This is a genomic window from Streptomyces tricolor (genome assembly GCF_002155905.1).
GTDB classification, from domain to species: domain Bacteria; phylum Actinomycetota; class Actinomycetes; order Streptomycetales; family Streptomycetaceae; genus Streptomyces; species Streptomyces tricolor.
The window spans coordinates 1-57,102 of sequence record NZ_MUMF01000065.1; the positions used below are offsets into that span (position 1 = coordinate 1).

At 71.8% G+C, this 57,102-nt stretch carries 47 protein-coding genes and 2 pseudogenes (1 of these 49 only partly in view); 23 read left to right on the plus strand and 26 right to left on the minus strand.

Features of this window, described 5'->3' with window-relative positions; all coding sequences use genetic code 11:
- Positions 1 to 632, plus strand: a pseudogene (locus tag CCN44_RS05350) (DUF5691 domain-containing protein); the annotation flags it as partial.
- Here the strand turns inward: CCN44_RS05350 and CCN44_RS05355 are convergent.
- Positions 608 to 1,030, minus strand: coding sequence for a cobalamin B12-binding domain-containing protein (locus CCN44_RS05355; RefSeq protein ID WP_059252177.1), 423 nt, complete (start codon positions 1,028 to 1,030; stop codon positions 608 to 610). The pseudogene CCN44_RS05350 and the gene CCN44_RS05355 overlap by 25 nt on opposite strands.
- A gap of 224 nt (positions 1,031 to 1,254) precedes the next feature.
- On the opposite strand from CCN44_RS05355, the gene CCN44_RS05360 reads away from it, so the two are divergent.
- Complete coding sequence (locus CCN44_RS05360) at positions 1,255 to 2,106, plus strand: esterase/lipase family protein (RefSeq protein WP_059252176.1); 852 nt, start codon at positions 1,255 to 1,257, stop codon at positions 2,104 to 2,106.
- Positions 2,107 to 2,382: 276 nt separating this feature from the next.
- Positions 2,383 to 3,930, plus strand: coding sequence for a M23 family metallopeptidase (locus CCN44_RS05365; RefSeq protein ID WP_086696984.1), 1,548 nt, complete (start codon positions 2,383 to 2,385; stop codon positions 3,928 to 3,930).
- A 62-nt stretch (positions 3,931 to 3,992) separates the two neighbouring features.
- Here CCN44_RS05365 and pcrA read toward each other — a convergent pair whose 3' ends face one another.
- Complete coding sequence (gene pcrA / locus CCN44_RS05370) at positions 3,993 to 6,500, minus strand: DNA helicase PcrA (RefSeq protein ID WP_059252174.1); 2,508 nt, start codon at positions 6,498 to 6,500, stop codon at positions 3,993 to 3,995.
- 516 nt (positions 6,501 to 7,016) lie between these two features.
- On the opposite strand from pcrA, the pseudogene CCN44_RS05380 reads away from it, so the two are divergent.
- Positions 7,017 to 7,652: pseudogene (locus CCN44_RS05380) on the plus strand (VWA domain-containing protein); the annotation flags it as partial.
- 130 nt (positions 7,653 to 7,782) lie between these two features.
- Entirely contained in the window at positions 7,783 to 9,498 is a 1,716-nt protein-coding gene (gene metG / locus CCN44_RS05385; RefSeq protein ID WP_059250125.1) for a methionine--tRNA ligase, read from the plus strand.
- Between the two features lie 78 nt (positions 9,499 to 9,576).
- On the opposite strand, the gene CCN44_RS05390 is transcribed toward metG, so the two are convergent.
- Positions 9,577 to 10,920, minus strand: coding sequence for a pectate lyase family protein (locus tag CCN44_RS05390; protein ID WP_086696986.1), 1,344 nt, complete (start codon positions 10,918 to 10,920; stop codon positions 9,577 to 9,579).
- Between the two features lie 147 nt (positions 10,921 to 11,067).
- Here CCN44_RS05390 and CCN44_RS05395 point away from each other — a divergent pair, with 147 nt between their 5' ends.
- Positions 11,068 to 11,778 (plus strand): nucleotidyl transferase AbiEii/AbiGii toxin family protein, encoded by a 711-nt coding sequence (locus CCN44_RS05395; protein ID WP_059250123.1) that lies wholly within the window; start codon positions 11,068 to 11,070, stop codon positions 11,776 to 11,778.
- Between the two features lie 6 nt (positions 11,779 to 11,784).
- Here the strand turns inward: CCN44_RS05395 and CCN44_RS05400 are convergent, their stop codons facing one another.
- Positions 11,785 to 12,663 carry an intradiol ring-cleavage dioxygenase gene (locus tag CCN44_RS05400; protein WP_414820486.1) on the minus strand — a complete coding sequence of 293 codons (879 nt, stop codon included), beginning with the start codon at positions 12,661 to 12,663 and terminating at the stop codon, positions 11,785 to 11,787.
- Between the two features lie 108 nt (positions 12,664 to 12,771).
- Positions 12,772 to 14,535: an aspartate--tRNA ligase gene (gene aspS, locus CCN44_RS05405; RefSeq protein WP_059250121.1), complete on the minus strand. Its 1,764-nt coding sequence runs from the start codon at positions 14,533 to 14,535 to the stop codon at positions 12,772 to 12,774.
- Between the two features lie 154 nt (positions 14,536 to 14,689).
- Between aspS and CCN44_RS05410 the strand changes: the two genes are divergently transcribed.
- Complete coding sequence (locus tag CCN44_RS05410) at positions 14,690 to 16,837, plus strand: SpoIIE family protein phosphatase (RefSeq protein WP_086696987.1); 2,148 nt, start codon at positions 14,690 to 14,692, stop codon at positions 16,835 to 16,837.
- Here the strand turns inward: CCN44_RS05410 and CCN44_RS05415 are convergent.
- Positions 16,789 to 17,853, minus strand: a complete 1,065-nt coding sequence (locus tag CCN44_RS05415; protein WP_059250119.1) for an AI-2E family transporter — start codon at positions 17,851 to 17,853, stop codon at positions 16,789 to 16,791. The two genes, CCN44_RS05410 and CCN44_RS05415, sit on opposite strands and share 49 nt — an antisense overlap.
- A 92-nt stretch (positions 17,854 to 17,945) precedes the next feature.
- On the opposite strand from CCN44_RS05415, the gene CCN44_RS05420 reads away from it, so the two are divergent.
- Positions 17,946 to 18,521, plus strand: coding sequence for a GNAT family N-acetyltransferase (locus tag CCN44_RS05420; protein WP_086696988.1), 576 nt, complete (start codon positions 17,946 to 17,948; stop codon positions 18,519 to 18,521).
- A gap of 79 nt (positions 18,522 to 18,600) precedes the next feature.
- Entirely contained in the window at positions 18,601 to 19,026 is a 426-nt protein-coding gene (locus CCN44_RS05425) for an SRPBCC family protein (protein WP_059250117.1), read from the plus strand.
- A gap of 65 nt (positions 19,027 to 19,091) precedes the next feature.
- On the opposite strand, the gene CCN44_RS05430 is transcribed toward CCN44_RS05425, so the two are convergent.
- The 3 genes from CCN44_RS05430 to CCN44_RS05440 form a co-directional block, all read right to left on the minus strand.
- Positions 19,092 to 20,063: a pirin family protein gene (locus CCN44_RS05430; protein ID WP_059250116.1), complete on the minus strand. Its 972-nt coding sequence runs from the start codon at positions 20,061 to 20,063 to the stop codon at positions 19,092 to 19,094.
- Between the two features lie 115 nt (positions 20,064 to 20,178).
- Complete coding sequence (locus CCN44_RS05435) at positions 20,179 to 20,667, minus strand: SseB family protein (RefSeq protein WP_059250115.1); 489 nt, start codon at positions 20,665 to 20,667, stop codon at positions 20,179 to 20,181.
- A 38-nt stretch (positions 20,668 to 20,705) separates the two neighbouring features.
- Positions 20,706 to 21,134 (minus strand): BP74-related protein, encoded by a 429-nt coding sequence (locus CCN44_RS05440; protein ID WP_059250114.1) that lies wholly within the window; start codon positions 21,132 to 21,134, stop codon positions 20,706 to 20,708.
- A gap of 263 nt (positions 21,135 to 21,397) precedes the next feature.
- Here CCN44_RS05440 and CCN44_RS05445 point away from each other — a divergent pair, with 263 nt between their 5' ends.
- The 6 genes from CCN44_RS05445 (at position 21,398) to CCN44_RS05470 (ending at position 28,773) form a co-directional block, all read left to right on the plus strand.
- Positions 21,398 to 23,224, plus strand: a complete 1,827-nt coding sequence (locus tag CCN44_RS05445; RefSeq protein WP_086696989.1) for an acyl-CoA dehydrogenase — start codon at positions 21,398 to 21,400, stop codon at positions 23,222 to 23,224.
- 146 nt (positions 23,225 to 23,370) lie between these two features.
- A complete protein-coding gene (locus CCN44_RS05450; protein WP_079080999.1) occupies positions 23,371 to 24,720 on the plus strand; it encodes a M18 family aminopeptidase in 1,350 nt (449 codons plus the stop codon).
- 66 nt (positions 24,721 to 24,786) lie between these two features.
- The gene (locus CCN44_RS05455; RefSeq protein ID WP_059250111.1) at positions 24,787 to 25,041 is read left to right on the plus strand and encodes a DUF6458 family protein; all 255 of its coding nucleotides are present in this window, start codon (positions 24,787 to 24,789) and stop codon (positions 25,039 to 25,041) included.
- 81 nt (positions 25,042 to 25,122) lie between these two features.
- Positions 25,123 to 25,461, plus strand: coding sequence for a hypothetical protein (locus CCN44_RS05460; protein ID WP_059250110.1), 339 nt, complete (start codon positions 25,123 to 25,125; stop codon positions 25,459 to 25,461).
- A 167-nt stretch (positions 25,462 to 25,628) separates the two neighbouring features.
- Complete coding sequence (locus CCN44_RS05465) at positions 25,629 to 26,309, plus strand: hypothetical protein (protein ID WP_086696990.1); 681 nt, start codon at positions 25,629 to 25,631, stop codon at positions 26,307 to 26,309.
- A gap of 79 nt (positions 26,310 to 26,388) precedes the next feature.
- Positions 26,389 to 28,773: a hypothetical protein gene (locus tag CCN44_RS05470; RefSeq protein WP_237481212.1), complete on the plus strand. Its 2,385-nt coding sequence runs from the start codon at positions 26,389 to 26,391 to the stop codon at positions 28,771 to 28,773.
- 6 nt (positions 28,774 to 28,779) lie between these two features.
- Here CCN44_RS05470 and CCN44_RS05475 read toward each other — a convergent pair whose 3' ends face one another.
- The 3 genes from CCN44_RS05475 to CCN44_RS05485 form a co-directional block, all read right to left on the minus strand.
- Positions 28,780 to 30,615: an NHL domain-containing thioredoxin family protein gene (locus CCN44_RS05475; RefSeq protein ID WP_086696991.1), complete on the minus strand. Its 1,836-nt coding sequence runs from the start codon at positions 30,613 to 30,615 to the stop codon at positions 28,780 to 28,782.
- A 55-nt stretch (positions 30,616 to 30,670) separates the two neighbouring features.
- Entirely contained in the window at positions 30,671 to 31,513 is an 843-nt protein-coding gene (locus tag CCN44_RS05480) for a calcium-binding protein (protein WP_086696992.1), read from the minus strand.
- A gap of 155 nt (positions 31,514 to 31,668) precedes the next feature.
- Positions 31,669 to 32,055, minus strand: coding sequence for a cupin domain-containing protein (locus tag CCN44_RS05485; RefSeq protein WP_059250105.1), 387 nt, complete (start codon positions 32,053 to 32,055; stop codon positions 31,669 to 31,671).
- A 51-nt stretch (positions 32,056 to 32,106) separates the two neighbouring features.
- On the opposite strand from CCN44_RS05485, the gene CCN44_RS05490 reads away from it, so the two are divergent.
- Both CCN44_RS05490 and CCN44_RS05495 read left to right on the plus strand, forming a co-directional pair.
- Positions 32,107 to 33,114: a GlxA family transcriptional regulator gene (locus tag CCN44_RS05490; protein WP_086696993.1), complete on the plus strand. Its 1,008-nt coding sequence runs from the start codon at positions 32,107 to 32,109 to the stop codon at positions 33,112 to 33,114.
- Between the two features lie 31 nt (positions 33,115 to 33,145).
- Positions 33,146 to 33,640, plus strand: coding sequence for an LURP-one-related/scramblase family protein (locus CCN44_RS05495; RefSeq protein WP_059250103.1), 495 nt, complete (start codon positions 33,146 to 33,148; stop codon positions 33,638 to 33,640).
- A gap of 3 nt (positions 33,641 to 33,643) precedes the next feature.
- Here CCN44_RS05495 and CCN44_RS05500 read toward each other — a convergent pair whose 3' ends face one another.
- Positions 33,644 to 34,459 (minus strand): carbon-nitrogen family hydrolase, encoded by an 816-nt coding sequence (locus CCN44_RS05500; protein ID WP_059250102.1) that lies wholly within the window; start codon positions 34,457 to 34,459, stop codon positions 33,644 to 33,646.
- 180 nt (positions 34,460 to 34,639) lie between these two features.
- Here CCN44_RS05500 and CCN44_RS05505 point away from each other — a divergent pair, with 180 nt between their 5' ends.
- The gene (locus tag CCN44_RS05505) at positions 34,640 to 35,464 is read left to right on the plus strand and encodes a maleylpyruvate isomerase family mycothiol-dependent enzyme (RefSeq protein ID WP_059250101.1); all 825 of its coding nucleotides are present in this window, start codon (positions 34,640 to 34,642) and stop codon (positions 35,462 to 35,464) included.
- A gap of 98 nt (positions 35,465 to 35,562) precedes the next feature.
- Here CCN44_RS05505 and CCN44_RS05510 read toward each other — a convergent pair whose 3' ends face one another.
- The gene (locus CCN44_RS05510) at positions 35,563 to 36,891 is read right to left on the minus strand and encodes an MFS transporter (protein WP_086696994.1); all 1,329 of its coding nucleotides are present in this window, start codon (positions 36,889 to 36,891) and stop codon (positions 35,563 to 35,565) included.
- Positions 36,888 to 37,562, minus strand: coding sequence for a GntR family transcriptional regulator (locus tag CCN44_RS05515; protein WP_059250099.1), 675 nt, complete (start codon positions 37,560 to 37,562; stop codon positions 36,888 to 36,890). The genes CCN44_RS05510 and CCN44_RS05515 overlap by 4 nt, the downstream gene beginning before the upstream one ends.
- Before the next feature lie 188 nt (positions 37,563 to 37,750).
- On the opposite strand from CCN44_RS05515, the gene CCN44_RS05520 reads away from it, so the two are divergent.
- Positions 37,751 to 38,656, plus strand: a complete 906-nt coding sequence (locus CCN44_RS05520; protein WP_059250098.1) for a D-alanyl-D-alanine carboxypeptidase family protein — start codon at positions 37,751 to 37,753, stop codon at positions 38,654 to 38,656.
- A 153-nt stretch (positions 38,657 to 38,809) separates the two neighbouring features.
- Positions 38,810 to 39,850 (plus strand): BRO-N domain-containing protein, encoded by a 1,041-nt coding sequence (locus tag CCN44_RS05525; protein WP_086696995.1) that lies wholly within the window; start codon positions 38,810 to 38,812, stop codon positions 39,848 to 39,850.
- Between the two features lie 86 nt (positions 39,851 to 39,936).
- Here the strand turns inward: CCN44_RS05525 and CCN44_RS05530 are convergent, their stop codons facing one another.
- Genes CCN44_RS05530 through pdhA form a run of 3 tightly spaced genes read right to left on the minus strand, consistent with a single transcriptional unit; the run spans position 39,937 to position 43,562 of the window.
- The gene (locus CCN44_RS05530; protein WP_086696996.1) at positions 39,937 to 41,334 is read right to left on the minus strand and encodes a dihydrolipoamide acetyltransferase family protein; all 1,398 of its coding nucleotides are present in this window, start codon (positions 41,332 to 41,334) and stop codon (positions 39,937 to 39,939) included.
- Positions 41,335 to 41,344: 10 nt separating this feature from the next.
- The gene (locus tag CCN44_RS05535; RefSeq protein ID WP_059250095.1) at positions 41,345 to 42,322 is read right to left on the minus strand and encodes an alpha-ketoacid dehydrogenase subunit beta; all 978 of its coding nucleotides are present in this window, start codon (positions 42,320 to 42,322) and stop codon (positions 41,345 to 41,347) included.
- 1 nt (position 42,323) lies between these two features.
- On the minus strand, positions 42,324 to 43,562 hold the full coding sequence (gene pdhA, locus CCN44_RS05540) for a pyruvate dehydrogenase (acetyl-transferring) E1 component subunit alpha (protein ID WP_086696997.1): 1,239 nt from the start codon (positions 43,560 to 43,562) through the stop codon (positions 42,324 to 42,326).
- Between the two features lie 489 nt (positions 43,563 to 44,051).
- On the opposite strand from pdhA, the gene CCN44_RS05545 reads away from it, so the two are divergent.
- On the plus strand, positions 44,052 to 45,095 hold the full coding sequence (locus CCN44_RS05545) for a phosphotransferase (protein ID WP_189397130.1): 1,044 nt from the start codon (positions 44,052 to 44,054) through the stop codon (positions 45,093 to 45,095).
- 51 nt (positions 45,096 to 45,146) lie between these two features.
- On the opposite strand, the gene CCN44_RS05550 is transcribed toward CCN44_RS05545, so the two are convergent.
- On the minus strand, positions 45,147 to 46,775 hold the full coding sequence (locus CCN44_RS05550) for a protein kinase domain-containing protein (RefSeq protein ID WP_189397129.1): 1,629 nt from the start codon (positions 46,773 to 46,775) through the stop codon (positions 45,147 to 45,149).
- 343 nt (positions 46,776 to 47,118) lie between these two features.
- Here CCN44_RS05550 and CCN44_RS05555 point away from each other — a divergent pair, with 343 nt between their 5' ends.
- Positions 47,119 to 48,765 (plus strand): protein kinase domain-containing protein, encoded by a 1,647-nt coding sequence (locus CCN44_RS05555; protein ID WP_059250093.1) that lies wholly within the window; start codon positions 47,119 to 47,121, stop codon positions 48,763 to 48,765.
- A gap of 101 nt (positions 48,766 to 48,866) precedes the next feature.
- Here the strand turns inward: CCN44_RS05555 and CCN44_RS05560 are convergent, their stop codons facing one another.
- The gene (locus CCN44_RS05560) at positions 48,867 to 49,412 is read right to left on the minus strand and encodes a bacterial proteasome activator family protein (protein ID WP_086696998.1); all 546 of its coding nucleotides are present in this window, start codon (positions 49,410 to 49,412) and stop codon (positions 48,867 to 48,869) included.
- Positions 49,413 to 49,587: 175 nt separating this feature from the next.
- On the opposite strand from CCN44_RS05560, the gene CCN44_RS05565 reads away from it, so the two are divergent.
- A complete protein-coding gene (locus CCN44_RS05565) occupies positions 49,588 to 50,400 on the plus strand; it encodes a hypothetical protein (protein ID WP_086696999.1) in 813 nt (270 codons plus the stop codon).
- Between the two features lie 20 nt (positions 50,401 to 50,420).
- On the opposite strand, the gene CCN44_RS05570 is transcribed toward CCN44_RS05565, so the two are convergent.
- The 6 genes from CCN44_RS05570 to CCN44_RS05595 all read right to left on the minus strand — a co-directional run.
- Positions 50,421 to 51,401: an NAD(P)H-quinone oxidoreductase gene (locus tag CCN44_RS05570; RefSeq protein ID WP_059250090.1), complete on the minus strand. Its 981-nt coding sequence runs from the start codon at positions 51,399 to 51,401 to the stop codon at positions 50,421 to 50,423.
- A 29-nt stretch (positions 51,402 to 51,430) separates the two neighbouring features.
- Entirely contained in the window at positions 51,431 to 52,528 is a 1,098-nt protein-coding gene (locus CCN44_RS05575) for a potassium channel family protein (protein ID WP_167403943.1), read from the minus strand.
- Positions 52,525 to 53,910 (minus strand): molybdopterin molybdotransferase MoeA, encoded by a 1,386-nt coding sequence (locus CCN44_RS05580; RefSeq protein WP_086697001.1) that lies wholly within the window; start codon positions 53,908 to 53,910, stop codon positions 52,525 to 52,527. Before CCN44_RS05580 ends, CCN44_RS05575 begins: the two co-directional genes overlap by 4 nt.
- Positions 53,907 to 54,818, minus strand: coding sequence for an NTP transferase domain-containing protein (locus CCN44_RS05585; RefSeq protein ID WP_059250087.1), 912 nt, complete (start codon positions 54,816 to 54,818; stop codon positions 53,907 to 53,909). The genes CCN44_RS05580 and CCN44_RS05585 overlap by 4 nt, the downstream gene beginning before the upstream one ends.
- Before the next feature lie 69 nt (positions 54,819 to 54,887).
- The gene (locus CCN44_RS05590; RefSeq protein WP_086697002.1) at positions 54,888 to 56,270 is read right to left on the minus strand and encodes a dihydrolipoamide acetyltransferase family protein; all 1,383 of its coding nucleotides are present in this window, start codon (positions 56,268 to 56,270) and stop codon (positions 54,888 to 54,890) included.
- Positions 56,270 to 57,102, minus strand: partial view of an alpha-ketoacid dehydrogenase subunit beta gene (locus tag CCN44_RS05595; protein WP_086697009.1) — the 3' portion only. Its footprint extends 172 nt past the window's final position; only the last 833 of its 1,005 coding nucleotides appear in the window; the start codon falls outside the window, past its right edge; its stop codon occupies positions 56,270 to 56,272. Before CCN44_RS05595 ends, CCN44_RS05590 begins: the two co-directional genes overlap by 1 nt.

Here is a 57,102-nt window from a genome sequence, read left to right on the forward strand (position 1 = left end):
GGCGGCTGGGCGGGCGGACGGCCTAGGAGATCGTGGCGCTGCCGGTGGCGGACGGCTGGCAGGGCGAACTGCACGCGGCCTGGTGCCGGGCGGCGGTACGGCAGCGGGACGCCGCGTGGTCGCGGGCGCTGCTCGGTTCGCCGTCGGCTCCGGAGGCCGGCGGTCCGGGCGCGGTGTCCCTGGCGGAGCGGGCGAAGCTGCTGGCCGCGCTGGATCCGGCCGAACGGGCGGCGTGGGTCGCCGGCTTCATCGCGACACACGGCCTGTCGGAGGCGTTCCAGCTGCTCGGGGTGTGCGCGGTGCCGTGGGCGCCGGCGCTGGGCCAGGCGGTCGTGGACGCTCTCAACATCGCCCGGGACGCGGGAAGTTACCCGTGGAGTTTCAGCGGGGTGATGGGGCTGGCCGAGCGCTGCCTGGACCCGGGGGACGCCGTACGGCTGGAAGCGCTGCTGGCGATACCCGACGAGCGCGAGGACGCCGCCCCGGGGGCCGGCGGGTACTGGGCGGAGGCGTTCCAGCGGCTGGTGACGACGCTGCGGCTGCGGGCGGCGATGACGCGGGAACTCGCCCCGTCCGCACCGCCCGCCGAGGCGCCGGAGACGGCCGCTCAGCCTCCGGAGGCGGCCGGCTGACGGACGTTCTCCCGGACCCAGTCCACGATCGACGCGGTCGTCGCGCCCGGGGTGAAGATCGCGGCGACGCCCTTCTCCTTCAGCGGCGGGATGTCCTCGTCCGGGATGATGCCGCCGCCGAAGACGAGGATGTCCTCGGCCTCGCGCTCCTTGAGCAGGTCGATGACCTTGGCGAAGAGCGTGTTGTGGGCGCCGGACAGGATGGACAGGCCGATCGCGTCGGCGTCCTCCTGGATGGCGGTGTCGACGATCTGCTCCGGAGTCTGGTGGAGCCCGGTGTAGATGACCTCCATACCGGCGTCGCGCAGAGCGCGCGCGATCACCTTGGCTCCACGATCGTGGCCGTCGAGCCCCGGTTTGGCGACCACCACACGGATCGGACCGGCTGCCACACCCATCACTGCCTCCATCAAGCGACCACGGAAGCGATCGGCTTCCGTCCGTACCGACAAGTACCGCACTTTTGGCGCGTTCCGCCACCGTCGCGAAGTGAACGAACGTTATCTCCAGCATCTCGCAACCGGCGGTTTCACGGTGCCCGGCGAGGGGGAAATCACATGATGGGACATGAAGGCACACGGGGGACCCAGCCGTCCTCCGGCGTGCCGACGGGAGGTCGGCCATGAAGGTCACCGGAGTATTGCCGCTCTTTCTCCCGCTCTGCCGCCGCATGTGGCCCGGCAGACTGGCCGGACTGTCCATGACGCTGCTCAGGGCGACCGCCCTGGAGGCCGCGATCCTGGCGGGTCATCTCCTGCTGTATCCGACCGGTCTGATCCAGGAACGCCGCTCCGGCGCGCGGCCGGACGGGGACGGCACCTCCACGCTGCCGGTCCGCCCCGCACCGCCGGTCGTCCTGCTGCACGGTTTCATCGACAATCGCTCGGTGTTCGTCCTGCTCCGCCGCACCCTGGCCCAGCACGGCCGGCAGCGGGTGGAGTCACTCAACTACTCTCCGCTGACGTGCGACATACGCACCGCGGCCGAGCTGCTCGGCCGGCACATCGAGGAGATCTGCGAGCGCACCGGCAGTGCCCGGGTCGACGTCGTCGGGCACAGCCTCGGCGGTCTGATAGCGCGCTACTACGCTCAGTGCCTGGGCGGTGACCTGCGGGTACGCACGCTGGTCACGCTCGGCACGCCGCACTCCGGAACGCGGGTGGCGCCGCTGGCGGACGCGCATCCGATCGTGCGGCAGATGCGGCCGGGGTCGGCGGTCATCGAGGAGCTGGCCCGGCCCGCCCCCGGCTGCCGGACCCGCTTCGTGAGCTTCTGGAGCGATCTGGACTCTCTGATGGATCCGCTGGAGTCGGCCTGCGTGCGGCATCCCGACCTCGACGCGCAGAACGTCCGGGTGACCGGCATCGGTCATCTCGCCCTGCCGGTCCACCCCGCCGTGGCGGCGGGGATACGCGAAGCGCTCGACGCCCCGCACCCCGGCGACCGGTCCGCCGACGGCCTGACGGTGGCCTGAGGCCGGCCGGGACCAGGGGCGGCGGGGCGGCGGGCGCCGGTCCCGCGGGGGGCGCACAGCCTCGGCACAGTCGGCACACAGCGGCCACATTGCCGTTCGACATCGAACATTCTTCGAACGCAAAGCCAAAGTAAGGTGCGGGGTCCGCCGAAACACGGCCGAATGCCCGTTTCCGGCCCACGCGAAACCAGTCGAAGATTGTCGCGCCCAGGTACTGCCGGGTACAGTCGCCGCACTGCTCTGGCAGCCCCTGTTGTCGAGGCGAAAGAGAAGTTGGTGAACGACCGTCACCCGCCGGGGAGCTTGACCACCCCGGCCCCGGCTTCCGACGCCTCCACCGCGCACTACGCGCCGTACGGGGCACAGGAAGCCCCTTACGACGACCTCACCACGTACGGCGGCTATGACGCCACCGGTTTTACCGATGGTTCCGGCACCGCCACGGCCTTTCAGGCCGATCCGCTCTTCGGCAGCCTCCCGGGCGGCGAGCAGACCACCGGCACCTACGACGCCACCCAGTGGCAGACCGGCACCGTCCAGACCCCGGCCTACGACCCGTACGCGGCCCAGCACCACGCCTCTTACGACACCGGTGCCTACGACAGCACCGCCTGGACCGTTCCCGCGCAGTCCACCGGGAACGACACCAGCGGCCAGTGGGACGCGAACTCCTGGCTGCGGCCCGACCAGTCGGGCGGCGCCGACGCCACCCAGCAGTGGGAGTGGGGCACTCAGGCCTTCGACACGGGCGCCTACGACGCGACGCAGTGGAACTCCGCCGGGCAGTCCGTGCCGGCGCAGTCCGAGCAGGGTGGCGAACCGTTCGATCAGCAGGCCACCGCGACCTTCGAGGCGGTCGGCACCTCGCAGCCCGCCTTCGAGCAGACCGCGTTCGAGGAGGCCGGCGACCCGCAGGCGACTGCGGCCTTCGAGCAACTGCCGTACGAGGACACCTCCTTCGGCGACCAGCCCGCCGGCGAGGGCGAGCCCGACGCCACCGGCGAACTGCCCGTCGTGACCGACCTGCTGGACGGCCAGGAAGAGATCAGCCCGGCACCCGCTGCCCGCGCGGGCTCGCGCAGCGGGGCGCGCTCCCGCCGCCGTACGCCTGCCAAACGCTCCGCGCTGCTGACCGTCGCCGTGCCGTCGGCCTGTGTGATGGGGGTCGCCGGGATCGCCGCCGCCTCGGTCGGCACCTTCACCGAGGACTCCCAGGACAGCTCGGCCAGCGCGGCGGACGCGCAGCCGGTCAAGCCGTCGGTCGCCAACAGCAAGCTGGACAGCCAGTTGCAGACGCTCTCCGCGGGTGCCGACGACTTCGCCGACCGGGCGAGCCGCACCCAGGAGCGGATCGACCTCAAGGCGCAGCAGGAGCTGGAGAAGAAGAAGGCGGCGGCGGAGGCCGCGCTCAAGGAGCGGCTGCGCCCCAAGTTCGCGCTGCCGGTCGCGCAGCACGGACTCAGCGCCTACTACGGCCAGGCGGGCATCAACTGGATGTCGGTGCACAGCGGCATCGACTTCCCGGTCTCCTACGGCACCACCGTGATGGCCGCCACCGACGGCACCGTCACCACCAAGTGGAACAGCGCCTACGGCAACATGATGATCGTGACCGCGAAGGACGGCACGGAGACCTGGTACTGCCACCTCTCCAGCTACCGCGTCGCCTCCGGTACGACCGTCAAGGCGGGCCAGCCGATCGCCTACTCCGGCAACTCCGGCAACTCCACCGGCCCGCACCTGCATTTCGAGGTACGGCCGGGAGGCGGGTCGGCGATAGACCCGCTGTCGTGGCTGCGGAGCCACGGACTGGATCCCACCTAGACCGTCCGGCTCCCGGGCCCCGCTCTTCAGCGGGGCCCCTCCCGTCGGCCGCGGGCTTCTCCCTACAGCTTCTCCACCGGCGCGTACCGCAGCAGCAGCCGCTTCGGCTTGGCGTCACCGAAGTCGATCGTCGCCTCCGCGTTCGCACCCGTGCCCTTTACCGCGACGACCGTGCCGAGCCCGAACTGGTCGTGGGTGACCCGGTCCCCGACGGCCAGCGCGACCACCGGCTTCTCCGCCGTACGCCGCGTGGCGAACCCGGACGCGCCCGATGCCGAGGAACGCGAACGGCTCGAGGACAGCGAGGCCGCGATCCCGGACGCCGGCCCGGAGGACACCGGTGCCGCCGCTCCCGTCCGCTTCCACTGCACATGGGTGGCCGGGATCTCCTCCAGGAAGCGGGAGGGCGGGTTGTACGACGGCTGGCCCCAGGCGCTGCGCATCGCGGACCGCGTGAGGTACAGCCGCTCCCGCGCGCGCGTGATGCCGACGTACGCCAGGCGCCGCTCCTCCTCCAGCTCCTTGGTCTGGCCGAGGGCGCGCATGTGCGGGAAGACGCCGTCCTCCATGCCGGTCAGGAACACGACCGGGAACTCCAGGCCCTTGGCGGTGTGCAGGGTCATCAGCGTGATGACGCCGTCGCCGTCCTCCTCGTCGGGGATCTGGTCGGAGTCGGCGACCAAGGCGACCTGCTCCAGGAAGTCGGCGAGCGTGCCCCCCGGCGCGGCGGCCCCCGCCGCGCCCTCCCCGCGCTCCTGCTCGAACTCCAGGGCCACGGCCGCGAGTTCCTGGAGGTTCTCGATCCGGGTCTCGTCCTGCGGGTCGGTGGAGGCCTGCAACTCGGCGAGGTAGCCGGTGCGTTCGAGGACCGCTTCGAGGACGGTCGCCGGGCCCGCGCCGGACTCCACGATGGTGCGCAGGTCCTCCATCAGCGTGTTGAACCGCTTGACGGCGTTGGTGGAGCGCGCGGCCATGCCGTACGCCTCGTCCACGCGCTTCAGGGCCTGCGGGAAGCTGATCTTCTCCCGCTGGGAGAGGGCGTCGATCATCGCCTCCGCGCGCTCGCCGATGCCCCGCTTGGGCACGTTGAGGATGCGGCGCAGCGGCACCGAGTCCTCCGGGTTGGCGAGGACCCGCAGGTAGGCCAGGACGTCCCGGACCTCCTTGCGCTCGTAGAAGCGGACCCCGCCGACGACCTTGTAGGGCAGGCCGACGCGGATGAAGACCTCTTCGAAGACACGGGACTGGGCGTTGGTGCGGTAGAAGACGGCGACGTCTCCCGCGCGCGCGTCGCCCGCGTCGACCAGGCGGTCTATCTCGTCGGCGACGAACTGCGCCTCGTCGTGCTCGGTGTCGGCGACGTATCCGACGATGCTCGCGCCCTGGCCGGCGTTGGTCCACAGGTTCTTCGGGCGGCGGGACTCGTTGCGCTCGATGACGGCGTTGGCGGCGGACAGGATGGTCTGCGTGGAGCGGTAGTTCTGCTCCAGCAGGATCGTCGTCGCGTTCGGGTAGTCCTCCTCGAACTGGAGGATGTTGCGGATCGTCGCACCCCGGAAGGCGTAGATCGACTGGTCCGCGTCACCCACGACGCACAGTTCGGCGGGCGGGACGTCGTACTCGCCGGGCGGGACGTCGACGTCCCCGGCGGGCCGCTCGCCGGTGCCGACCAGCTCGCGGACGAGGGCGTACTGGGCGTGGTTGGTGTCCTGGTACTCGTCCACCAGGACGTGCCGGAAGCGGCGGCGGTAGTGCTCGGCGACGTCCGGGAAGGCGCGCAGCAGGTTGACCGTCGTCATGATCAGGTCGTCGAAGTCCAGCGCGTTCGCCTCGCGCAGCCGCGACTGGTACAGGGCGTAGGCCTGCGCCAGGGTCTTCTCGAAGCCGTCCGCGGCCTGGGCGGCGAAGTCCTCCTCGTCGATCAGCTCGTTCTTCAGGTTGCTGATCTTGGCGCTGAAGGACTTGGGCGGGAAGCGCTTGGGGTCGAGGTCCAGGTCGCGGCAGACCAGAGCCATCAGGCGCTTGCTGTCGGCGGCGTCGTAGATCGAGAACGACGACGTGAAGCCCAGCTTCTTCGACTCGCGGCGCAGGATGCGCACGCACGCGCTGTGGAAGGTCATCACCCACATCGCGTTCGCGCGCGGACCGACGAGCTGCTCGACGCGCTCCTTCATCTCGCCCGCGGCCTTGTTGGTGAAGGTGATCGCGAGGATCTGGCCCGGGTGGACGCCCCGCTCGCCGAGCAGGTACGCGATGCGGTGGGTCAGCACGCGGGTCTTGCCGGAGCCGGCGCCGGCGACGATGAGCAGCGGGGAGCCGGCGTGCACGACCGCGGCGCGCTGGTTCTCGTTCAGCCCTTCCAGGAGTGCCGCCGAGTCGAGCGCGGGGCGCGGGGCGCCGTCGCGGTAGTACGCGTCCCGGTCCGGTGGCACGTCGAACTTCCCGCCGAACAGATCGTCCGGCACGGGTTCCGGAGTGTGATCGTCCTCGGGCGGCGGCGGAGGCTCCTCCTCGTGCCCGCGAGGGGCCTGGAGGTCCGCCAGGAAGCTGTCGTCAAAGAGGCTGCTCATCGCTCTCCGAGTCTAGGGCGCCCCACCGACAACCGGTCGCCGTCCCCGGAACATCACGGCCCCCACCGCCAGTTGATCTTCGCGGGTACGGCGCCTTTGCGCTGCTCACACAGTGGAGGCACCCGGTCACGCGGACGTGAATCTGCTCCAAGGTCACGGAAATGTATCGGACATACCGCACACCAACCTTCACAGAAGACACACGAGTTGGCTAGGTTGCCGTCAGGCCGCACGACCCCCCTCCGGCGAACGTCGCCGGGCCGCGCGGCCTCCGCCGAGTCCGGCGCGCCCCGCACGGTGCCCGGAGCCGGGGACCCACCGATCCTGGGGTGAATCGGCCGACTCCCGCCCGGGACGACGCCGTAGGGCGACCCTTCCTCCGCCCGAACCCTCCCCCAGAGCCCGAAGGGCCTGGGGCCCCCACCGCTGACCCGGTAGGCGGCAGTACGGAAGGAGTCGCCACCCTTGGCGTCGCACCGCAAGCCGCGCCCGGGCGGAGCCCAGGGAGCGGGCATCCGCACCCCCGCCCTCGCCACCGCCTACAAGGCCGCCACAGCCACCCTCAAGAAGACCGACCTCACCGGCGCCCGAGCGAAGCTCTACCTCGTGCTGGACCGCTCCGCGAGCATGCGCCCGTACTACAAGGACGGCTCCGCCCAGGCCCTCGCCGACCAGACCCTCGCCCTCGCCGCCCACCTGGACCCCGAGGCCACGGTCCACGTCGTCTTCTTCTCCACGGAGGTCGACGGCACCACCGACCTCACCCTCACCCCGGACCACGAGACGAAGATCGACGACGTCCACGCCGGCCTCGGCCGCATGGGCCGTACCAGCTACCACGCCGCCGTGGAGGCCGTACTCGCCCACCACCAGCGGCACGCCACCCCCGGCACCCCCGCCCTGGTCGTCTTCCAGACCGACGGCGCCCCGGACGCGAAGACCCCCGCCACCCAGGCGCTCACCGAGGCCGCGAAGAACCACCCCGCCGTGTTCTTCTCCTTCGTCGCCTTCGGCGAGCACGACAACAAGGCCTTCGACTACCTCCGCAAACTGAAGACCGGCAACACGTCCTTCTTCCACGCCGGCCCGACCCCCCGCGAGCTGACGGACACCGAGCTGTACGAGGGCGTCCTCGCGCACTGGCGCCCGTAACACGCGCCCGCAACGCTCCACGATCACCGTGCCGCCCGCTTCTCACCCCGTAATACGGGAAGCGGGCGGCATACACACGTCGGCTACGATTTCAAGGTTCGTACACGTAGCGACCTGGGAGCAGCCCGCGATGGCTCGACACCTCATCACCAGCGCCCTTCCGTACATCAACGGGATCAAGCACCTGGGCAACATGGTGGGGTCCATGCTCCCGGCGGACGTGTACTCCCGGTACCTCCGCCAGCGCGGCCACGACGTCCTGTACATCTGCGCGACCGACGAGCACGGCACCCCCGCCGAGCTGGCCGCCAAGGAGCAGGGCCTCCCGGTCGCCGAGTTCTGCGCCCAGGCGCACGACGCGCAGAAGGCGGTCTACGACGGCTTCGCGCTGGCCTTCGACTACTTCGGCCGCAGCTCCAGCCCGGAGAACCGCGAGATCACCCAGCACTTCGCCCGCAAGCTGAACGAGAACGGCTTCATCGAGGAGCGGGCCATCCGCCAGGTGTACTCGCCCGCCGACGGCCGCTTCCTGCCGGACCGCTACGTCGAGGGCACCTGCCCCCACTGCGGCTACGACAAGGCCCGCGGCGACCAGTGCGAGAACTGCACCCGCGTCCTGGACCCGACCGACCTGATCAACCCGCGCAGCGCGATCTCCGGCTCCACGGACCTGGAGGTCCGTGAGACCAAGCACCTCTTCCTGCTCCAGTCCAAGCTCCAGCACGAGGTCGAGCAGTGGGTCGCCCGGCACGAGGCGGACTGGCCGCAGCTGGCCTCCTCCATCGCCCGCAAGTGGCTGAACGAGGGCCTGCACGACCGGGCGATCACCCGCGACCTGGACTGGGGCGTCCCGGTCCCGGCGGACACCTGGCCGGAGCTGGCGGCCGAGGGCAAGGTCTTCTACGTCTGGTTCGACGCCCCGATCGAGTACATCGGCGCGACGAAGGAGTGGGCCGACCAGGACCCGGAGAACCGGGACTGGAAGGCGTGGTGGTACGACGCCGACGAGACCGTCCGCTACACCGAGTTCATGGCCAAGGACAACGTCCCCTTCCACACCGTCATGTTCCCAGCCACCGAGCTGGGCGTGCGCGAGCCGTGGAAGAAGGTCGACTACGTCAAGGCGTTCAACTGGCTGACGTACTACGGCGGCAAGTTCTCCACCTCGCAGAAGCGGGGCGTCTTCACCGACCAGGCCCTGGACATCCTGCCCGCCGACTACTGGCGCTACTTCCTGATCGCCAACGCCCCCGAGTCGGACGACTCGTCCTTCACCTGGGAGCACTTCACCGCCACGGTGAACAAGGACCTGGCCGACACCCTCGGCAACTTCGTCAACCGCGTGCTGTCCTTCAGCAAGAAGCGGTTCGGCGAGGAGGTCCCGGCCGGCGGCGAGCCCGGCGAGGCGGAGGCACGGCTCGGCGAGGAGATCGCCCGCCTGCTCGCCGAGTACGAGGAGCAGATGGAGGCGCTCCAGTTCCGCAAGGCCGCCGCGGCCCTGCGGGCCCTGTGGTCGGCCGGCAACTCCTACCTGGAGGAGAAGGCCCCCTGGCTGGAGATCAAGACGAACAAGGAGGGCGCGGCCCTCACCCTGCGTACGGCGATGAACCTGATCCACCTGTACGCGGTGGTCTCCGAGCCGTTCATCCCGGCGACCGCGAAGACGATGCGCGAGGCGTTCTCCCTGGCCGACGACACCGCGTCCTGGGTGAGCCGGGACGCGGCGAAGGCCCTGACGTCCGTGCCGGCCGGCACCCCGTTCACCGTCCCGCCGGTCCTGTTCGCCAAGCTGACCGACGAGGACCTCGCGGCGTACAAGGAGCGCTTCGGCGGCGAGGAGGCCTGACCGCGCCGCACTGACGCACTGAGGCACGCCTGAGGGCGCCGAGCATCCCGCTCGGCGCCCTCCGTCGTTCCCGGCCGGTTACTTCAGCACGCCGGCGCCGGTCGTGCTCGCCAGTTCCGCCGGCAGGTTCTTCGCCGACGCCTGGAGGCCCGCGGTGAGGGTCGGCTTCCAGTTCACCGTCGTCCCGATCTTCTTCGACGACGCGGCGTTGTAGGCGGCGACCAGGTCGGTCACCGTGCCGTTGACCAGGTTGCCGCTGCCCGCGACGGAGCCTGTGCCGTCGCCGCTGAGCAGCTTGGCGACCTTGCCGCCGGACGGCACCGTCCAGTGGTTGGCCTCCGCCACGACCTGGGCCTTCGCACGGGAGTTGATGCTGTACTGGGGCGCGTAGCCGTTGACGGTCGTCGTGTCGTACACGTTGTTGTAGAGGTGGATCTGGCCGAGGCGGGCCAGAGGGGCGCGCTGGACGATGCCCTTCCACACGTTGTGGTGGATCGAGACGCGCAGCTTGCCGGTGCTGTCCTTGTCGCTGCTGCCGATCAGCATCGTCTTGTCGTGGTCGGTGAACCGGTTGCGTTCGACGGTCACCAGGTCGGAGCCCTTGGTGATGTCGAGGGCGCCGTCGTGGATCTGGTACTCGCGGCCGAAGTACGTCGGGTTCGCCTTGTCGAAGTGCGGCGCGTCGGTGAACGTGTTGTGGTCCGCCCAGACGTGGGTCGCTCCGCGCAGGCTGACCGAGTCGTAGGCGGAGTTCCAGTTGCCGTCGTCGCCGTCGGTCGGGTCCCACTGCGGGAAGCAGTCCTCGGTGGCGGAGAAGGTCAGGTTGCGGACGATGACGTTGTCCACGTTCTGGATCTGGAGCATGCCGCCGGTGATCCCGGCGTCGGTGCCGGGCACGCCCACGATGCTGGTGTTGGCCGGCACCTTGAACACGATGTTCTTCGCCTGCCTGTCCTGGGCGGCGGCGCGGGCCTTCTCCTGGGTGCCGGAGGGCAGCTTGGAGCGGCCGTAGGTGGCCGGGTCGTAGGCCTTGAGGTAGGCCGACAGCGAGTAGCCGGTGCCGGACGCGTAGTCGGCGCAGGTCAGCTTTCTGCCGCTGTCGTCGGTGTTGGCGTCGATCGTGCCCTTGACCTTGATGATGCGGGGCGTGGTGTCGGAGGCCGAACCCAGCGCCTTCACGAGCTGGGCCCGGGTGGAGACGGTGAAGGTGTGCGCGGAGTCGGCCTTCGCGCCGCCGGTGGTCCCCGTGCCGGAGGCGGCCCAGCCGTCCTTGGCGGCGAGGGTCTGGTGGTACAGGTCGACGCCGTCGGCGTTCGCGTTCATCACGAACACCCCGGCACCGACACCCGCGGCCACGACGGCGGCGGACACGGCGAGGGTGCGCCGCTTGCGGAGGGACCGGCGGTGGGAGGGAGCTGCCACGGAGGAGTCCTTAAGGGTCTGTCGAACATGCCTTACGTCCCCTCAGTGGCCGCCGCCCGGGGGGACGTTGCCGCCCGCCGCGAGAATTTCTCCGGGCGGCCCGGTCGGGCGTCGCGCGGCAGGGGCGGGAAGCCGGAAAATCTTCCCGTGGACATCCCCGAACCCCATCGCCGGCTGCTCGCGGACGTCGTCCCGGCCGGCGGGCCGTACGGTCTGGTGCTGGCCGGCGGCTACGCCCTCCAGGCGCACGGACTGCTCCGCCGCCCGCACGCCAACCTCGACCTCGCCACCGAGAGCGCCGAGCCCATGGAGCAGCTCGCCGGTGCCGTGGGCGCGGCCCTGGAGGCGCGGGGGCGGCGGGTGCGGACCGGCGCGGTCACCGCGCTCACCGCACAGCTGACGGTCACCGACCCGCCGACCGGCGATCCGTGCGCGCTCGCGCTGCACAAGGAGGCGTTCTGGCAGCCGCCGGAACTCACCGCGTACGGCCCGGCCCTCTCCCTGGCGGACGCCGTCGGTACGAAGATCCGGGCCCTGTACGACCGGGGAGCGGCCGTCGACCTCATCGACGCGCAGGCCTGCGCGGCCCGCTTCTCCCTGCCCGACCTGGAGGAACTGGGCCGCCGGCACGCCCACGACCCGTTCGACCTGCCCACCCTCCAGTCCCGGCTGACGGGCACGGACTTCTACTCCGACGGGGACTTCCTCCGGTACGGCCTGGACGAGGCCGGGGTCGTCGCCCTGCGCGCCTGGGCCCAGCACTGGTCCGACGACATCGCCGAACGGCTCCTGGAGGACGGCGCGTCCCCGGACACCGCGGCGGAGGAGGCCGACGAGACCGGTGCGCAGGGCGACTGAGCCGGATCAGCCGCCGTCGTGCGTCGCGTCCGGGGCCACGCCCAGGGTGAGCCGGGCCCGGACACCGCGCGCGATGTGCCTGCGGTCGTACGCCAGGTGCAGCAGGCCGCCCGCGGACCCGTTGCCCGGGTAGATGGTGTCCTCGTCGAGCGTGGTGCGGGGGGCGGTGTTCGTGGAGTACGGCTCGACGGCCTCCGTCAGCAGCACCGCCTGCTCGGCGAAGAACAGCTGCCCGGTGTGGCAGGTGCGGCCGCCGTCGTACCCGGCGTCCGTCCAGGCGCCGTCGACGTGCACCTTGACGTGGATGTGCACACAGCGGCCCTGGTACCAGCCGGGGAAGACGGTCCGGAAGGTGACGTACCCGCGCCGGTCGGTGCGCCAGGTGCCGCGCAGATAGCGGCTGTCGTCGGTGGGCTCCTGGTGGCCGCCCGGGCCGCCGGGGCCGCCGGAGGGGGGCGCACCCGTGGGGGTGCCCGTCGGGGTTCCGCCCGGGGCCGGGCCGCCGCCACCGCCTCCGCCGCTGCCGGACGCCTCGTACCCGGAGTAGACGCCCACCGCGTTGCAGTGCCAGATGTCCACGGCCGCGTCCTTCAGCGGCCGGCACGTCTCCGCGTCGATCACCTTGAGCCGCAGGACGAGGGGGATCCCCTCCTGGTCCTCGGTGACGTCCTGCCGGATCCTGTCGGCGTCGATGTAGTAGGGGCCCTCGACGGTCTCGGAGGTCAGCGTGTAGCAGGTGTCCGCCGTGCCGCCGTCCTCCGCCGACGCGTCGACGGCCAGGGCGCCGCCGAGCCCCAGGGCCACCGCGCCCGCTCCGCCCGCCATGAGCACCGTACGACGGGTGAGGTCATGGCTCGTGCCGTTGTCTTCGGGGGTGTCAGTCATGGGCCGGGACCGTAGGGGCGGAACCTGTCACCGAGCCCGGAGACGGCTGTGCGCGCCGATCGTCAAGAGCGTGTCCGGACAGATCGGCGCGCACGGCCGGGTGGTGCCCTACTTCGGCTGCGGCTTGCGGATGGTCAGGTGCAGCTCGCGCAGGCGGGACTCGTCCAGCTCGGTCGGGGCGCCCATCATCAGGTCCTGGGCGTTGCCGTTGAGCGGGAAGGCGATCGTCTCGCGGATGTTCGGCTCGTCCGCGAGGAGCATGACGATACGGTCCACGCCCGGGGCGATGCCGCCGTGCGGCGGGGCGCCGAAGCGGAACGCGCGGAGCATGCCCGCGAACTTCTCCTCGACGGTCTCCCGGTCGTAGCCCGCGATCTCGAAGGCCTTGAGCATGATCTCCGGGTCGTGGTTCCGGATCGCGCCGGAGGACAGCTCGACGCCGTTGCAGACGATGTCGTACTGCCAGCCCAGGATGTCCAGCGGGTCCTGGGTCTCCAGTGCCTCCAGCCCGCCCTGCGGCATCGAGAAGGGGTTGTGGGAGAAGTCGATCCCGCCGGTCTCCTCGTCCTTCTCGTACATCGGGAAGTCGACGATCCAGCAGAAGCGGAAGACGCCCTCCTCGAAGTGGCCGGCGCGCTTGGCCGCCTCGACGCGGACCGCGCCCATGATCTTCGAGACCTCGTCGTACTCGCCCGCGCCGAAGAAGACGGCGTGGCCGGGGGCCAGGGAGAGGCGCTTGGTCAGCTCCGCGACGTTCGCCTCGGTGAGGAACTTCGCGATCGGGCCGGACAGCGAGCCGTCCTCGCCGACGCGCACCCAGGCCAGGCCCTTGGCGCCCTGCTCGACGGCGTACTCACCGAGCTGGTCGAAGAACTTGCGGGGCTGCGCGGAGACGTCCGGCACCGGCAGCGCGCGCACGTGCTTGCCCGCGAAGGCCTTGAACTCCGAGCCCTCGAAGACGTCGGTGATGTCCACCAGCTCCAGCTTGGCGCGCAGGTCCGGCTTGTCGGAGCCGTACTTCAGCATCGCCTCGCGGAACGGGATGCGCGGGAACGGCGAGGTGACGTGCCGGCCGCCGCCGAACTCCTCGAACAGCTCCGTCATGAGCTTCTCGATCGGCTGGAAGACGTCCTCCTGCTCGACGAAGCTCATCTCGACGTCGAGCTGGTAGAACTCACCCGGCGAGCGGTCCGCGCGGGCGTCCTCGTCGCGGAAGCAGGGCGCGATCTGGAAGTAGCGGTCGAAGCCCGAGATCATCAGCAGCTGCTTGAACTGCTGCGGGGCCTGCGGCAGCGCGTAGAACTTGCCGGGGTGCACCCGGGAGGGGACCACGTAGTCGCGGGCGCCCTCGGGGGAGGTGGCGGACAGGATCGGCGTCGCCATCTCGTTGAAGCCCATCGCCGCCATCTTCTGGCGGATCGCCGAGATCACGGCCGTACGCAGCATGATGTTGCGGTGCATGCGCTCGCGGCGCAGGTCGAGGAAGCGGTACTCCAGGCGCCGCTCCTCGTTGACCCCGTCCTCGGTGTTGATGGTGAAGGGCAGCGGCTGGGCCGCGCCGAGCAGCTCGACCTCGGAGACCTCGACCTCGACCTCACCCGTGGGCAGGTCGGGGTTCACGTTCTCGGTTCCACGTGAAACAACGCGGCCGTCGACGCGGACCGAGGACTCCTTGGAGATCTTGTCCAGGGCCTCGTACGCCGGGGTGCCGGGGCGGGCGACCAGCTGCGTGATGCCGTAGTGGTCGCGCAGATCGATGAAGAGGATGCCGCCCAGGTCGCGCCGATTGTGCAGCCAGCCACTCAGCCGGACGTCGGTGCCGACGTCAGAAGCGCGGAGCTGGCCGCAGGTGTGGGACCTGTACCGATGCATCGTCGTTCATCCAGTCTTTGCGGATCGGGTGTCGCCAGGCGGGTACGGCCTAGGCCACCCCAAGGGTACCGGGCACCCCCCGCTCGGTTCCCCACCATTACCACTCGGTCGCCTACGGTGGCAGGCATCGGTCACATCTCCCTAAAGTAGGGCAATGCGCACAGGCGAGCCTCTGCCGTCCGTCGGCGACGTCCTCGCCGCCCTCGCGACCGGGCTCTGGCACTGGGACACGGCCACCGGACTGGTCACCGTGGACGCGGAGGCGGCGCGGCTGCTCGGCCTGCCCCCGGAGCCGGCCACCCTCACCGAGGCCCAGACCCGGGCCCGGTTCCACCCGGTCGACTGGAACGAGATCACCGGCGTGGTGCGGCTGGCGGTCGCCGAGGGCACCCTCGCCGAGGTACGCATCCGGATCATGGACGGCGACGGCAAGATCGTGCGGGTCGTCCGCAGCCGCTCGAAGCCGTCGTACGACCCCGAGCGGCAGGCGTACGAGCTGATCGGCACCCTCCAGGAGGTGACCGAGCCGGCCCCCGGCACGGCAGCGGCCCGCAGCGCGGTCACCGGGGACTGGCGGCGCTCCCGGGAGGCGTTCCTGCTGGACGCCGGCCGGGCGCTGGCGGAGGCCCGGTCCACGGCCGAGGTGCTGCGGGTGGCCGGCGGTCTGTCGATGCCGGGGTTCTCCCCGGACGGGCTCGTGGTCTTCGGCGTCCAGGGCGACCGGCTGACGATCACCGGCCAGCACGGGCACCAGCCCGCCGACATGAACCCCTTCTCCGACATGCCGCTGGACACCCCCTACCCGGCCGCCGACGTCGTCCGCACCGGGCGGGCCGTCTACCTGTCCTCCCCGGAGCAGTACAAGGAGCGCTACCCGGTGACCTGGCCGCTCGCCCGGGTCTTCGGGCGCCGCTCGTGGGCGTTCCTGCCGCTGACGGCCGGCGGACGCACGATGGGCGCCTGGATGGCCGCCTTCACCTACCCGGTGGCCTTCACCCCGGACGAGCGCGCGGTGCTGACCACGGTCGCCCGGATGCTCGCCCAGGCGCTGTCCCGCGCCGGTGCCGCCGAGTCCGAGCGGGAGCTGACGGAGGGCCTGCAACGCTCCATGCTGCCCTCGCTGGGCCCGGAGATCCCGGGGATGCGGGTGGCCGCCCGGTACATCCCGACCGGCGGCGGCCTCCAGGTCGGCGGCGACTGGTACGACCTGATCCCGCTCCCCTCCGGCCGGTTCGCGCTGGTCATCGGGGACGTGCAGGGCCACGACGTGCGCGCGGCCGGCCTGATGGGCCAGCTGCGGATCGCGCTGCGCGCCTACGCCGCCGAGGGGCACCGCCCGGACGCCGTCCTCTCCCGCGCCTCCCGCTTCCTGCACGGCGTCACCCACGCCGGCGACGACCCGCCGGCCGACCTGCGCTTCGCGACCTGCCTGTACGTGGAGGCCGACCCGCCGACCGGCAGGCTGGAGATCGCCCGCGCCGGGCACCCGCACCCGGTGATCCGGATGGCCGACGGCACGGTGATGATGCGGCCGACGGCGGGCGGGCTGCCGCTGGGCATCGACCCGGACGCCGACTATCCGACGACCCGGTTCACCCTCGAACCCGGCGAGACGCTGATGCTGTGCACCGACGGTCTGATCGAGACCGGCGGGCACGACCTGGAGAGCGGCTGGCGCAGGCTGCGCGCGACCCTGGAGGACCACGCGGGCGACCTGGAGTCGCTGGCCGACGCGCTGGTGCAGGCCGTGCACGGGCCGTCCTCGCACCACACCACCGGCCCGCTCGCCGACCGCCGCGAGGACGACATCGCCCTGCTGCTGCTGTGCCGGCCGGGGGACGGCTGCGGCTGCGGCGACGCCGTCGCGGTACGGCCGCCGGTGCGGCGGACGCTGCTGTCGGTGGCGCAGGACGAGCCCGACCGGATCGCCGAGGCCCGCCAGCACCTGCGCGAGCTGCTGCACGACTGGCGCTCGGCCGACCAGGTGGACTCGGCGGTGCTGCTGGTCTCCGAGATGGTCACCAACGTGCTGGTGCACACGGACGCCGACGCGCTGCTGCTCGCGGAGGTCGTCGGCGAGGGGGCCGGGCGGCGGCTGCGGGTGGAGGTCTTCGACTCCGGCGACGACCTGCCGCACCGGCGCCGCCCCGGCGAACTCGCCTCCTCCGGCCGCGGCCTGATGCTGATCGAACTCCTCGCGGACGCCTGGGGGGTGGACCCGCGGGGCGAGGGCAAGAGCATCTGGTTCGAGCTCTACGAGCCGGGGGGCCCGGCGGCCGGCTTGTCGGAGGGGGCGGCGTAGCGCTCCCTCAGCTCCTGCACGACCCCGAAGGCCGCGGCGGTCAGCGGGACCGCGAGGAGCATGCCGAGGATGCCTGCGACCGAGGCGCCCGCCGTGATCGCCAGCATCACCACGGCCGGATGCATCTGCACGGTCCGGCTCTGGATCACCGGTTGCAGCACGTGCCCCTCCAGCACCTGCACCGCGAGCACCACCCCGAGCGCCCACAGCGCGATCACGAAACCCCGGTCGGCGAGGGCGACCAGCACGGCCACCGCGCCGGAGATGAAGGCGCCCAGGTAGGGGATGTAGGCGCCGACGAAGACGAGCGCGCCGAGCCCGAGCGCGCCGGGCACCCGCAGGACCAGCAGCCCCACGGTGATGCACAGGGCGTCGATGAGCGCGATGAAGGTCGTACCCCGCATGAACCCCTCCACCGCGGCGAAGGCGCGGCGGGCCATGGCCTCCACGGTGTCGGCGGTGCCGCCGGGCGCGAGGGAGCGCAGGCCCGCCATGGCCCGGTGCGAGTCGCGCAGGAAGAAGAAGACGAGCAGCAGCGCGAGCACGGCCATGGCGATGGACTCGGCGACGACGCTGACGCCGCTGATGACGTTGGACGCGGCCGTCCCGCCGAACCTGCGCAGCAGCTCCCCGGAGTTGGCGGCGAGGTCGTCGAGACCGGTCCCGGCGGCCCCGAAGTGCCGCGAGAGGCTCTTGGCGGCGTTCCTGAGCGAGGAGATGATCTGGTCGCCGCTGTCGATGAGCGCGGCGACGATGATGTACACGGCACCGCCGACGACGGCCACGACGGCGACACAGGTGAGCCCGGCCGCCACCGACGTCTGCACCCCCACCCGCACCAGCCGCCGGTACAACGGCCCGAGCAGCGCGGTCCCGAGCAGCGCGAGCAGCACCGGGATCACGGCCGTACGCAACTCCCCGCACAGCAGCACCCCGACCCACCCCACCCCCGCGCCGAGCAGCAGCACGGCGCACCAGGCGGCGAACCGGCGGACGGGATCGGGTAGCACCTGCACGCGTCCAGCGGATCACGCACCGCCACGGCTGTCCTGCCGCGGGGGTCCGGGCGGGTGAGGAAGCGCCCGGACGGCCGGCGTACGGTCGGGGCATGGAGAGCACAACCGTCGCCTTACGCCCCGCGCGCCCCGAGGACCGCAAGGCCATCGCGGCGCTCGACGGGTCGTTCACGACCGACGCCGTGTACGAAGTGACCGTGTCGGAGCAGGGTTTCGGGATCCGTCCGGTGCCCGTCGACCCGCCCGTGCACAAGGTCTTCCCCGACGACGACGATGACGATGTCGACGGCGAGGCCGAGGGCGCGGGTGAGGACGAGGGCGAGCCGGAGCTGACCCGGACGACGGTCGCCGTCGCCCCGGACGGGCTCTGCGGCTTCGTGACGGCGTCCTTCGCGCCGTGGAACGCCCGCCTGACGATCCGTGACATCGAGGTCGCCCCGGCGTGGCGGGGCAAGGGCGTGGGGCGGGCCCTGATGCGGCACGCCGTCGACTTCGCGCGGGAGTGCGGGGCGGTGCACGTGTGGCTGGAGGTCAGCAACGTCAACGCCCCCGCCGTCCGCGCCTACCTGCGGATGGGTTTCGTCTTCTGCGGGCTGGACACCTCGCTCTACGACGGCACGCCGTCCGCCGGCGAACAGGCGCTCTTCATGGTCCGGCCGGTGCGCTGATTTGCGGGGCCACCGGCCCGCGGCGCAGGCTGGAAGGATCCGACGGGCCCGGTCACCGGGCCAGGAGGCGAGGTCCGCGATGAGCAGGCTGGAAGAGCACATCGACATCGACGCCCCCGCGCAGAAGGTCTGGGACCGGCTGCACGACGTCGAGTCGTACGCGACGTTCATCGACGGCGTCCGGCGCGCCTATCCGCAGGGCGCCGACCGCGCGCATCTCGACGTCCGGGCCGGCGATGTGGAGCGGGAGTTCGAGGCCGTCCTCGACGACCGCGTGAGCGACCAGGTCATCTCCTGGCGGACGCAGGGCAGCCCGGAGCTGAAGGGCACCCTGTCGGTACGGCCGCTGGACCGCGACCACAGCCAGGTGCAGGTCCGGCTGGAGTACGAGCCGGCAGCCGTGCAGAACGCCTTCGGCGGCCCCAAGGGGATGGCCCAGGTCCATCGCATCGAGAACACGGTCCGGGGCGACCTGCGGCAGTTCAAGAGTCTGGTGGAGGGCTGACCGCGGCGAGGCCCCGCCCTCGTGGGGCAGGGCCTCGCCGACGGCGCTCGTGGCGGGCGGAGGTCCTACAGCCCGCCCTCGGTCATGCCGTGCACCGCCGGGACCGTGCCGAGCCGGCCCTTCTGGAAGTCCTCGAAGGCCTGCATCAGCTCGTCCTTGGTGTTCATCACGAACGGGCCGTAGTGGGCCATCGGCTCCCGGATCGGCCGCCCGCCGAGGAGGACGACCTCCAGGTCCGGCGTGTGCGAGTCCTGCTTCTCGTCCGCGCGGACGGTCAGCGAACCGCCGGCGCCGAAGACGGCCGTCTGCCCCAGGTGGATCGGGCGGCGCTGCGGACCCACGCTGCCGCGGCCCGCGAGGACGTACGCCAGCCCGTTGAAGTCCTCCCGCCACGGCAGGGTGACCTCCGCGCCCGGGGCGAGGGTCGCGTGGATCATCGTGATCGGCGTGTGCGTGATGCCGGGGCCCTGGTGGCCGTCCAGCTCACCGGCGATGACCCGCAGCAGCGCGCCGCCGTCGGGGGAGGTGAGCAGCTGGACGTTGCCGCCGCGGATGTCCTGGTAGCGCGGGGCCATCATCTTGTCCTTGGCGGGCAGGTTCACCCACAGCTGGAGCCCGTGGAACAGGCCGCCGGACATCACCAGGGACTCCGGCGGGGCCTCGATGTGCAGCAGACCCGAGCCGGCCGTCATCCACTGGGTGTCGCCGTTGGTGATGGTCCCGCCGCCGCCCTGGCTGTCCTGGTGGTCGAAGACGCCGTCGATGATGTAGGTGACGGTCTCGAAGCCGCGGTGGGGGTGCCAGGGGGTGCCCTTGGGCTCGCCCGGCGCGTACTCCACCTCGCCCATCTGGTCCATCATGATGAACGGGTCGAGATGGCGGTAGTTGATCCCGGCGAACGCCCGGCGGACCGGGAAGCCCTCACCCTCGAAACCGCTCGGAGCGGTCGTGACGGCGAGCACGGGACGTGCCACGGCGTCGGCGGGAGCGGTCACACGGGGCAGCGTCAGCGGGTTCTCGACGGTCACTGCAGGCATGGTGGGTACCTCCTTGGTACGCCCACTTTAGTTGAGTGTTGAACTTCTTGCCACCCAGAACAGAGAGAGCCCGGAGGGCATTCCCTCCGGGCTCTCTCACGGTCGGACGCGCGGATCAGCCGCCGCCGTACATCCGGCGCATCGCGAAGTCGACCATCTGCTCGACCGCCTTCGCGTCGAACACCATCCGGTGCTCGCCCTCCATGTCCAGGACGAAGCCGTAGCCGGTCGGCAGCAGGTCGATCACCTCGGCGCCGGTGATGACGAAGTACTTGGACTCCTTGCCCGCGTACCGGCGCAGCTCCTTCAGCGAGGTGAACATCGGGATCACCGGCTGCTGGGTGTTGTGCAGCGCGAGGAAACCGGGGGTGTCGCCGCGCGGGCAGTACACCTTGGAGGTGGCGAAGATCTGCTGGAAGTCCTCGGCGGACATCTGGCCGGTGGTGAAGGCGCGCACCGCGTCCGCGAGCGAGGGCGGGGACGGCTCCGGGTAGAGCGGCGGCTGCTGGCCGTACCCGCCGACACCGCCCGGCATCTGCTGCTGCGGCGGGGCGTACTGCTGCTGAGCCGCACCCCCGTCCATGGGCTGGCCGTATCCGTACATGGGCGCAAGCGTACCGAGCCGCCCCGCCGCCCGAACGGCTATGGGGCCGAAACCTCTCGGGTCAGCCGGGAGCTCCACGGGCACCAGATCAGCCCGGGCAGGAAGGCGCCGCCCGCCTCGTCCAAGTGGTCCTCGACATAGGGGAGGGTGGCGTCGCAGACCTCGATGGCCACGTCGAAGAAGTCCACGGTCTCCGGGTTGTAGTGGAAGGACCACCTCGGGTTGTAGTCCGCCTGACGCTTGATGATCCGTCCGAAGATGTGGGGCCGGTCGTGCGTCCTGCCGCTGAGCAGGTCCCGGGCGTGCCGGATCTTGGCCGGGTCGTCGATCCGGACGATCGCCCGCTCCCGGGTGATGTCGGTGAACTCGAAGTAGGCCGGGTCCGCCGCCTGGGAGGGGTGGGCCAGCCCGACGGTGAGCATCGCCGCCGCCGCCAGTCCGCCCAGCCTGGTCAGGACTCGTCGCATGCATGCCTCCGAACGCGAGAGGAGAACGATCAGTCACGGAAAGTAGCGAACGAGTTACGCGACGCGCCCGGAACGGAGGCATGCATTCACCCGGACGGCCGAGGCGTGCGGGGGCACGGGAGGCGCACTTGAGACGCGTCACAGATGGCCGGATCAGGGTTGCGGTTTATTACCGGCGGGTAGCATCATCGTAGCTACTTGTTGGTACGTGAACTAGGTGCGAGGAGTCAGTGCCTCGCCGATCCCTCTACGGAGCCGTCGCCATGGGGCACTACAAGTCGAATCTCCGCGACATCGAGTTCAACCTCTTCGAAGTACTGGGGCGCGACAAGGTGTACGGCACCGGCCCGTTCGAGGAGATGGACGTCGAGACCGCCAAGAGCGTCCTGGAGGAGCTGACCCGCCTCTCCGAGAACGAGCTGGCCGCGTCCTTCGCGGACGCCGACCGCAACCCGCCGGTCTTCGACCCGGAGACCAACACCGCGCCGGTCCCCGAGTCCTTCAAGAAGAGCTACCAGGCCTTCATGGACTCCGAGTACTGGCGGCTCGGCCTGCCCGAGGAGATCGGCGGCACCACCTCGCCGCGCTCCCTGATCTGGGCCTACGCCGAGCTGATCCTGGGCGCCAACCCGGCCGTGTGGATGTACTCCTCGGGTCCGGCGTTCGCCGGCATCCTCTTCGAGGAGGGCAACGAGGTCCAGAAGCACATCGCCAAGATCGCCACCGAGAAGCAGTGGGGCTCCACCATGGTGCTCACCGAGCCGGACGCCGGCTCGGACGTGGGCGCCGGCCGCACCAAGGCCGTGCAGCAGGAGGACGGCTCCTGGCACATCGAGGGCGTGAAGCGCTTCATCACCTCGGGTGAGCACGACATGTCGGAGAACATCCTCCACTACGTGCTCGCGCGCCCCGAGGGCGCCGGCCCCGGCACCAAGGGCCTGTCCCTCTTCCTCGTCCCGAAGTACCTCTTCGACTTCGAGACCGGCGAGCTGGGCGAGCGCAACGGCGTCTACGCCACCAACGTCGAGCACAAGATGGGCCTGAAGGCGTCCAACACGTGCGAGATGACCTTCGGCGACAAGCACCCCGCCAAGGGCTGGCTGATCGGCGACAAGCACGACGGCATCCGCCAGATGTTCCGCATCATCGAGTTCGCCCGCATGATGGTCGGCACGAAGGCGATCTCCACGCTGTCCACCGGCTACCTGAACGCGCTGGAGTACGCCAAGGAGCGCGTCCAGGGCCCGGACCTGGCCAACTTCATGGACAAGACCGCGCCCAAGGTCACCATCACCCACCACCCCGACGTGCGCCGCTCGCTGATGACGCAGAAGGCGTACGCGGAGGGCATGCGCGCCCTGGTGCTGTACACCGCCTCGGTCCAGGACGCCATCCAGATCAAGGAGGCGAACGGCGAGGACGCCTCCGCCGAGCACGCGCTGAACGACCTGCTGCTGCCCATCGTCAAGGGCTACGGCTCCGAGAAGGGCTACGAGCAGCTCGCCCAGTCGCTGCAGACCTTCGGCGGCTCCGGCTTCCTCCAGGAGTACCCGATCGAGCAGTACATCCGGGACTCCAAGATCGACACCCTCTACGAGGGCACCACGGCGATCCAGGGCCAGGACTTCTTCTTCCGGAAGATCGTCCGCAACCAGGGCGCCGCGCTGAACTCCCTCGCCGAGGACATCAAGAAGTTCCTGGCTCTCGGCACCGGCGGCGAGGAGCTGGCCGGCGCCCGCGAGCACCTGGCCAAGGCGGCCGTGGAGCTGGAGGCGATCGTCGGCCTGATGCTGACCGACCTCGCCGCGACCGAGCAGGACACCAAGAACATCTACAAGGTCGGCCTGAACACCACCCGCCTGCTCATGGCCTCCGGTGACGTCGTCGTCGGCTACCTGCTCCTCAAGGGCGCCGCGATCGCCGCCGAGAAGCTGCCCACCGCCCCGGCGAAGGACAAGGCCTTCTACACCGGCAAGATCGCCGCGGCGAAGTTCTTCGCGGCGAACGTCCTGCCGGGCGTCACGCTCGCCCGCAAGGTCGCCGGCAACGTCGAGCTGGACCTGATGGAGCTGGACGAGGCCGCCTTCTAGACGCCCCCGTCCCGGACCTTCCGGACGACCCGTCCCGGACCGTACCGGCGTCCCGCCACGGACGTACCGGACGTCCCCGACGATTCCCCGCACGGGCCCGCTCTCTTTCCGGGAGCGGGCCCGTGCACGTCGTTAAGGTGAATCCCATGAGCGCACCATCCCGCCCGTCACCCGCCGCCGCCCCTCCAGCGGGCGCTGCGCGCGCACCTCTCACCTTCGACCGCGGCCACACCGACGACCTGATGTCCTTCCTGGCGGCGAGCCCGTCGCCGTACCACGCCGTGGCGAACACCGCCGAGCGGCTGGAGAAGGCGGGCTTCAGGCAGGTCGCGGAGACGGACGCCTGGGACGGGACCCATGGCGGCAAGTACGTGCTGCGCGGCGGCGCGATCGTGGCCTGGTACGTGCCCGAGGGCGCCGAGCCGCACACTCCCTTCCACATCATCGGCGCGCACACCGACTCCCCGAGCCTGAGGGTCAAGCCGCGCCCGGACAGCGGGGCGCACGGCTGGCGGCAGGTCGCCGTCGAGATCTACGGCGGCCCGCTGCTCAACTCCTGGCTGGACCGGGACCTCGGCCTGGCCGGCCGGCTGACCCTGCGCGACGGCTCCTCGGTCCTGGTCAACGTGGACCGGCCGCTGCTGCGGGTGCCGCAGCTCGCCATCCACCTGGACCGCTCGGTCAGCGCCGAGGGACTCAAGCTCGACAAGCAGCGGCACCTTCAGCCGGTGTGGGGACTCGGCGACGATGTGCTGGACGGCGACCTCATCGCCTTCCTGGAGCAGGAGGCCGGGCTGACGGCGGGCTCGGTGACCGGCTGGGACCTGATGACGCACCCGGTGGAGCCGCCGGCCTACCTGGGCCGGGACCGCGAGCTGGTGGCCGGGCCGCGCATGGACAACCTGCTGTCCGTGCACGCCGGTGCCGCCGCCCTGGCCGCCGTCGCGACCTCCGGCGCCCCGCTCACCCGGATCCCGGTGCTGGCCGCCTTCGACCACGAGGAGAACGGCTCCCAGTCGGACACCGGCGCGGACGGCCCGCTGCTCGGGTCCGTCCTGGAGCGCTCGGTGCTGGCGCGCGGCGGCTCGTTCGAGGACCGGGCCCGCGCGTTCGCCGCGTCGGTCTGCCTGTCCTCCGACACCGGCCACGCCGTCCACCCCAACTACGCCGAGCGGCACGACCCCACGCACCACCCGCGCGTCAACGGCGGCCCGATCCTCAAGGTCAACGTCAACAACCGCTACGCCACGGACGGTGCGGGCCGCGCGGTGTTCGCCGCGGCCTGCGAGAAGGCGAACGTCCCCTTCCAGAGCTTCGTCTCCAACAACTCCATGCCGTGCGGCACCACCATCGGCCCGATCACCGCGGCCCGGCACGGCATCCGCACGGTCGACATCGGCGTGGCGATCCTGTCCATGCACAGCGTCCGCGAACTGTGCGGCGCCGACGACCCGTTCCTCCTGGCGAACGCCCTGACGGCCTTTCTGGAGGGCTAGCCGGGGCCTCGCCGGGTACCCGGACGGCACCGGAGATTCCGGAACCGGAAGGGGAGGCGAGGTCTCATGGGTCTCGGCGGATGCATCATCCTCATCGCCGTAGGGGCCATTCTGACGTTCGCGACCGACTGGCAGATGCAGGGTGTCAACCTCACCGTCGTCGGCCTGATCCTGATGGCCGTGGGCCTGATCGGGGTGGCGACGTTCAGCGGCATCGCCCGACGCCGCCGGGTGGTGGTGCCACCGGCGACACCGGTGGTGGAGGACGAACCCCGCCACCACCACCGCGCGGACGGCTACTCGGACGGCTACGGCGTCTGACGGCTGAACCCGCCTGCTCGTCGAGGTGGGTTCAGCCGTTTCACATACAACTGGCTTCTTAACTCAGTAATCTGCTGAGTTATGGACTTCACCATTATCAAGCACGCCGTCGAAGTCGATGACGGCATCAAGCGGCTGTCCATGCGCTTCATCAAAAAACACGCCGCGCCGGAACGCGCACGACTGAGCGCGGAGTTGTGTGCGGAGATCGGCGAGGAGTTCGAGCGCATCGGGCTGACCACTCTGCCGCGGACCCTCCCGACATCCGAAAACGAGTTCGTCTGGGTCATCAAGCGAGACAGCGCCCTCGGCGAAGTCGCGGCCGTCGCCGCGGCGCTGGCGGACCTGGAGAAGCTGAAGATGAACCCCTTGCCTCAGGTCTTCGCCAACTACCCCCTCGCTCAGCGGTATTTGAGCTAGACCGCCTACGACATCCGACGTACCTGATTTGGTAGGCGGGCCAGGTCCAAAAGTGGTGCGGTGAACCCTGGCGCGTGCGTAGCGTTGATCTCCACACAGGCCAGCAGTCACTTGCCTGACTGACTGTCACCTGTGCATCAACAGCACCGCGCGACCCAGGAGTACGCATGAGCAGCACCGAAGGAATACCCACCCCGCAGAATGACCCCATCTTCGTCATCGGCGCCTCGGGGCGATTGCCGCTTCGCACGATCAGCGCGCTGGAAATGAGACACACGGAGATCCAGGGGCATCTGCATAAGTGGCGTGCTCTGCTCGGCGACCGGCTGCACACCGCCACAAAGGGGCAATTACCACACCCCAGTAGACGCGTCAAGGGTGAATATGACGCTCGCATGGTGGCCACCAGCGCGACGGCCGCACGCGCCCTGGGCCACCGACACGCCAGACGGCTGACCGAGTCGCTCACCGAGTTCCCCCGGCTCCATGTCTCCCGCATGACCAAGCGGCACGCCCGGCAGGCCGAACGGGACATCCTCGAATGGCAGTGCACGCTCCTTGACGGACGGCCCTCCGGCCTCGCCCTCATCCACACCAGCCGCGGGGTCCTCTGGTACCGCCTCACCGCGGAGGGCCCGGACGTCGAGCCGCTCGCACCGGACTCTGCCGTCTGGCAGGCCCTTCCCGCGAGCCCGGCCGAGGTCGAGCTGCTCCTGACCCCCGCAAAACTCGCCGCGTACGCCGCTTATCAGCACGGGTGCTACCCGGACCGTCGCTGCAGGCCTGCCTGGCTCCCACCCGAGTTGCCTTGGGCAGATCGGTGCATCACCCTCGATATCACCGCATAACGCCTGCTCGGGCGGCGAGTTCACGGACTCGCCGCCCTTCAGGCGTTTCACTCCGGACCACCTCAGGAGACGCACACCCATGACCACCGGCACACCCGCCGCCCTGTCCCTCGACGTCGAGTGGGGGAAGGACACCATCCGGGTCACCAACGTCCCGGCCCAGTTGCCCCCGGATCCCACGGACACCCAGATCGCCGCGGTCGTGGCGGCGGGCCGGGCCAACCCGAGCACCTGGCTGCCGGACCCGTCCTGGGAGGCCATCGCGCGGGCCACGCCCCGCCCGGAGGCGCTGGCCGTGCAGCTCCGTCCGACTCCGGACGACCCTTCGGGCCTCCTGATGGTCGAGAACGTCGAAGGCGCGACCTTGCGTTCCGTCCCCACCCGGATCCTGCTGAGCGAGATCTTCCCGGGCCCTCAGCCGCGTACGGGCATGGAGGTGTCCGAGGTACCCGACCCGCACGTACTCGGTGTCACGCACGAGAGCCGTCCCGCCGCGCTCGTGGAGTACCGCTACGAGAACCTCGCCCACCTGCGCAATCACGTGTGGCAGACGATCCACGCGACCCTGTCGCTCAACAGCTACGCGACCTCCATCCTCACCCGTTCCGTCACCAGGAACCTGATCACCCACCCCGTGAAGATCACCTTCGAGGACGGCACCGAGCCGCTGCACGTGCTCGTCGTCCGTGACGGCATCACCCGGCTCGCCAGCGCCTGGGCGGTCCAGGCCGGTCACGGCGCCGACCCCGCGGAGGTCGCCGGTCTGGCGACGGACGCGCTGCTCGGCAGGGCCACCGTGCCGACGGCCGCGGGCCCCGGCCTCGCGCAGCGGCTGTCGGCCGGCCGAGCACAGTGGCGGCAGGAGCTGCGCGCGGAGTTCGACCAGGAGATGAAGGGCGCGGCACCGGGGCTCCGGGCCGCGCAGATCGCCCAGTCCTACGTCGTCCCGGCCCAGATCGCCATCGGTGTCGAGAGCCACCACGGCCGGGTGCTGTCCGCCGAGGACGTCTTCGACGACGCCATCCGGTCCGTGCTGGCCTCCGTGCACGTCGAGTTCAAGCAGTGGGACGCGGCCGCCCAGAACGTGGAGGTCATCACCCGCGCCCTGAAGCGGATCATCCAGCAGGGCGACCCGCGCTGGAACACGGCCGAACTCCAGGCGGTGTACGGCCTCGCCGTCGGCCGGATCCCCGTGGCCGACCTTCCGCAGGTCTTCGGCGGTGACCCGGCTCCGCCCGGCACCGCGCTGTGGCGCGCCGTCTATCTGGTCAGCGCGCTGACCCAGCCGGACCTCCTGGAGCTGCTCAAGGACCAGGCGAAGGCCATCAAGGGCGGCAAGCGGATGAGCATGAAGGGGTTCGGCGAGCTGCTGGGTCCGATCATCGACCTGCCCTGGCGCGCGCAGAAGAAGCTCGTGACCAAGCAGGCCCGCAACGCGTGGAACAACGGCGGTGTGCTGTCGAACGACGTCGTCAGCGGCTGGACGCCGGTGCCCACCGACGACTTCACGACCTTGATCGAACCGGCGATGAAGGGCGACTACGACGCCCGCCGCACCCTGGCCGTGGCCGGCGGTGTGGCGCTGATCGCCGACAAGCTCCTGACCAGGAACGTCGGCTCGTCGCTCGGTGTCAAGCGGGAGAAGGGCGGGGTGCCGTTCCGGTCCGACGTCAACAAGGTCATCGAGGGACTGTCCCGTCAGACGAACGAACTCGGGCTGTGGACGCTCGCGCTGGCCGCCAACACCTTCCGCAGCGACGACCTGCCGCAGAACTCCGTACCGAAGCTGAGTCTCACCGGCAAGGAGACGGCCCCGTCCGACGAGCCGCCCTACGTCTACTTCAAGGTGGACCTCGCGGCCGAGGACCGCATCGCCCGGGACCCCGCGGGCGTGCCCGTGCCGCTGTACGAGTGGGACGTCGTGGCGGCCTCGGACCCGGACCGGGCCACACAGGTCGTGGTGCCGCCGTCGGCCGTCACCCCGGCGCCGGTCCACGTCCCGCCGCCGACCGCGGTGGGCGGCGAGCCGGAGCCGGCCGAGGGGGGGCCCGCTGCGGAGGAGCCGGCTGAGGGGGGCGAGGCCACCGGCGCCGCACCCGGCGCCCCGGTCCCGGGTCCGGACCCCGTGACCACCCTGTTCCACTACGGCGCGGTACCCGGCCCCCGCAGCCATGACCCCTCGGTTCCGCCCAGCCAGCGTGCCGCCGGGCACCGCAAGGCCCTCCACCTCGGGGTGCAGGGGGCCCGGGACGCGCTGGACCATCTGCACGCCCTGGAGCCCGAGGTCGGGGGGCACACCCCGATCGTCCCCGTGGAACAGCTCGACGAGTTGCACGACCTCCTGGTCGGCATCCTGACGGACGTGGAGAACCTTCGGCGCAGGACCACGGGGGGCCATGCGGACCCCGCGCCGGAGGACGGTGACCCGGAGGCGGAGGAAGCCCTGGAACTCGCCCAGGACTGACGGATCTCAGCCTCCCCCGCGGGCGGCCTCGTCCATCCCGGCCAGCACCAGCGGCAACCGGGCCGCCCCGCCCGGTACGAGGCGCAGGGGGATGCCCCAGTCCCGCTGGTGGACGTGGCAGGCGGGGTATGCGGTGGCCGGGTCGTCGTCGCAGCTGGCGGCCATCGCGGAGATGTGCAGGACGCCCTCGGTGACGGCCGGGTTCAGCTCCAGCTCGCGGGACAGGTCCGGGTCCGCCCCCTCGCCCTTCAGCAGCAGCTCGGGCGGGGTGGCGGAGACCAGCAGACGGGTCGCGGGGCCGTACCGCGTGTCGGGCTGCTGGCCCGCCGGGGCCCGGAAGACGACGTCCAGCCGGAGTCTGCCGGGGTTCACCTCCGTCGCCGCCCGCCGGGTGCGGTGGGCGGCCGGCTCCACGCGCACCGCCTCCTCCGGCAGCCGCAGCCGGGTCAGCCGGTGCCGGGCCGACTCCACGACCACGATGTCCTCGCCGGCCAGCACCGCGTCGCTGGGCTCGCGCAGGCCGGTGGCGAGCGTGGTGACCTCGCCGGTGGCGGGGTCGTAGCGGCGCAGTGCGTGGTTGTAGGTGTCGGCGACGGCGACCGAGCCGTCCGGCAGGGCCGTGACGCCCAGCGGGTGCTGGAGCAGGGCCCGGTCCGCGGCGCCGTCCCGGTGGCCGAAGTCGAACAGGCCGGTGCCGACGGCCGTGTGCACCCGCCCGTCGCGGTCCACCCAGCGCAGGGCGCTGGTCTCGGAGTCGGCGAGCCACAGCCGGTCGGCGGTGGCCGCGAGGCCGGAGGGCTGGGCGAACCAGGCCTGCGCGGCCGGACCGTCGACCAGGCCCTCGTTAGCGGTGCCCGCCGCCACGGCCACCGTGCGGGTGGCCGGGTCGTACGTCCACAGCTGGTGGACGCCCGCCATCGCGATCCAGACCGTGCCGCCGAAGACCGCCACGTCCCACGGGGACGAGAGATCCACCTCGCGGGCCGGGCCGGAGGTCGCCGAGCCCCGCCACCACTGCTTCCCGGTGCCCGCCAGGGTCGTCACCTCGCCCGTGGCCAGATCCAGGCGGCGCAGGGCGTGGTTGACGGTGTCGGCGACCACCACCGAGCCGTCGTCCAGGAGCGCCAGGCCCTGCGGCTCGTTGAAGGACGCCTCCTCGGGGCCGCCGTCGGCGAACCCGCGCGCGCCGGACCCGAGCCGCCGTACGACGGTCTCGGTGTCCTCGGCCAGCTCCACCAGCTGGTGCCGGGTGGTGTCGCTGACCAGGACGTTCCCCGACGGCAGCAGCAGCGCCTTGCCGGGGAAGCGCAGCGTCGTCGGCTCGGGCTCCGGCGGCACATACGGGCCGTCGCCGCGGCGCAGGGTGCCCTTCGCCTCGTGCTCCGCCTCCAGCTCCGTGACCAGCCGCTCGATGGCGGGCACGTGGCCCTCGCCCGCGTGCTGGGCGACGACGTACCCCTCGGGGTCGATCACCACGAGCGTCGGCCAGGCGCGCACCGCGTACTGCTTCCAGGTGGCCAGCTCGGGGTCGTCCAGGACCGGGTGCGCCACGCCGTAGCGCTCCACGGCGTCCGCGACCGCCCGGTGGTCGGCCTCGTGCACGAACTTCGGCGAGTGCACCCCGATCACCACGAGCGTGTCCCGGTGCTTGTCCTCCAGCTCGCGCAGCTCGTCCAGGACGTGCAGGCAGTTGATGCAGCAGAAGGTCCAGAAGTCCAGGACGACGATGCGCCCGCGCAGGTCGGCGAGGGTGTACTGCCGGCCTCCCGTGTTCAGCCAGCCACCCTTGCCGATCAGCTCGGGAGCGCGTACGCGGGCCCGCCGGCGTGCGGAGTCGGTCATGGATCCAGAGTGCCATCCGGGGCCGACAGCCGGTCCGGGCCTGTGGACAACTCCGTCAGTCCTGGTGGACGACGTTCCGGCCGGGGCCGCCGGAGAGCGTGTCGCGGCCCGGGCCGCCGTACAGCCTGTCGTTGCCGCTGTTGCCCCACAGCCTGTCGTCGCCGCTGTTGCCGTGCAGGACGTCGTGGCCCTTGCCGCCGTACAGGGTGTCGGCGCCGGTGCCGCCGGAGAGCGTGTCGGCGCCGTCGTCGCCGGCCAGGTCCTGACCCCCGGCGCCGCCGCGCAGCACGTCGGCGCCCTTGCCGCCCTTGGCGATGATCAGGTCGCCGTTCGCGTTGATCGTGTCGTCGCCGTCGTCGCCGAAGGCCAGCGCCGCCTTGCCGACCGTGAGGCTGTCGTCGCCCGCGCCGCCCGAGACGTCGCTGCCGTCGAGGCGGCCGGTGCCGGTGAGCCTGTCGTTCCCGGGGCCCAGGTCGATCCGCGCGAAGTAGTACACCTGATCGGTGCGGTTCGCGTAGGAGACGGTGTCGCCCCGGTCGCCGAGGTCCATCGTCAGGGCGGCGTACGGGTCCTGGCTCTCCTCGGCGGTGACCGTGCAGGAGACCTTGGTGCGGTCGGCGCCGCTCGGGTGGGCGCAGCCGCGGCCCGCCGTGATCGCCACGGCGTCGTCGATCACGTAGGTGAGGTGGGTCCGGTCGTCGGTGAGGGACGCGGTGACCGTCACCTTGTTGGTCTGTCCGGGTGCGGCCCGGTAGGCGAGCTGCCAGCCGTACTGGTTGACCTCGGCGGTGGCCGGCGCGGGGGCCGCCGAGGCGGTGCCGGACAGGGCGGACGGCACGGCCAGAGCGGCCGTGCAGACGGCCAGGGCGAAGGCGCGGCGCCGGGGGCGAGCGGACATGGAGGGCCTCCGTGAGGGACGGGCTTCTCAGCTGCTGTGCGCTGACTTCCGCACCGTTCGACTCGGGGGCCCTCCCCGGGGTTGGCCGTCGTCCGCCCGCGCGCCGGAAGTTCACCGGGGCGACACCCGGCGTCCCGGCGGATTCGGCCGCCCCGTCAGGCGAGCGCGTGGCCGGTGGTCGCGTCCACGTGTGCGGGGACGTCCTCGTGCCGGTCGCCGACGCTCAGCGTCCCGGTGGGCTCGAAGACGAGGATCTCGGTGGGCACGGGCGCGTACGGCTTGTGTTCGACCCCGCGCGGGACGGTGAACACCGAGCCCTTGGGCAGCACCACCGTGCGTTCGCCGGCCGGCTCGCGCAGCCCGATGTGCAGCTCGCCGGCGAGGACCAGGAAGAACTCGTCGGTGTGCTCGTGCGCGTGCCAGAGATGCTCGCCCTCCACCTTCGCCACGCGCACGTCGTAGTCGTTGACGGCGGTGACGATGCGGGGGCTCCACTGCTCGGTGAAGGAGGCGAGGGCCGCCTCCAGGGAGATGGGTTCCATGGGTTCATCGTCGGGGGTGCCGCGACGGCCGGCGAGTGCTAGAAATCGCATATGCCGCAACGATCCTCTCACCGTGTCGTGCTGGTGGTCGACGACAACTCCAACCCCTTCGAGATGAGCTGTGCCATCGAGATCTTCGGGCTCGCGCGGCCCGAACTGGGGCGGGAGCTGTACGACTTCCGGCTGTGCGCGGCCGAGCGGGAGACCCGGATGCGGGACGGCTTCTTCACGCTCACCGGGGTCGCCGGGCTGGAGGCCGCCGAGTCCGCCGACACGCTGATCGTGCCGAACCGGCCCGACACCGAGGTCCCGCGCGCGGAACGCGTCCTGGACGTGATCCGGCGGGCACACGCGCGTGGCGCCCGGCTCGTCGGCTTCTGCTCGGGCGCGTTCACCCTCGCGGAGGCCGGGCTGCTGGACGGGCGCCGGGCGGCCTGCCACTGGATGTGGGCCGAGGACTTCCGGGCCCGCTTCCCGCGCGTGCGCCTGGAGGCGGACGTGCTCTTCGTGGACGACGGCGACATCCTCACCGCCTCCGGCAGCGCCTCCGCGCTCGACCTGGGCCTGCACCTCGTCCGCCGGGACCACGGCGTGGAGATCGCCAACCACGTCTCCCGGCGGCTCGTGTTCGCCGCGCACCGCGATGGCGGGCAACGGCAGTTCGTGGAGCGGCCGGTGCCCGCGGTGCCCGACGAGTCGCTCGGCCCGCTGCTGGCCTGGGCCCAGGAACGGCTGGGCGAGCCGCTGACCGTCGCGGACCTCGCCGCCCGCGCGGCCGTCTCCCCCGCCACCCTGCACCGCCGCTTCCGCAGCCAGCTGGGTACGACCCCGCTGGCCTGGCTCACCGGGGAGCGCGTGGCCCTGGCGTGCCGGCTGATCGAGCGGGGCGAGGAGCGGCTGGACGTCGTGGCGGCGCGCAGCGGCCTGGGGACGGCGGCCAATCTGCGGGCCCGGCTGCGGCGGGAGACGGGGCTGAGCCCGTCGGCGTACCGCAGGCGGTTCGGCACCGGGCCCGCGGACCTCACCCGTCCTGCCCCGCCCGGCGCACCGGCTCCGTGACGATCGACCGGCGCCGGGGAAGCGTGACCGTATGAGATTCCTCGTACGCGACCGGATCCTCGGCATCGGTGACGACTGGTGGATCGAGGACGAACACGGCCGGAAGGTGTACCTCGTCGACGGCAAGGCGATGCGGCTGCGCGACACCTTCGAGCTGAAGGACACCCAGGGGCGGGTCCTGATCGACATCCACCAGAAGATGTTCGCCCTGCGCGACACCATGGTGATCGAACGGGACGGCGAGGCCCTGGCCCGGATCAGGCGCAAGCGGCTGTCCCTGCTGCGCAACCACTACCGGGTCGCCCTGGTGGACGGCAGCGAACTGGACGTCAGCGGCAAGATCCTGGACCGTGAGTTCGCCGTCGAGTACGACGGCGAACTCCTCGCGGTGATCTCCCGCCGCTGGCTCAGCGTCCGCGACACCTACGGCGTGGACGTCGTACGGGACGACGCCGATCCGGCGCTGCTGATCGCGGTGGCGGTGTGCGTGATCCACCTCGCCGAGAAGGAGGGCGAGGAGGACTGAGCCTCAAGTGGCACGGGGCCGGCCGCGGTGGCGGGGCGGCTCCAGGCCGAGGACGCGGTCCTTCAGCGCCGGGAACTGTTCGCGGGTCGCGGCCGTCTTCGCCGGGTCGAGGTCGACCGTGAGGACCTCTTCCCCGGCGCCGGCCTCGGCGAGCACCTCGCCCCAGGGATCCACCACGATCGAGTGACCTGCCTGCGGAACTCCGGCGTGGGTCCCGGCCGTTCCACAGGCGAGCACGAACGCCTGGTTCTCCACCGCCCGCGCCTGAGCCAGCAGCGTCCAGTGCGCGCGTCGCCGCTCGGGCCAGCCCGCCGGGATCACCAGCGTCTCGGCGCCGGCGTCGACCAGTCCGCGGAAGAGTTCGGGGAAACGGAGGTCGTAACAGGTGGCCACGCCGAGCGTGGTCCCGGGCAGCCGGACCGTCACCAGGTCCCGGCCCGCACCCATCAGCACGGCCTCGCCCTTGTCGAAGCCGAAGCGGTGGATCTTGCGGTAGGCCGCGGCCAGTTCACCGGAGGGGGAGAAGACGAGAGACGTGTTGTAGAGGGGGCCCTCGGGGTCCCGCTCGGGGATGGAGCCGGCGTGCAGCCACACGCCCGCGTCGCTCGCCGCCTTGGCCATCGCCTCGTACGTCGGCCCTTCGAGCGGCTCGGCCTCCCGGCCGAACTCCTCGTAGGCGAAGGCGCCCGTGGTCCACAGTTCGGGCAGGACGACGAGGTCGGCCCCGCTCTGCTCCCGCACCAGCGCGGCCACCCGCCGCCGCCGGGAGTCGACCGGTTCGCCCTCGTCCACGGCGATCTGGATCAGGGAAGCGCGCACACTACCACCGTCCTGGCATTCGAGTCGTCCACACAGGCCTACGATCGTCACACGAAAGCACTGCCGGGGTGCCTTTCAGCAGCGTAACTTAGCTCCTCAAGACACCCGCCGAAGTGCAGCCGCCCGCTGGCACCGCCGCCACAACCTGCCCGTGTACCGACCGCCGAGGGGTCCCGTTCCGTGAGTCTGCATCCCACCCTCCAGCCCTACGCCGACGCCTGGACACACTCCATCGAAGCGATATCCGAGATGGTGCAGGAGCTCGTCGAGGGCGAGTGGAACCGGCGGACACCCTGCCCCGGCTGGTCGGTGCGGGACATCGTGTCCCATGTCATCGGCCTGGACTGCGAGATGCTCGGCGACCCGCGGCCCATCCACTCCCTGCCGCGCGACCTCTTCCACGTCACCACCGATCACCAGCGCTACATGGAGATGCAGGTCGACGTCCGCCGCCACCACACGGCACCGGAGATGACGGCCGAGCTGGAGTACACGGTCATCCGCCGCAACCGCCAGCTGCGCAACGAGTCCCGGGACCCCGCCACCCTGGTCCGCGGCCCGCTGGGCACGGAAATCACCCTGGAACAGGCCTACCGCACCCGGGCGTTCGACGTGTGGGTGCACGAGCAGGACCTGCGCACCGCCCTGGGCCGCCCCGGCAACCTGGACTCGCCGGGCGCGTACGTCACCCGGGACGTGCTGCTGGAGGCGCTGCCCAAGGTCGTCGCCCATGACGCCGACGCCCCGCGCAGCTCGGCGATCGTGTTCGACGTACACGGCCCCGTCGAGTTCCTGCGCACGGTCCGCGTCGACATCCAGGGCCGCGGCACCGTGGAGACCGCCCCCGCTCTCGGCCCCGCCGCCACCCTCACCCTCGACTGGGAGACCTACGTCCGTCTCGCCTGCGGCCGGGTCACCCCCGAGGCGGTGGCGGACCGGGTGAAGACGGAGGGCGACCAGGACCTGGCGGCGGCGATCCTGCGGAACTTCGCGGTGACCCAGTAGCGACACGCCCGGCGCAAGCCGCCGACGGCGAACGCCCCCACGGGGTGACCGGCCTTCCGGCCGAGTGCGGACGGGTGGGCAGGCGGAAAGCTCCCGGCTCAGGCCGCGGGCACGTGCACCGTCTCCACGCGGCTCGCCACCAACCGCTCCCGCTCCCGCCGCGCCGCCCGCCCCCGCAGCCGCAGGATCTGGCTCACCCCGAGCGCCTGCAGCACGAACACGGCGCTGAACGCCACGGTGTAGTCGTCCCCGGTCGCGTCCAGCAGCACACCGATCGCGAACAGGGTCGTCATGGAGGCGATGAAGCCGCCCATGTTGGTGATGCCGGACGCCGTGCCCTGCCGCTCGGGCGGGTTGGCCGGGCGGGCGAAGTCGAAGCCGATCATCGACGCCGGCCCGCACGCACCCAGCACCGCGCAGAGCACCAGCAGGAGCCACATCGGCGCGTGGTCGCCGGGGTAGGCCAGCGTGACCGCCCACAGCAGCGCGGTGGCGCTCACCGTGCCCAGCGCCAGCGGCAGCCGCGCCGCGTGGTGCCGGGCCACGATCTGGCCGTAGACCAGGCCGATCACCATGTTGGACAGGACGACGAGGGTGAGCAGCTCACCGGCCGTGGCCCGGCTGAGGCCCTGCGCCTCGACGAGGAACGGCAGGCCCCACAGCAGCAGGAACACCATCGCCGGGAACTGGGTGGTGAAGTGCACCCACAGGCCCAGCCGGGTGCCCGGCTCCCGCCAGGACGCGGCGATCTGCCGGCGGACGTAGGCCGCGCCCCGGTGCGCGGAGGGCTCCGGCTCCTGCCCCTCGGGGTGGTCCTTCAGGAACAGCAGGGTCAGGACCAGGACGACGGCGCCGGCCAGCGCGCTGCCCGCGAACGCAGCGGTCCAGCCGACGCCGTGCAGCAGCCGGGACAGGACCAGGGTGGAGACCAGGTTGCCCGCCATGCCGACCAGCCCCGCGAGCTGCGCGACCAGCGGCCCGCGCCGGGCCGGGAACCAGCGGGTGCCGAGCCGCAGCACACTGATGAAGGTCATCGCGTCGCCGCAGCCCAGCAGGGCGCGGGAGGCGAGCGCGGTGCCGTAGGAGGGGGAGAAGGCGAAGCCCAGCTGACCGGCGGTGAACAGGACCGCCCCGATGCTCAGCACCTTCTTCGTGCCGAGACGGTCGACCAGCAGGCCGACGGGTATCTGCATGCCCGCGTAGACGAGCAGCTGGAGTATGGAGAACGTGGAGAGGGCGGAGGCGCCCACGTGGAAGCGGTCGGCCGCGTCGAGGCCGGCCACGCCCAGGGACGTACGGAAGATGACCGCCACGAAGTAGACGGCCACGCCTATGGACCACACGCCGACGGCCCGGCGTCCGCCCGGGGGTGCCCCCTCCGGGGGCGGGTCACCCGGACGGGTGGCGTTGTGCGCGGAAGCGCTCACCGGACCTCACCCCGCGCGAGGTGCGAGAACCAACTCACGTGCCGGTGCACGACCTCGACGGCCGCCTCGGCGTCGCCGGCGCGCAGCGCGTTCAGGATCTCTTCGTGCTCGGCGAGCGTCTTGGCGATCCGGTCGGGGTGGGAGTGCATGACGGCGACGCCCATCCGCAGCTGGCGGTCGCGCAGCTGGTCGTAGAGCCGGGACAGGATCTCGTTGCCCCCGCTGCGCACGATCTCGGCGTGGAAGCAGCGGTCGGTGACCGCGGCGGCGGCCAGGTCGCCCGCGGCGGCCTGTGCCTTCTGCTGCTCCAGCAGCTCCGTCAGGCGTTCCAGCAGGCCCGGCGGCGCGGGTACGGCCTTGCGGGCCGCGTGCTCCTCCACCAGCAGCCGGGTCTCCACCACGTCGGCGATCTCCTGCGCGGAGACCGGCAGGACCAGGGCGCCCTTCTTCGGGTACAGCCGGATCAGGCCCTCGGCCTCCAGCCGCAGCAGCGCCTCCCGGACGGGGGTGCGCGAGACCCCGACGGCCTCGGCCAGCTCCCCCTCGGTGAGCAGGGTGCCGCCCTCGTAGCGGCGGTCGAGCACACCCTGCTTGACGTGGGCGTACACGCGGTCGGCGGCGGGTGGCGGTTTGAGGGACTGCGGGGCGGGCTGCTCGACGGCCGTGTTCATGCCGACAGCATAGATACAACACGTACGCAAGAGACAGGACCGTCCATCATGCGGACGTGACGAAGCCCGCGCGCAGCGACCGCACAACCTTCTGTGCTAGTTACGTGTCACACACATGCGGCCCCCTTCCGTTGCCACCTCACTCGGCCGCATTTCAGGGGCATTCACGACATCCGAGGTACATCACTTTGATTACCGGCATCAAGGGCACCCGCCTCCGCACAGCCGCCGCCGTCGCCGTCACCTCCGGCGCGCTGCTCGCCACCGGTGCCCTCACCGCGGCGCCCGCACAGGCCGTCACCACGCCCTCGATCGTGGCCAAGGGCGGCTACGTGATGAACAACGCGAACGCCAAGACGCTGTACACGAAGGCGGCCGACACCCGGCGCTCCACCGGCTCCACCACCAAGATCATGACCGCCAAGGTCGTGCTCGCGCAGCCGAACCTCAACCTCGACGCCAAGGTCACGATCCAGAAGGCGTACAGCGACTACATCGTCGACAACAACTACGCGTCGAACGCCGGGCTGATCGTCGGCGACAAGGTCACCGTGCGGCAGCTGCTGTACGGGCTGATGCTGCCGTCCGGCTGCGACGCGGCGTACGCGCTCGCCGACAAGTTCGGTTCGGGCTCGACGCGGGCGGCGCGCGTGAAGTCGTTCATCGGCAAGATGAACACCACGGCGAAGAACCTGGGTCTGAAGAACACGCACTTCGACTCGTTCGACGGCATCGGCCACGGCGCCAACTACTCGACGCCGCGCGACCTGACCAAGCTGGCCGGCAGCGCGTTGAAGAACTCCACGTTCCGCACGATCGTCAAGACCAAGTCGTACACGGCGAAGACGATCACCAAGACGGGCAGCACCCGCACGATGAAGACGTGGAAGAACACCAACGGGCTGCTCGGCAGCTACAGCGGCACCATCGGGGTGAAGACCGGCTCCGGCCCGGAGGCCAAGTACTGCCTGGTCTTCGCCGCGACCCGGAACGGCAAGACGGTCATCGGCACCGTCCTCGCCTCCTCCTCCATCGCCCAGCGTGAGACCGACGCGAAGAAGCTCCTCAACTACGGCTTCGCCAAGCTCGGCTGACGATCACTCCGCAGCACCGGGGCCCGCCGCACACAGCGGCGGGCCCTTTTCGTGTGCGGATCCCGGAAAGTTCGCCCTCACCAGTGAACATCTCCCATTCCACTGGCATATTCCATTTCATCCGCTCTACGTTCCGCGACGGAGGTGGTTCACATGAACGAACCCAGGAAGCAATCCGCATCCGCGGGACGGCACGAGGCGATCGACGTCAGCGACTTCGTCTACGCGGCGACCGGAGCCCGCGTCCGCCGGCTGACCATGCCGGACGGGAACCATTGGTTTCCGGCGGTGGACGTCTGCAAGGAACTCGGGCACAGCAACCCGCAGAAGGCGTTGTCCGATCACGTGCCCACAGAGCACCGAGAGTCTCTCGAGACCCTAACTGGAGGTTACGGTCTCAGCATTCCCGCAGGTAGGGGGTGGCGTCGAGACCTGAACGTCATCTCGCTCCAGGGCCTCATCCTCCTCGTCAACGCCTGCACCAAGCCCTCCTGCGCCCCCTTCAAGCAGTGGGTCGCCGAAGTCATCGAGACCGTGCAGCGAGAGGGTTCTTACACTCTCGAAGAGGCCGAGGTGCAGCCGGCCGGACCGGGCGCGCCCATCGCGTACGCCATGCCCGATCAGGTCGCGGAGGCCATCGTCCGGCTGGAGGCGCGCAACCTCCAGCTGGACGAGGAATTCGCGAACGGTCAGCGCGAATCGATCGATCTGCGGAAGGAGATGCTGGCCGTCCAGAAGCAGACGCTCACCGTCCAGGAGGAGACGCTGGCCGTCCAGCGGGAGACGCTGGCCGTCCAGCGGGAAGCGCTGGCCGTCCAGAAGGCCACCCTCGCCGTGCAGCAGGCCATGGTCCGGGCGATGGAGCGCATCGCGGACCGGCTCGACGCGCTCGTACTCGAACGGCGGACGCCCGGCGCATACCTCTCGGTGCCGCCCACCACCGAGACCGTGCTGGCCGACTGGCGGCAGCGGCTCTCCGTGACGGCGGACGTGTGGACCGTGGCCGTGGTGATCGCCCCGATCCTCGTCGAGAAGGGTGAACTGCGCGACCCGCTGGAGTCCATCGCGGCCCGCACCGGCCTCTCGGTGCACCGCGTCAACGCATGCCTCCGCCTGCTGCGCAAGCACGCCTGCATCCGCTCGCAGGGCGGAGCGGAGAACGGAGCACCGGTGTACGTGCTCAACCGGGGCTGAGCGGGTCAGGAGAAAAGGGGGCGGTCGCAAGCTGACTTTGCGGCCGTCCCCTTCTCGTCCCCGAGGTTACCCGTCCGGACGGGCCCTCATGCCCAGGTGATCAGCCTCTTCGGCTGTTCCAGGATCGCAGCGACGTCCGCGAGGACCTTGGAGCCCAGCTCGCCGTCGACCAGGCGGTGGTCGAAGCTGAGGGCCAGGGTGGTGACCTGACGCGGCTTCACCTTGCCCTTGTGGACCCACGGCTGGAGCTTGATCGCACCGACCGCGAGGATGGCCGACTCGCCCGGGTTGAGGATCGGGGTGCCGGTGTCGACGCCGAAGACGCCGACGTTGGTGATGGTCACCGTGCCGCCCTGCATCGCCGCGGGCGAGGTCTTGCCCTCGCGGGCCGTCGACACCAGGTCGCCCAGCGCCTCCGCGAGCTGCGGGAGCGTCTTGTCGTGGGCGTCCTTGATGTTGGGGACGATCAGACCGCGGGGGGTGGCCGCGGCGATGCCCAGGTTGACGTAGTGCTTGAGCACGATCTCCTGGTTGGCCTCGTCCCAGGACGCGTTGATCTCCGGGTTGCGCTTGATGGCGACCAGCAGGGCCTTGGCGATCAGCAGCAGCGGGTTGACCCGCAGCCCCTGCATGTCCTTGTCCTGCTTGAGTTCCTCGACCAGCTTCATCGTGCGGGTCACGTCCACCGTCACGAACTCGGTGACGTGCGGCGCGGTGAACGCCGAGGAGACCATCGCCTGCGCGGTGGCCTTGCGGACGCCCTTGATCGGGATGCGGGTCTCGCGCGCGGCGTCGTACGAGGACGCCACGGGAGCCGGGGCCGCGGGGGTCGCGGGGGCCGTCGTGACCGGGGCCTGCGGCTCGGCCGTCCGCGGTGTGGCCGCCGCGTGGACGTCCTCGCGGGTGATGATGCCGTCCGGGCCGGACGGGGTGATCGCGGCCAGGTCGACACCCAGGTCCTTGGCCAGCTTGCGCACCGGGGGCTTGGCCAGCGGGCGCGGCTTCTCGGCGACCGCGCCGGCATGGCCGTTCAGCTCGGCCTGGATCGCCTGCGCCGGCGCCGGGACGGTGACCTCGGGGCCCTTGCGCGGGCGGCGCTTGGTGGAGGACGTCGCCACGCCGTAGCCCACGAGGACCGGCTGGCGGCCCTCCGGCTTCGGCTCCTCCTGCGGCCGGGCGGGCTCCGCCGCGGGCTGCTCGGCGGGCGCCTCCGGGGCGGCGCCGCCGGCCACGGCCACCGCGATGATGGGCGTGCCCACGTCCACCGTGGTGCCCTCGGGGAAGTGCAGTTCGCGGACCACGCCGTCGTAGGGGATGGGCAGTTCGACGGCCGCCTTCGCCGTCTCCACCTCGCAGACCACCTGGCCGTCCGTGACCGTGTCGCCCGGCTGGACGTACCACTTGAGGATCTCGGCCTCGGTGAGCCCCTCGCCCACGTCGGGCATCTTGAACTCGCGTACGGACGCTTCCGTCATCGTCGTCACGACCCTCTCCTCAGTACGCCAGCGAGCGGTCGACGGCGTCGAGCACGCGGTCCAGGTCCGGCAGGTACGCCTCCTCCAGGCGCGCCGGCGGGTACGGGGCGTGGTAGCCGCCGACGCGCAGGACCGGTGCCTCCAGGTGGTAGAAGCAGCGCTCGGTGATCCGGGCGGCGATCTCCGCGCCGGAGCCGAAGAACACCGGCGCCTCGTGCACCACGACCAGGCGGCGGGTCTTCTCCACCGAGGCCTGGAGGGAGTCGAAGTCGAGGGGGCTGACCGAGCGCAGGTCCAGGACCTCCAGGGACTTGCCCTCCTCGGCCGCCGCGTCCGCGGCCTCCTGGCACAGCTTCACCATCGGGCCGTAGGCCGCCAGGGTGAGGTCGGTGCCCTCGCGGACCACGCGCGCCTTGTGCAGCGGGGCGGGGATCGCCTCGAAGTCGACCTCGGCCTTGTCCCAGTAGCGCCGCTTGGGCTCGAAGTAGATCACCGGGTCGTCGCTCTGGATGGCCTGCTGCATCATCCAGTACGCGTCCGAGGCGTTGGACGGGGAGACGATCTTCAGGCCGGCCACGTGCGCGAACAGCGCTTCGGGCGACTCCGAGTGGTGCTCGACCGCGCCGATGCCGCCGCCGTAGGGGATGCGGACGACGACCGGCAGCTTCACCTTGCCCAGCGAGCGGGCGTGCATCTTGGCGAGCTGGGTGACGATCTGGTCGTAGGCCGGGAAGACGAAGCCGTCGAACTGGATCTCCACCACCGGGCGGTAGCCGCGCAGCGCCAGGCCGATCGCGGTGCCGACGATGCCGGACTCGGCGAGCGGGGTGTCGATGACCCGGCTCTCGCCGAAGTCCTTCTGCAGGCCGTCCGTCACGCGGAAGACACCGCCGAGCTTGCCGACGTCCTCGCCCATGACCAGGACCTTGGGGTCGGCGTCCAGGGCGCGGCGCAGCGACTCGTTGATGGCCTTGGCCATCGCCATCTTCTCGGCCATCTCAGTGACCCCCTTCATCGGCGAACGACGCCTGGTAGGCGGCGAACTGGGCGCGCTCCTCGTCGACGAGCGCGTGCCCGTCCGCGTACACGTTCTCGAAGATGGCGAAGTGGTCCGGGTCGGGCATGGCGCGGACCGCTTCGCGCACTCGTTTGCCCAACGTCTCGGACTCGGCCTCGAGTTCCGCGAAGAATCCCTCGTCCGCGTGGTCTGAAGCCTCCAGGTACCGGCGAAGGCGCAGGATCGGGTCCTTCGCCTCCCAGGCCAGCCGCTCCTCGTCGCCGCGGTAGCGGGTGGGGTCGTCGGAGGTGGTGTGGGCGCCCATGCGGTAGGTGAACGCCTCGACGAGGGTGGGGCCCTCGCCGTTGCGGGCGCGCTCCAGCGCCCACTTGGTGACCGCCAGGCAGGCGAGCACGTCGTTGCCGTCGACCCGGACGCCGGGGAAGCCGTAGCCCTGCGCGCGCTGGTAGAGCGGGACGCGGGTCTGGCGCTCGGTCGGCTCGGAGATCGCCCACTGGTTGTTCTGGCAGAAGAACACCACCGGGGCGTTGTAGACCGCGGCGAAGGTGAACGATTCGGCCACGTCGCCCTGGCTCGACGCGCCGTCGCCGAAGTAGGCGATGACCGCGGAGTCCGCGCCGTCCTTGGCCACGCCCATCGCATAACCGGTGGCGTGCAGCGTCTGGGAGCCGATGACGATCGTGTAGAGGTGGAAGTTGTTGCCGTTGGGGTCCCAGCCGCCGTTGTTCACGCCGCGGAACATGCCGAGCAGGTTGGTGGGGTCGACCCCGCGGCACCAGGCGACGCCGTGCTCGCGGTAGGTCGGGAAGACGTAGTCGTCCTCGCGGGTGGCCCGGCCGGAGCCGATCTGCGCGGCCTCCTGGCCCAGCAGGGAGGCCCACAGGCCCAGCTCGCCCTGGCGCTGCAGGGCGGTGGCCTCGGCGTCGAAGCGGCGGGTGAGCACCATGTCGCGGTACAGGCCGCGGAGTTCGTCGGGGGTGATGCCGGCGACGTAGGCGTCGTACTCGGCGTTCTTGACCCGCTTGCCCTCCGGCGTCAGGAGCTGCACGAGTTCCGGGTCGGTGCTCTTCTTGGCGGTGCTGCGGGTGGTACGGGTGGTGCGCTTGGTGCCGGTGGCTCCGGTCGTGCCGGCCGTCGTGCCGGTCTTGCTGCCGGTGGTGCCGGCCTTGCCTGCGGCGCTGCGTCGCGGCTTGCGCGCGGCACTGCTCTCCACGGTCACGTGTGCTCCTCCGTCGTTCCGGCCCCCGGGGTTGCCGGTAGGCCAGTGCGGCTCACCTGTTTCGACCACCGGGCACGGGGTGGGTGCCACTCGGCCGGGAACAGGCGTGACAGGTGCCCCGGCGAGCGCCCTGCAACCATCACGTTACCCAGTGCCCCACATTTCTGTGAAACCCCGTTTGACCTGCGATTTTGCTTGGATTTCCAAGTAAATCGAGGTGGTGTGAAAGCGCGCTGGTCACAGCCTTGCGCCAGTCCGGAGCACCCGCACGTTATCCCGCGCACCCAGGTCACGGGAAGAGTTTCATGTGAGACTGGCCTCGCACACGAAGACGGAAATTCCGGGTATTTCTGTTCGATAACCCGTACGGCCGCCGAAGCCACTCTCGTGAAGGCGGAAAAGCCCGTCGCGTGACCGAAAGCGACCGTCGGCGACTGCCTGTGACAAGCCCCAGCTCACAGGGGCTGCGCGTGCCCTACCATCTGGCGCGTGCCGCGCTCATGTGTACCACCCCTCGATCCACACGCGCCCCCTCTGGGCGCCCTGCTCCGCCTGTACGCCGCGGGAACCGCCCTCACCTGTGAGCCGGTCGACCAGGGTCTCCTCAACCGCGGCTACCGGCTCTGCACCACCCGCGGCCGCTACTTCCTCAAGCACCACTTCGATCCGGACACCGCCGACCCGGCCGCCATCGAACGCCGGCACCGGGCCACCCAGCGCCTCGCCGACCTCGGCGTCCCGGTCCCCCTGCCGCTCGCGCACCGCGAGGGCCGCACGGTCGCCGTCATCGGCGGCCACGCCTACGCCCTGCATCCCTGGATCGACGGCAGGCACCGGCACGGCGGCCAGCTCACCCGCGGGGAGAGCGCGCGCCTGGGGGCGCTGCTGGGCGCCGTACACGCCTGTCTGGAGCGGGTGATGCCCCCCAAGGGGCGCACGCGCCCGGCGACCGGCCCGCATCCCGTGGAGAGCGCCGACCCGGCCGACACCTTCGCCCTCATCGACGACCTGCTCGCCCATGTGCGCCGGCACCGGCCCGCCGACGCCTTCGACGAACTCGCCCGGCACCGGCTGCTGGAGCGCCGCGCGCTGCTGGAGCAGCACGCGGACCGGCGCCCGCCGCGCGGCGGCTCGGTGGGCTGGGTGCACGGCGACTTCCACCCGTTCAACCTGCTCTACAAGGACGACGCCCCGGCGGCCATCGTGGACTGGGACCGGCTCGGTGTGCAGCCGCGCGCGGAGGAGGCCGTACGCGCCGCCGTGATCTTCTTCGTCCGGCCCGGCGGGACGCTGGACCTGTCGAAAGTGCGCGCCTACGCGCGCGCGTACCGGCGCGCGGCCGGAGCCACGCCCTCCGAACTGGCGGCGGCCGTGCACCGGGTGTGGTGGGAGCGGCTGAACGACTTCTGGATGCTGCGCTGGCACTACGAGCGCGGCGACACGCGCGCGGACTGCCAGTTCCCGGCCGCGTCGGCGCTCGCCGTGTGGTGGACGCGCGAGTACGACGCGGTGTGCGACGCGTTCGTGCAGTGAGCGGCCGGCGTCACCTCAGGGTGCCGCCGGCCCGGTTGCCGTGGGCGTCCTTCAACCGGTGGTGTCGCCGATGGCGCCCTCGGTCGTGGTCCCCGCGTCCGTACCGCCCTCGCTGGTCCCCGCGTCGGTGCCGCCGTCGCTCGTGCCGGCGTCGGTGCCGCCGTCGCCGGTCCCCGCGTCCGTACCGCCGTCCGTCGTGCCCGTGGGCTGCGACGGCGTGGTCTGCGGGGTCGAGGGCTGGGTGCTCGGCGTGGAGGGGGCCGACTGCGACTGGCTGTACGACGGCGTGGTCGCCGGCGGCCAGCCGGAGCCCGTGCCCGTGCCCGAGCTGCCGTCCTCGGTGGAGGGGTCCGAGGGCGCGCCGGTGTCGTCGTCCGTCGGGGTCGGCGTGGGCGACTCCTCCTTGGTGCTCTTGGAGTGCGTCGTCGTCGGCTTGGTGTCGGTGCCGTTGCCGCCCTCGCCGCCCGCGTTCTTCAGCGCCAGCGCGACGCCCGCCGCGATCGCGACGACCGCGAGCACGGCGAGGATCCACAGCTTGCCGCGTCCGCTGCCCTTGTTGCCGTGCCCCTCGAAACCGCCGTCGTCACCGCTGCCGTAGCCCGCGGGCAGGATCGGCTGCGGGATCTGCGCGGTGCCGCCCGCGTCCACGGGGTGGGGCATGACGGTCGTCCCGGCGAAGCCCGCCGCCGGGGTGTGCCGGCCGTCGTGCGTCTCGACCGGGCCGGTGTTCCAGGTACCGGTGTGGCCGCCCTGGTCGTACAGCATCTGCAGGCCGTACTGGACCAGGCCGCGCATCTCCTCGGCGGTCTGGAACCGGTCGTCCGGCTCCTTGGCGAGGGAGCGCATGACCAGGCCGTCCAGCTCCGGCGGGCAGCCCTCGGAGACCTCCGAGGGCGGGGTCGGGATGTCCTGGACGTGCTGGTAGACCACCGACAGCGGGGTCTCGCCGGTGAACGGGGGCCGCAGCGCGAGGAGTTCGTAGAGCAGGCAGCCGGTGGCGTAGAGGTCGGAGCGGTGGTCGACGGCCTTGCCGAGCGCCTGCTCCGGGGAGAGGTACTGCGGGGTGCCCATGACCATGCCGGTCTGCGTCATCGTCGTCGAGGCGCCGTGCAGGGCGCGGGCGATGCCGAAGTCCATCACCTTGACGGCGCCGCTGTGGGTGATGATGACATTCGCCGGCTTGATGTCACGGTGCACGATGCCATGCTGGTGCGAGTAGGCGAGCGCCTCCAGCACACCGGAGACGATGATCAGGGCCTGCTCGGGGCCCGGCGCCTCGGCGTTCATCAACAGGTCGCGGATGGTGCGGCCCTCGACCAGCTCCATGACGATGTACGGCACGGACTGGCCGCCCACCGTGTCCTCGCCGGAGTCGTACACGGCGACGATCGCGTGGTGGTTGAGGCCGGCGACCGACTGCGCCTCGCGGGTGAAACGGGCCTTGGAGACAGGGTCCTCGGCCAGGTCCGCGCGGAGCAGCTTGACCGCGACCGTACGGCCCAGGCGGACGTCCTCGGCCGCGAACACCTCGGCCATGCCGCCCCGGCCCAGCCGGTGCGTGAGCCGGTACCGGCCGTCGCCGACGAGCCCGCCGTTGCCCCACAGCTCCGGCGCGTCTGACATGCCGCCGCCAGTCGCCTCGGGGTCGGACGGGCCCTGAGAGCGCTGCGTCTGTGCCATCAGTCCTCGCCGTCGTTTCTGCCCGCGGTGCGCGCGGTGTTGTTACGGTCTCCGTCGGCCACGCTACAGCCTCCGCGGGCGCCACCGGTTCGGAACGGGAACCGGGACCGACCCGAGACGGACCGGTCATGAAACCTCTAGCACGCGCTGTCGTGCAAATTCTGTGTGCCGGTCGTACGCCGCCTGTAACGCTTGCGCGACGCTTCTTGCGCGTACGGTCACGGAACGGGCACCGAGCTTGACGTGTCAGTGCCCTGGGGCAGACTTGGCCGGGAATGACACATTCGATCAAGGCCTGTTCGCTGGATGACGGCGCCGGACGGCCAGTGGGGGACGCGGAGAGATGAGCCAGGACGGCGCACACGGCCGGTACGCGGGGCAGGCGCTGGCCGGAGGCCGGTACCAGCTGCGCGACTTGCTGGGCGAGGGCGGCATGGCCTCGGTGCACCTGGCGTACGACGCCGTGCTGGACCGCCAGGTCGCGATCAAGACCCTCCACACCGAACTCGGCCGCGAGCAGGCCTTCCGGGAGCGCTTCCGCCGTGAGGCGCAGGCCGTGGCCAAGCTCACGCACACCAACATCGTCTCCGTCTTCGACACGGGCGAGGACGACCTGAACGGCACGGCGATGCCGTACATCGTCATGGAGTACGTCGAGGGCCGGCCGCTGGGCTCGGTCCTGGAGGAGGACATCCGGCAGTACGGCGCGATGCCCGCCGACAAGGCGCTGAAGGTCACCGCCGACGTGCTCGCCGCCCTGGAGATCAGCCACGAGATGGGGCTGGTCCACCGCGACATCAAGCCGGGCAACGTGATGGTGACCAAGCGCGGCGTGGTCAAGGTGATGGACTTCGGCATCGCGCGCGCCATGCAGTCCGGGGTCACCTCGATGACGCAGACCGGCATGGTCGTCGGCACCCCGCAGTACCTCTCGCCCGAACAGGCCCTGGGCCGCGGCGTGGACGCCCGGTCCGACCTGTACTCGGTCGGCATCATGCTGTTCCAGCTGGTCACCGGTCGGCTGCCGTTCGACGCGGACTCGCCGCTGGCGATCGCGTACGCGCATGTGCAGGAGGAGCCGGTGGCGCCCTCCTCGGTCAACCGCGCGCTGCCGCCCGCGGTGGACGCACTGGTCGCCCGCGCGCTGAAGAAGAACCCGAACGAGCGCTTCCCGACCGCTGAGGCCATGCGCGACGAGTGCCTGCGGGTCGCGGCCTCCTTCCAGGCGGCCCCGCCGAGCATCGTGCCGGGCTCCGGGCCGACGCAGAGCGGCGCGGGCGTCGGCTCCGCGGTGTTCCCGCCGGTCGACCAGGCGACCCCGGCGCCGCAGGGGCAGGTCCAGACGCCGTACCAGCCGACCCCGGCCCCGGCTCCGAACCCGTACGGCCACCCGACGCCCGCCCCCTCCTACGGCTACCCGCAGCAGGGCGGCTACCAGACGCCTCCGGTGGGCTACGGCCCGCAGACCGGCGCCCCGACGCCGCCGCCGTACACCGTCGCGCCGCAGACCGCCGGGCACCCGGCCGCCGGGCCGGCCGGCCGGAAGAAGCGGCCGGTGGTCGTCGGGTCGGTCGCGGTGGCGGCCATCGTGGTCGTCGGCGTGATCGTGGCGCTGACGGTGAAGAACGCCGGCGAGGACATCAAGGGCGGGGGCGGCGGTTCGAGCGCCTCGGCGTCCGCCTCGCACCGCGCGGGCTACCGCGGCCCGGACATCTCCCGGACGATCGAGACGTCCAAGTGCACCGATCCGCAGGAGTCCTGGAAGGACCCGGACAAGATCGAGCTGCCCGACTTCCGCTACAAGGACATCGGCTCCGTGAAGGAGTGCCTGCAGGCCGCGGGCTGGAAGTGGGACATCAAGGACGAGGACAACAACACCTGGGGCGACGGGACCGTCCTGAACCAGTTCCCCAGCCAGGGCACCGATGTCGACCCGGACGACCTGGACAGCATCGAGCTGACCGTGTCGACGGGCAACCCGCCGCAGTGAGCCCGAGCCGCCCGCACCGGCGGCTGGGGATATAGGCCGGGCCCGGCGGTCGTCCGCCGGGCCCTGCGTGTGTCGTGGCCGAGCCGGGTCGGCCGGGGGGCTCAGAGGTACGGCCCGCCCGAGCGACCGCCCGCGTGGTGGTCGTCGCCGCTCTCGTGCCCGGCCAGGCCGGGCGGGAGCGCGCGGCGCATCTGCTCCAACTGGGCCCGCGCGGCCATCTGCTGGGCGAACAGCGTCGTCTGGATCCCGTGGAAGAGGCCCTCCAGCCAGCCCACCAACTGCGCCTGGGCGATCCGCAGTTCGGCGTCGCTCGGCGTGGCGTCGTCGGTGAACGGCAGCGAGAGCCGCTCCAGTTCCTCGACCAGCTCCGGGGCCAGGCCGTCCTCCAGCTCCTTCACCGAGCTGGCGTGGATCTCCTTCAGCCGCACCCGGCTGGCCTCGTCGAGGGGAGCCGCGCGCACCTCCTCCAGCAGCTGCTTGATCATGCTGCCGATCCGCATGACCTTGGCCGGCTGTTCCACCTGCTCCGTCACCGGGGTCTCACGGGAGTCGTCGTCCCCGCCGCCGCCGCCGAGCGCCATCCCGTCCTGACCCACGACGAGGATCTGGGGATTCTCCGGCGACCGTTCGTTCCTCGGCATCTCCATGCCGCCATTCTCTCGCACGCCACCACCTCATCACCGTGGTGCCCCCTCGTGGCGCTGATCCACCGTTTAGACCCGACGGCGCAATCCGGAGTGCCCTCTTTGCCATGCGATGTGAGGCTTGTTCCCGTCGGTTTTCCATCGGTCACGACACCTGGGCCCCCGGGAGGTCACCGACGTGACTCCACGCCTACGACTCACGCTCCGCTGCGTCCGGCTGCTGGTCGTCCTCACCGCGGCGGCGCTGCCGGCGTACGGCACCGCCGTCGCGTACGGCGGCACCCTCGCGCACGGCGGCGCGCCCGTCCACGCCGGCGAGCCGGACTCCGCCCGCCCGTCCGCCACGGGGCACCAAGGCCCGCAGCGGCCCGCGGAGAACGCGGCCCGCGCGGAGGCGGTCCCTGAGGGCACCGCCCGCGACGAAGCCGCTCCCGAGGGCACCGTCCCGGGCCGCGGGCAGCCGGAGCGGGGACGGCCGGAAGAGAGCCCCGCGGGCCGGGACGGCCCGGACCTGCCGCGGGCCACGCCGGCCGCCTCCGCGGACCGGGACGCGTCCGCCGCCGTGCCGATGCCGTCCGACTCCGCCTCGGCCTCGGTCCGCCCCTTCCGCCACCTCGCCTCGGTCGAGCCGTCCCGGGCGGGCAGCCGGGCCGGCGAGGGGCGGATGCGGCCGGGCCGCCCGGACGGGCCCGCGGGCGAGCTGGAGGGCGACGGCGACCCGCCTCCCGCCACCCCCGTCGCGCAGCCCGAGGAGCCGGAGGAACCCGAGGAGCCGGAGACCGCGGAGATACCGAGCGCCTCCCCGGCACCCGAGGAGGCCGTCCCCGACCCGACCGGGCTCACGGTGGCGCCCGACGCCCAGCAGGCGGCTCAGCGGGGCGACGCCCGCGCCGAACCGGTCCTGCGGGTCCTTCCGCTGGGCAGCGGCCTGGTCCTCATCGGCCTGGGCCTGGGCCTGGCCCTGCTGGGGCTCAGACTCCGCCGGAGCTGACCGCCCCGCACCGCCTCCGTCTACGGCACGACCAGCAGCACCTTGCCGATGTGACCGCTCGCCTCCACCAGCCGGTGTGCCTCGGCCGCCTGCGGCATCGGCAGCTCGCGGTCCACGACCGGGCGGACGTGCCCCGCGGCGAGCAGGGGCCACACGTGCTCGCGTACGGCGGCGACGATGGCCGCCTTCTCCTCCAGCGGACGGGCGCGCAGCGAGGTCGCGCTGATCGCGGCCCGCTTGCTGAGCAGCGCGCCGATGTTCAGCTCGCCCTTCACCCCGCCCTGCATGCCGATGATCGCCAGGCGCCCGTTGGCGGCGAGGGCCTGGACGTTGCGGTCGAGGTACTTGGCGCCCATGTTGTCGAGGATGACGTCGGCACCCGCGCCGCCGGTGGCCTGCCGGATCTCGGCGACGAAGTCCTGCTCGCGGTAGTTGATCAGCACGTCCGCGCCCAGCTCGGCGCAGCGCTCCAGCTTCTCCTTCGTGCCGGCGGTCACCGCCACCTTGGCGCCGACGGCCTTGGCCAGCTGGATCGCCATGGTCCCGATGCCGCTGGAGCCGCCGTGCACCAGCAGCGTCTCGCCGGGGCGCAGGTGGGCGACCATGAACACGTTGGACCAGACGGTGCAGACCACCTCGGGCAGCGCCGCCGCCCGGGTGAGGTCGACGCCCTCGGGCACGGGCAGCAGCTGCCCGGCCGGTACGACGACCTTCTCGGCGTAGCCGCCGCCCGCGAGCAGCGCGCAGACGGGGTCACCGACGGCCCAGCCCGAGACGCCGGAGCCGAGCGCGGCGATCCGGCCGGAGCACTCCAGGCCGGGGTAGGGGGAGGCGCCGGGCGGCGGGTCGTAGAAGCCCTGGCGCTGCAGCACGTCGGCGCGGTTGACGGCGCTGGCCACCACCTCGACCAGCACCTCGCCCTCGCCGGGCACCGGGTCGGGGACCTCGTCCCACACCAGCGCCTCGGGACCACCAGGTTCGGGAATCGTGATCGCATGCATGCCGGTGACGCTACCCCCCGGGGACCCGGTCACCCGCGTGGCAGGGGGCGGGTGTCCGGGGTGACCTGGGTGCCGGGGGAGGCACGGACGATGGTGATGAGCCGGTCCGTCAGCTGGAGGGTGCCGACGGACGGATCGTCGTACCCGAGCACCCGGTGGCCGCGGATGACGCTCACCACCAGGTCGTCCGTCTCCCGCGGGCTCTTGCCCACCTCGCCGCGGACCACCGGCCGTTCCACCAGGTCCAGTCCGCTGCCCTGCTGGATGAGGTCCTCCATCACCATGCCGGCGGCGGGGCTGAGGACGGACAGGCCCAGCAGACGGCCGGCCGCGCCGGAGCTGGTGATGACCGCGTCGGCGCCGGACTGCCTGAGCAGCGGGGCGTTCTCCTCCTCGCGCACCGCGGCCACGATCTTGGCGCTGCGGTTGAGCTGCCGGGCGGTCAGCGTGACCAGGACGGAGGTGTCGTCGCGCTGCGGGGCGACGATGATCTGCCGGGCCTTGTGCACCTCGGCACGTTTCAGTACGTCGCTGCGGGTGGCGTCGCCTATGACGCCGGCGTAGCCCTCGGCGTTCGCCGCGTCGATCACCTTGGAGCTGGGGTCGACCACGACCACCTGCTCCTTCTTCAGCCCGGTCGCGCAGACGGTCCGGATGGCCGACCGCCCCTTCGTGCCGAAGCCGATGACGACGGTGTGATCGCGCAACGTGGACCTCCAGCGGTTCAGGCGCCATTCCTCACGGGTGCGTTCGGTGAGGACCTCCAGCGTGGTGCCGACCAGGATGATCAGGAACAGCACGCGCAAGGGGGTGATGACGAAGATGTTGACGAGCCGGGCGGCGTCGCTGACCGGGGTGATGTCACCGTATCCGGTGGTGGAGAGGGTGACGGTCGCGTAGTAGAACGCGTCGAGCAGGTCGACGGAACCGTCGGAGTTGTCGTGGTAGCCCTCGCGATCGGAGTAGACGACCACGGCGGTGGTGAGCAGCACCAGCAGGGCCATGATCAGCCGCTTGCCGACCTGGCGGATCGGGCGCTCCACCACTTTCCTCGGGAGGACCACCTGATGGGTCACCAGGTTTTCGCCCGCTTGGCGGGCGATGGCGTCTTGGCCCGGAAGTTTCACGTGAAACACACCCCGATTCCGGCGGTCGCCCACGGCAGGTCCAGCAGTTCCGTCTCCTCGCCCTGCCGGGCCCCGCCCGGCGGTACGACGGCCAGCGCGTCGGCGGCGGCGATGCCCCGGAGCATGGCCGGGCCGTTGTAGTGCAGCGGCACGGCGTGGTCACCGCGCAGGACCACGGGGACGAGCCGGGTGTCGTGCGGGTGCCCCTGCACCGGCTCCCGCAGCGGCAGGGTGTACGGCTCGGGGGCGGGGTGGGCGGCGAGGGTGCGCAGCAGCGGCTCGGCGAGGGTGAGCAGCCCGGAGACGGCCGCGAGGGGGTTGCCGGGCAGACCGACCAGGTGCTGGTGGTCCTTGGTGCGGGCCAGCAGCATGGGGTGGCCGGGGCGCACCTTGACGCCGTCGACGAGGAGTTCGGCGCCGACCCGGTCCAGGACGGGGTGGACGTGGTCGACGGGTCCCGACGCGGTGCCGCCCGTGGTGACGATCAGGTCCGCGTCGGAACGGGTGACCGCCTTGTGGAGCGCCCGGGCGTCGTCGCCGATCCGGCGTACGGCGATGACGTCGGCGCCGAGCGCGCGCAGCCACGGCGGCAGCATGGGGCCGAGGGCGTCCCTGATCAGCCCGTCGTGCGGCAGCCCCTCGGTCAGCAGCTCGTCGCCCAGGACGAGCACTTCGGCGCGGGGGCGGGGGACGACGGTGACCGTGTCGTAGCCGGCCGCAGCGGCGAGTCCGAGGACGGCGGGGGTGACCAGGGTGCCGACGGGCAGCAGCTGGTCGCCATTGCGGCACTCCTGGCCGCGGGGGCGGATGTCCTGGCCGTGGAGCATCTCGCGGGTGGTGTGCAGGCGGCCCTGGGCGTCGATCCGGCCGTGCTCGGTGCGCAGGACAGCGGTGGTGTCGGCGGGAATGCGGGCGCCGGTGGCGATGCGGACCGCCTCGCCGTCGGTGAGCCGCTCGGGCTGCGCGTGCCCGGCCAGCACGCCCTCCTCCCGCACCTGCCAGGGGCCGGGGCCGGCGACCGCCCAGCCGTCCATCGCGGAGGTGTCGAAGGAGGGCAGGTCGGTGAGCGCGTCGAGCGGGGCGGCCAGGGCCAGGCCGAGGGCGTCGGCGAGCGGTACGGAGACGGGGGCGCGGCGGGTGCGGGAGCGCGCGGCGCGGGCCGCGGTCTCCCGGGCCCGGGTCCAGGGGGTGGCCCGGTGCCGCTCGGCGGGCCGCTCGCCGGGCGCCTGCGGGTCCGCGGCGGGTGTCCGGGCCGGGCTGTCGTCCGTGCCGTCGTTCCGCGGCTCCCCGTGGGGTTCCCTCACCAGGGCCAGGGCCTCCTCGACGTCAAGGTCGTCGGTGTCTTCGGCGGGCGCCTCGGCCCGGGTGCCGGGGGCGGTCATCCGGCGTCCGGGGCGCTCGGGCCCCCGCTGCTCCCGGTCGCGTCGGCGCCGCTCTCCTCCGCCCAGCGCAGCGCCAGCGCGGTGGCCTTGCGGGCGGCCTCGGCGACGGCCTCGGGGCCTGAGCCGCCCTGGGCGGCCGCGTAGCCGACGAGGAAGGTGGTCAGCGGCGCGGCGGGGCGGGCCACACCGTGTGCGGCGTCGCGGGCCAGGTCGAGCAGGACGCCGGTGTCGACGTCCAGGTCGATGCCCAGCTCGTCCTTGACTGCGGAGATCCATTCATCCAACACGTGCCCATGCTCCCTGATCCGTGCCCTGGCGTCGGCGATGTCGTCCCAGGTGTCGCAGTCGAAGGACGCGAGCGGGTCCGGGACGCGGGTGAGGCGGAGGGCGCCGGTCAGCCGGCGCAGCGGCAGCCCTGTGAGGCCGTCGTGCGCGGCGGCGAGGGCGGTCAGCTCGCGGCGCAGGGCGGCGGTGCGGTAGGCGGCCACGAGCGGCTGGTCGCGGCCGTCGGCGTCGGTGAGCAGCGCGCCGTCGGCGCCGGTGCCCCGAAGAGCGGTCAGCAGGCGCCGCAGGGTGGCCGGTTCGAGGAAGGGCAGGTCGGCGGAGAGGACGACGGTGTGCGCGGCGGTGGTGCGCCGCAGGCCGGCCTCCAGCGCGGCGACCGGTCCGCCGCCGGGCGGGTCCTCGCGCGCCCAGCGCACCGGGCGTGCGGTGGGCCGGGGGGCGGCCACGACGACGGTCGTGGCCGCACCGGCGCAGGCCGCGAGGACCCGGTCGAGCAGCGCGCGTCCGCCGACCCGCAGGCCGGGCTTGTCGGCCCCGCCCAGCCGCCGGGCGGCACCGCCGGCCAGTACGACGGCGTCGTACGGCGCGGGGGCCCCGGGAGCGGCGGGCGCGGTGTCGGTCACCCTCCGAGTATGTCCTGCGGGCCCCTTCTTCTGGACCCGGCGTACGTCACGGCGTACGCCGGGTGTCCGTCACAGGGTGCGCAGCAGCACCGCCGGCTGTTCCACGCAGTCCGCCACGTACCGCAGGAAGCCGCCCGCCGTGCCGCCGTCGCACACCCGGTGGTCGAAGGTGAGCGAGAGCTGGACGACCTGGCGGACGGCCAGCTCGCCCTCGTGCACCCACGGCTTGGGGACGATGCGGCCGACGCCCAGCATGGCGGCCTCCGGGTGGTTGATGATCGGGGTGGAGCCGTCCACGCCGAAGACGCCGTAGTTGTTCAACGTGAAGGTCCCGCCGGTGAGTTCCCCGGGGGTGAGCGTCCCCGCGCGGGCGGCCTCGGTGAGCCGGGCGAACTCGGCGGTCAGGGACTCGGCGTCGCGCGCGTGGGCGTCCCGGACGACCGGCACGACCAGGCCGCGTTCGGTCTGGGCGGCGAACCCGAGGTGGACGTGGTCGAGCCGGACGACCTCGCGGGCCTCGGTGTCGACGAAGGAGTTCAGCTCGGGGAACCGGGCCAGGGCCGCCGTGCAGATGCGGGCGAGCAGCGCCAGCAGGGAGATCTTCGGGCCTCCCGCGGCGTTCATGGCGGTGCGCGCACGCATGAGTTCGGTCGCGTCGGCGTCGACCCAGCAGGTCGCGTCCGGGATCTCGCGGCGGCTGCGGGAGAGCTTGTCGGCGACGGCGCCGCGCACGCCCTTGAGCGGGATCCGGACGCCGGCCTCGGCCCGGGGCGCCGCCGCGGGGGTCCGCACGGCCGGCTCCGCGGCGACCGGCTCGGCGACGACCGGTTCCCGCGCCGCGCGGATCCGCTCGCCCGCGGTCCGCAGCGCGTTCTCGACGTCCGCGCGCAGGATGAGGCCGTCCGGGCCCGATCCGGCCAGCTGCCGCAGGTCGACGCCGTTGTCCCGGGCGAGCTTGCGCACGAGGGGGGAGATCACGGGGACCGGTCCCTCGGCGGGTGCGGGCGCGGGCGTGGAGACGGGTTCCGGCGGGGACGCCGGGGCCGGTGCCGTCACGCGCGCGTGGGGGGCCGCCGCGGCGGTCCCGGGCCGCCGCGGCTGTCCGTCGGCGGCCGTGCCCGCCCGTACCCTTCGGCGGCGGGCCGCCGGGGCCTGGGTGCCGTAGCCCACCAGGACGTTGCCGGAGCCCTCGGGCTCCGCCGCGGGTGCGCCGACGGCGACCGTGAGGAGCGGGGCGCCGACGGGCAGTTCGGTGCCCTCCTCGCCGAAGCGGGCGGTGACCACACCGCCGTAGGGGCAGGGCACCTCGACCATCGCCTTGGCCGTCTCCACCTCGACCACCGGCTGGTCGACGGCGACCACGTCACCGACCTTGACCAGCCAGCGGACGATCTCCGCCTCGGTGAGCCCCTCGCCGAGGTCGGGCAGCTTGAACTCCAGCACCTGAGCCATCAGCCCTCAACCTCCCACTGCAGCCGGGCCACGGCGTCCAGGATGCGGTCGACGCCGGGCAGGTGGTGCCGCTCCAGCATGGGCGGCGGGTAGGGGATGTCGAAGCCGGCCACGCGCAGCACCGGCGCCTCCAGGTGGTGGAAGCAGCGCTCGGTGACGCGGGCCGCGATCTCACCGCCCGGGCCGCCGAAGCCGGTGGACTCGTGGACGACGACCGCACGGCCGGTGCGCCGGACGGACGCGCAGACCGTCTCGTCGTCGAACGGCACCAGGGAGCGCAGGTCGACGACCTCCAGGTCCCAGCCCTCGGCCTGGGCGGCCTCGGCCGCCTCCAGGCAGACCGGCAGCGAGGGGCCGTAGGTGAGGAGCGTGGCGCTGCGGCCGGTGCGCCGCACCACGGCGCGGCCGATGGGCTCGACCTCGGTCGGGTCCTCGGGGTTCCAGGTGTCCTTCGACCAGTACAGCCGCTTGGGCTCCAGGAAGACGACCGGGTCGTCGGAGGCGATGGCCCGGCGCAGCAGCCCGTAGGCGTCGGCGACGGTGGCCGGGGTGACCACGTGCAGCCCCGGGGTCGCCATGTAGTAGGCCTCGGAGGAGTCGCTGTGGTGCTCGACGCCGCCGATGCCGCCGCCGTAGGGGACGCGGACGGTGATCGGCAGGGGCATCCTGCCGCGCGTGCGGTTGCGCATCCGGGACACATGGCTGATCAGCTGCTCGAACGCCGGGTAGGCGAAGGCGTCGAACTGCATCTCCACCACGGGCCTGAGGCCGTACATGGCCATCCCGACGGCGGTGCCGAGGATGCCGGCCTCGGCGAGCGGGGTGTCGGTGC

Coding starts and splice junctions, on each gene's coding strand:
- CCN44_RS05535 (WP_059250095.1), bottom strand. CDS start 42,322: ATGGCCGAGAAGATGGCGATGGCCAAGGCCATCAACGAGTCGCTGCGC.
- CCN44_RS05485 (WP_059250105.1), bottom strand. CDS start 32,055: ATGGAACCCATCTCCCTGGAGGCGGCCCTCGCCTCCTTCACCGAGCAG.
- CCN44_RS05555 (WP_059250093.1), top strand. CDS start 47,119: ATGAGCCAGGACGGCGCACACGGCCGGTACGCGGGGCAGGCGCTGGCC.
- CCN44_RS05550 (WP_189397129.1), bottom strand. CDS start 46,775: ATGGCACAGACGCAGCGCTCTCAGGGCCCGTCCGACCCCGAGGCGACT.
- CCN44_RS05455 (WP_059250111.1), top strand. CDS start 24,787: ATGGGTCTCGGCGGATGCATCATCCTCATCGCCGTAGGGGCCATTCTG.
- CCN44_RS05460 (WP_059250110.1), top strand. CDS start 25,123: ATGGACTTCACCATTATCAAGCACGCCGTCGAAGTCGATGACGGCATC.
- CCN44_RS05440 (WP_059250114.1), bottom strand. CDS start 21,134: ATGCGACGAGTCCTGACCAGGCTGGGCGGACTGGCGGCGGCGGCGATG.
- aspS (WP_059250121.1), bottom strand. CDS start 14,535: ATGCATCGGTACAGGTCCCACACCTGCGGCCAGCTCCGCGCTTCTGAC.
- CCN44_RS05480 (WP_086696992.1), bottom strand. CDS start 31,513: ATGTCCGCTCGCCCCCGGCGCCGCGCCTTCGCCCTGGCCGTCTGCACG.
- CCN44_RS05475 (WP_086696991.1), bottom strand. CDS start 30,615: ATGACCGACTCCGCACGCCGGCGGGCCCGCGTACGCGCTCCCGAGCTG.
- CCN44_RS05560 (WP_086696998.1), bottom strand. CDS start 49,412: ATGGAGATGCCGAGGAACGAACGGTCGCCGGAGAATCCCCAGATCCTC.
- metG (WP_059250125.1), top strand. CDS start 7,783: ATGGCTCGACACCTCATCACCAGCGCCCTTCCGTACATCAACGGGATC.
- CCN44_RS05435 (WP_059250115.1), bottom strand. CDS start 20,667: ATGTACGGATACGGCCAGCCCATGGACGGGGGTGCGGCTCAGCAGCAG.
- pcrA (WP_059252174.1), bottom strand. CDS start 6,500: ATGAGCAGCCTCTTTGACGACAGCTTCCTGGCGGACCTCCAGGCCCCT.
- CCN44_RS05465 (WP_086696990.1), top strand. CDS start 25,629: ATGAGCAGCACCGAAGGAATACCCACCCCGCAGAATGACCCCATCTTC.
- CCN44_RS05470 (WP_237481212.1), top strand. CDS start 26,389: ATGACCACCGGCACACCCGCCGCCCTGTCCCTCGACGTCGAGTGGGGG.
- CCN44_RS05425 (WP_059250117.1), top strand. CDS start 18,601: ATGAGCAGGCTGGAAGAGCACATCGACATCGACGCCCCCGCGCAGAAG.
- CCN44_RS05445 (WP_086696989.1), top strand. CDS start 21,398: ATGGGGCACTACAAGTCGAATCTCCGCGACATCGAGTTCAACCTCTTC.
- CCN44_RS05495 (WP_059250103.1), top strand. CDS start 33,146: ATGAGATTCCTCGTACGCGACCGGATCCTCGGCATCGGTGACGACTGG.
- CCN44_RS05430 (WP_059250116.1), bottom strand. CDS start 20,063: ATGCCTGCAGTGACCGTCGAGAACCCGCTGACGCTGCCCCGTGTGACC.
- CCN44_RS05570 (WP_059250090.1), bottom strand. CDS start 51,401: ATGCATGCGATCACGATTCCCGAACCTGGTGGTCCCGAGGCGCTGGTG.
- CCN44_RS05490 (WP_086696993.1), top strand. CDS start 32,107: ATGCCGCAACGATCCTCTCACCGTGTCGTGCTGGTGGTCGACGACAAC.
- CCN44_RS05580 (WP_086697001.1), bottom strand. CDS start 53,910: ATGACCGCCCCCGGCACCCGGGCCGAGGCGCCCGCCGAAGACACCGAC.
- CCN44_RS05410 (WP_086696987.1), top strand. CDS start 14,690: ATGCGCACAGGCGAGCCTCTGCCGTCCGTCGGCGACGTCCTCGCCGCC.
- CCN44_RS05400 (WP_414820486.1), bottom strand. CDS start 12,663: ATGACTGACACCCCCGAAGACAACGGCACGAGCCATGACCTCACCCGT.
- CCN44_RS05590 (WP_086697002.1), bottom strand. CDS start 56,270: ATGGCTCAGGTGCTGGAGTTCAAGCTGCCCGACCTCGGCGAGGGGCTC.
- CCN44_RS05360 (WP_059252176.1), top strand. CDS start 1,255: ATGAAGGTCACCGGAGTATTGCCGCTCTTTCTCCCGCTCTGCCGCCGC.
- CCN44_RS05355 (WP_059252177.1), bottom strand. CDS start 1,030: ATGGGTGTGGCAGCCGGTCCGATCCGTGTGGTGGTCGCCAAACCGGGG.
- CCN44_RS05515 (WP_059250099.1), bottom strand. CDS start 37,562: ATGAACACGGCCGTCGAGCAGCCCGCCCCGCAGTCCCTCAAACCGCCA.
- CCN44_RS05420 (WP_086696988.1), top strand. CDS start 17,946: ATGGAGAGCACAACCGTCGCCTTACGCCCCGCGCGCCCCGAGGACCGC.
- CCN44_RS05525 (WP_086696995.1), top strand. CDS start 38,810: ATGAACGAACCCAGGAAGCAATCCGCATCCGCGGGACGGCACGAGGCG.
- CCN44_RS05450 (WP_079080999.1), top strand. CDS start 23,371: ATGAGCGCACCATCCCGCCCGTCACCCGCCGCCGCCCCTCCAGCGGGC.